Below are 41,460 nucleotides of genomic sequence, written 5' to 3' on the forward strand. Positions count from 1 at the left end.
GGCATGCGGACACACTTTTCTTTACTTAACCCGTAGTGTGCTCGCCGTTTACCTCAATGATTGGTAATCCGTATGGCTGTAGCAACTTTGTCTGAACGGTGGAATACTGGGGGTATGGCACACAACGACTCCGTTATTCAGAAACTGTCCACCGAAGAATCCCTTGAGCTGCTGGCTACGCAGACTTTTGGGCGGCTGGTTGTTCGTCGTAAAGACGATATGGATCTTTTCCCGCTGAACTACGTCGTTCATGAGGGAAGCATTTACTTCCGCACTGCCGAGGGGTCGAAGCTCTTTACTGTTTCTCTGAACCACGATGTTCTTTTTGAGGCCGACTTTGTTGACAAGGATGCTCAGAAGGCCTGGTCGGTCATCGTAAAGGGTGACGCAGAGGTTCTCACCTCCCGCGCGGATATTAACGCTGCAGATGAGCTGCCGCTGAAGCCCTGGCTGCCGACGTTAAAGTACAACTACGTGCGCATTACCCCGAACGATGTTTCGGGTCGCCATTTCCACCTCGGGGAGGAGCCGAATCGCTACGAAGTGTAGCGGTGGCATACGGCACTTTTGCTTTACGACGGTGGGGGCTCCGTCGTGAAGCAAAGCTTGTAGCGTGCAAAGGCAGCTTTTAGTGACTGAGCACCGCCGTTAGCTGTTTTTTAAAAATTGTTGGGTTAAATTACCCAAAAGCGCCCTAAGTGAGATTCAACCCGTTACAGTCGCAAATGTGACGTGCACCATAGAATCGACCGATGGGGTGCCAGCGCAGCCCGATGTGCGCAGGCAGTCTCCACGTATGCAGAAGATCGTAGATGAAGCGCGCGCGATGCTGCGCGAATCGGGCTGGAGTGCTATCAGCATGCGCCGCCTAGCGGCGCGGCTCGATGTGAAGGCGCCATCGCTGTACAAGCACATCAGCGGTAAAGAAGAGCTCCTTCAGCTGTTGCTGACCGAGAGCCTCGAGAATCTGGGCAAGCGTATTCATGCTGCCATTGATGAGGAATGCACTTCGGCGTCTCTGCTGCAGGCGTACCGCCAGGCAGTTCTCGACGATCCGCATGGTTACCGGCTGATGAGTCGCACTAATTTCGTGAATGTCGTCTCGCCTTCGTCGTTGGATGCCTGGATTCGCGATGCATTCATTAAGGTTGCCGGCGATGAGCCTAAGGGATTGGCCATGTGGGCGTTCGCCCACGGTTTGGTGACCGCCGAGCTCGTCCAGGATGGTTCACCTGCGCTGGAACCCAGCGCCGAAGCCGGTGCGGCAGACAGCTTGGCCGCAGTTGGGGCTATTTGGGACGCTGGCGCGGAGGCCTTCTCTTAAGGGGTTTGCTGCTCTGTCCGGGACGCTAGATCGGTGGCCCGGGGCAGTAGCCTAGCGCCACCAGGAATCGGCCGGTCCGGGCGGGACAGCTCGCTTGTGCCGGGAAATGGAGTAGAGGTGCTCGATTCGCGCGGCATCCTCATCTGAGACAGCCTTGCCTTCGAGGTAGTCGTCGATGGCGGTATAGGTCACCCCGAGCGCAACTTCGTCGGGAAGCGCAGGGCGGTCTTCTTCCAGGTCGGCCGTCGGCACCTTCTCCCACGTACTGGCTGGTGCGCCGAGGTGACGGAGTAAGGCCGCGCCCTGGCGCTTGCTCAGCCCCTGCAGCGGGACGAGGTCGCAGGCGCCGTCGCCGTGCTTGGTGTAGAAGCCGGTGACCGCCTCCGCGGCGTGATCTGTGCCGATGACCAAAGCGCCGTCAACACCCGCCACTGCGTACTGGGCAATCATTCGCATGCGGGCCTTAATATTTCCCTTGTTGAAATCGCTGATAGCGCTGCCGGCCAGGGCATCGGTGACCTGGGTGGTTATCGCGGCGGTGGCCGGTGCGATATCGATAGTTAGCCTTTGGTCAGGCTGAATGAATTGCAGTGCCACCTGTGCGTCGTCCTCATCGGACTGGACGCCGTGGGGGAGGCGAATGGCAATGAAAGTGGCATCCTCACCGCCGTCGCGAAGCTTTTCGACGGCCAACTGCGCTAGACGCCCGGCCAGCGTGGAGTCTTGGCCGCCAGAAATTCCGAGCACGAATCCCTTGGCGTGCGCGGTGCGGAAATAATCGCAGAGAAAATCGACTCGGCGGCTGATTTCCTCGGCGGCATTGATGGTGGGCTGGACGTGGAGGTCGTTAATAATCTCCGACTGGAGGGGATGCGGGAAATCCTGTGTGCCTACTGGGGTCATGAGCCTCACTCTACCGCTAGTTCCGGACGGGAAAAGGGATGATTTTCCTGCCAGAAGAGTGCCAAAACTCTCATCTTTATCGAGTAAGTGCTGTTCGGATAGGGGGTCTTTGCCTGGACGGTGGCAAGATTTCCAGCGTGAGTACAACCGAACAGAATAAGACTGGACCGAACCGGGAAACCACCACATCTCGGTCGATAGCCGTGGCTATCATCGCCGCTCTGGGCGGCCTCCTCTTTGGTTACGACACCGGTGTCATCTCGGGCGCGCTGCTGTATATCCAGCGCTCTTTTGAGCTGACTCCAGGACAGGAGTCCACTGTCACCGCCATGCTCTTGGTCGGTGCGGCTATCGGTGCGTTCCTGGGCGGTCGCGTAGCGGACTCCCTGGGGCGCCGTGGCACCATCCTGCTCGGAGCGGTCGGCTTCATCATCGGCAGTATCTGGTGCGCTTTCGCTGCTAGTGCGTTTTCGCTGGGTGCTGCGCGTACTTTGCTCGGCGTCTGTATCGGTGGTGTTTCCATCGTCGTACCGATGTACATCTCCGAAATGGCACCACCGCATGTGCGTGGACGCCTGGTCAGCCTGAACTCGCTGATGATCGTGATTGGTCAGCTGGTGGCGTTCCTCACCAACTCCGCCCTAGCCTCCTCCGGTAACTGGCGACTCATGCTTGGATTCGGCGCTGTCCCCGGCATCGTGCTGCTCATCGGCATGCTGGTTCTGCCGGACACACCGGCCTACCTCGTCCGTCGAGGACAGGAGGGCAAGGCGCTGGCCGTGCTGCGTCAGATGCAGGGAGATGAGGCGACCTTGGCTGAGGTTGCCGTTGGTGAGGCGTCGTCAAGCGCCGATCAGCGTGCAGCAGAGCGTCTGGCTGTGAAAACCCCGTGGGTGCGACGCACCGTCATCATTGCGATGCTGATTGGCGTGACGCAGCAGGTCACGGGTGCGAACGCGATTATGTATTTCGCGCCGACGATGATGAACAAGGTTGGCTTGTCGACGGAAAGCTCTGTCTACACCTCCATCATCATCGGTATCGCCTCGGTGATCTCGTGTGCAATCGGTATGAGCATTATTGACCGCGTTGGTCGCCGGCGAATGCTGATTATCGGTTTGGTGGGCTGTGCAAGCTCGCTGCTCGTGCTGGCGCCCGTCTATGGCCTGTCGAGTAACTCTTCGACGGGTGCCATGATGTCGCTTCTGCTGATGACTGTATTTATCGTATTTCAGCAGGCGGCTGTGTCGGTGGCGACCTGGCTCCTGATTTCCGAGATTGTCCCGACAGAAGCCCGTGGCCTGGGTATGGGGCTGGCAGGGCTCGCGCTCTGGGTTGCGAACTGGTTTGTGGCGCAGGCATTTCTCCCGATGGTGGATGCTGTCGGTGGTGCGTGGTCATTCTTCTTCTTTGCCATCACGGGTGCGATTGCGCTGGTATTCACCATCAAGGCGGTGCCGGAGACTTCTGGCAAGACACTTGCCGAGGTCCGCGAGTACATGATTGCCGCTGCCAAATAGAGAAGCGGAGGCAGTTGCAACGTGGGGAGTTGCAATCTTGGGGTTGACCGTCAAAGGACATGTTTCCCCCGGATTTTTGGAGTTATTCCGCTTATTAGGTAGTATGGCAACTCGTGTCGTAACGCATACTCTTTGATATTTCTTCGGATTATCAGGAAGGGTGCGTTGCCAGGCAGTCACTGGGGTGATTGTCCGGGGAGAGTGCAGTGTGCACATTCCCGTTTCGGAGCCGAGTAGAAAGGAGCGCCCGAATGAAGGTCCGCAAGTCCCTTCGGTCGCTGAAGAACAAGCCGGGCGCTCAGGTCGTGCGCCGTCGTGGCAAGGTCTACGTGATCAACAAGAAGGAGCCGCGCTTCAAGGCCCGCCAGGGCTAAGCCTTATTTAGGCTAGCGCGAAGCAAATAGCTTCCTCATTTATTGCCAAAACCGCAATCTGAAGTCGCAGTTTTACTGTGGCTAAAGGTTGCGGTTTTTGGTTTTTAGGGAGGGGAGGTTCAGGCGGTTACTGCGTTTATGGCTGGCGGCGGTGGGGCGATGGAAGTTACTGACTACGTTTATGACAGAAATGGCTCGAAAAATGGCTTGAAAGTGTCATAAACTTACACAGTTTCACATGTGCAGCCCGTGTTCACATGTGCAGCCCGTGATTTTTTGAGATCGCTGCTGAGTCCGAAGTTGGGCAGGGGAGGGACAGGGAAGGGGAGGGGCGGTGCGGCGCCTGGTATTGGTGTGATTGGCCTCGAGCCGTCTTGCAGTAATTGGTTTAACCAAAATGCGCCGATAGTTGTTTTTCTGCGATTTTCTAGAATTTTTAGCGTGAAATTACAAGGTTGTGGTGCGTCTGTGTACAACATCTTGTGCGCCAGAGATCTCCGAACAGGGAATACCATGGTTGTGAGTACTACATCTAGTATGACTAGAGTTTTCTAGGCACCAAGTGTAGTGTTTTCGATGTCGAGCCAAGGATAGCTAAAAGGATCTGTCGGCCACCCGTACTCGGTTTCTCATGGACCTCCGGGAGCTTTCAGTCATTCAATCAATCCGCTGATTCCTCGGCCGCTTCCGTTGTTTGTACGAAGTCGATCCGATTCATTGGTCTTACTCAAAGCCAGAAAGTTTGTGAGAGTCATGGTTACCGTTTACAGCAAGCCTGCATGTGTCCAGTGCCGCGCTACCACTCGCGCCCTCGATAAGGCTGGAATTGCCTACGATATCGTCGACATCACCATGGATGATGAGGCTCGGGATTACGTCATGGCTCTCGGTCATCTCCAGGCGCCGGTCGTTGACACTGGCACTGAGACCTGGTCGGGTTTCCGCCCGGACCGCATCAAGGCTCTCCAGGCAGCTTAAGAATCACACACCTCCCCGCAGATTTCGTTGACCACCCGGGAAACGAAGATTGCGGGGGTTTTGCGATGTAAAGGGTGAAGCTCTCATGCTGGTGGTGTATTTCTCCTCGGCGACGGGGAATACACACAAGTTTGTTGAAAAGCTAGATATCAAAAATGCCCGCATTCCCATCCGTCGTAATGAGCCGGAGCTTATCGTCGATGAGCCCTACGTCCTCATTTGCCCGACTTATGGTGGCGGCGCTTCCATCAGCGGCGGTAACTCAAGGCCAGTTCCTCCGCAGGTCATCAAATTTCTTAATAATGAGCACAACCGCTCTTTCATCCGAGGTGTGATTGCTGCCGGCAATCTCAACTTCGGTGAGGACTTCTGTAAAGCAGGGGATGTCATCTCCTACAAGTGCAAGGTTCCATATCTATATCGCTTCGAGCTGATGGGAACCGACCATGATGTGCAGCGAGTCCGAGAAGGGCTAGAGGAGTTCTTCCACGGTAAAGCCAGCGCTTAAGTTGGCTAGCCTCAGTGTCGAGGGAAGGGGCACTGAGACAACCGAATGGGTGCGCTCGCGGAAGCCGTCGTAAAGCGGTGCGCGAGGAAAATAGCTAGATTGGATTGCTCTGGGCAGTGATTGAACAGACCCTGCGCAGGCAAATGAATATTAAAGGAGTCAACGTGTCGGAAATGGGCAAGCAGGTCGCGGAGCCGGTGGGCGAGGACAAGCTGGATTACCACGCGCTCAATGCGCTGCTGAATCTGTACGGTGAAGACGGCAAGATTCAGTTCGATAAGGACCGCATGGCTGCGCGACAGTTCTTCTTGCAGCATGTCAATCAGAACACTGTGTTCTTCCATAACTTGCGGGAGAAGCTCGATTACCTGGTAGAGAACCATTACTACGAGGCTGAGGTTCTGGAGAAGTACGAATTTGAGGACGTCAAGGCGCTGTTCAAGCAGGCCTACGCCCACAAGTTCCGTTTTCAGACTTTCCTGGGTGCTTACAAGTACTACACCTCGTACACGCTGAAGACTTTCGACGGCAAGCGTTACTTGGAGCGCTACGAAGACCGTGTGTGCATGGTTGCTCTTACGCTTGCCGACGGCGACTTGGGGCTCGCGCAGCACCTGGTTGATGAGATCATCGCCGGACGCTTCCAGCCTGCTACTCCTACATTCCTCAACTCCGGTAAGGCCCAGCGCGGCGAGCCGGTGAGCTGCTTCCTGCTGCGTATCGAGGACAACATGGAGTCCATTGGCCGCGCCATCAACTCCTCGCTGCAGCTGTCCAAGCGCGGCGGTGGTGTGGCGCTGCTGCTGAGCAACCTGCGTGAACAGGGCGCTCCGATTAAGCACATCGAGAATCAGTCTTCCGGTGTCATCCCGGTTATGAAGCTGCTGGAGGACTCCTTCTCCTACGCTAACCAGCTGGGTGCTCGCCAGGGAGCAGGCGCTGTCTACCTGCACGCGCACCACCCGGACATCATGCGCTTCCTGGATACCAAGCGTGAGAACGCGGACGAGAAGATTCGCATCAAGTCGCTGTCGCTCGGCGTTGTCATTCCGGACATCACGTTCGAGCTGGCCAAGCGTAACGACGACATGTACCTCTTCAGCCCGTACGATGTCGAGCGTGTCTACGGTAAGCCGTTCGCGGACATTAGCATCACCGAGAATTACGCGGATATGGTCGAGGACCCGCGTATTCGTAAGCAGAAGATCAACGCGCGTCAGTTCTTCCAGACCATCGCTGAGATTCAGTTTGAGTCCGGCTACCCGTACATCATGTTCGAGGACACGGTTAACCGCGCGAACCCGATTGAGGGCCGCATTAACATGTCGAACCTCTGCTCGGAGATTCTGCAGGTCAACACCCCGTCGACCTACAATGCGGACCTGTCCTACGAGCACGTGGGTGAGGACATTTCCTGTAACCTCGGTTCGCTGAATATTGCGATGACCATGGACTCGCCGGACTTTGGTCGCACTGTCGAGACTGCCATCCGTGGCCTGACTGCGGTCAGTGAGCAGACTTCTATTGACTCGGTGCCATCGATTCGCAAGGGCAACGACGGATCTCACGCCATCGGCCTGGGGCAGATGAACCTGCACGGCTACCTTGGCCGCGAGAAGATTATGTACGGCTCGGAAGAGGGCCTGGACTTCACCAACGCCTACTTCGCAGCAGTGCTCTACGCAGTCCTGCGCGCATCCAACAAGATTGCTCGCGAGCGCGGTCAGAAGTTCGTCAACTTTGAGAACTCTGACTACGCCAGCGGCAAGTACTTCGATAACTTCGATCCGGCAGAGTTCCAGCCGAAGACTCAGCACGTCAAGGAGATCTTCGAGAACTCCACCGCGCACATTCCGGACGCTGAGGACTGGGCGCAACTGAAGGCCGACGTCATGGAGTACGGCCTGTTCAACCGTAACCTGCAGGCAGTGCCGCCGACCGGTTCGATTTCCTACATCAACAACTCGACCTCGTCGATTCACCCGATTGCATCTCAGATTGAGATTCGCAAGGAGGGCAAGATCGGTCGCGTATACTATCCGGCTCCGCACTTGGACAATGACAACCGTGAGTACTTCCAGGACGCCTACGAAATCGGCTACGAGAAGATCATTGACACTTACGCGGTCGCTACCAAGTATGTTGACCAGGGACTGTCGCTGACCTTGTTCTTCAAGGACACGGTGAGCACTCGTGACCTCAACCGTGCGCAGATTTACGCATGGCGCAAGGGTATTAAGACTCTGTACTACATCCGCCTGCGTCAGGTTGCGCTGGAGGGTACTGAGGTCGAGGGTTGCGTATCCTGCATGCTTTAAGCAAGCGTGCTTGAGGGCTAGGCATCTAGTGCTTCAGTTGTAGCGCATTGAAGGCGCGAGAATTTCCCCGAGTTTTGCCGGGAGATTCTCGCGCCTTTTTCGTCACTCCACCCAATTGGGAACAAATGTAAATATCACTATTGACGGTTGTAATCCAGGTAATTAACCTGGGCAGTGGTACACCAATGTTCGCATAATTTTCACCCACGGCTAGTGGGGGAAGGGGCTGGAAGCCATGTCCGATACCACTGGTAAGAGCACTCCACACATCAACCCAAAGGGTGCGCCGATTGCAGAGACCATTTTGTTGCCAGGTGACCCGCTGCGTGCCAAGTTCATTGCGGAGACCTATTTGGACGATGTCGTTCAGTTCAACAAAGTTCGCAACATGTTGGGCTTTACCGGCACCTACCAGGGGCAGGAAGTGTCCGTCATGGGATCCGGTATGGGCATTCCGTCTATCTCGCTGTACTCCTGGGAACTTATCCATGTTTTCGGCTGCAAGAAGCTGATTCGCGTCGGTTCCTGCGGCGCGTTGCAGCCGGAGCTGGACCTGTATGACGTGGTTATCGGCCAGACGGCATCGACGGACTCCAATTTTCTATCGCAGTACAACTTGCCGGGAACGTTCGCCCCGTCCGCATCTTTCCGTCTGATTGAAGATGTTCGCGATCGTGCCCGCGAGCAGGGCATCACTACACACGTCGGCAACATCTTGTCCAGCGATATTTTCTACAACTTCCAGGATGATGTGAACGACCGTTGGGCACGCATGGGTGTGCTGGCGGTGGAGATGGAATCTGCTGGCCTTTATGCCACCGCCGCCGAGGCCGGTGTGGAGGCCATGGGAATCTTCACTGTGTCGGACAACATCGTCACCGGTGGAAAGACCACTCCGGAAGAACGTGAGAAGGCCTTCACGACGATGATGGAGCTGGCATTGCCGCTGGCTCGACTCTAGTGTCCTGGTCCGCAATCAATTGGCTTGAAGTGTGAAATAGGTACAGTGCGATGAGCAATCCCGCCAGCAATACCAGCTTGAACGTGAATCCCCGTGAAAGCGCAGCGTCCAAGGCTGCCGCGCCAAACCCTAAGGCCGCAGTCCCGGTCTTGCTGTTTTCCTTTGTATTCTGTTTGGTCTTGGACAATGGCTTTAAGTTCATGACCAAGCCGATTGCGGAATCTCTGGACCTCAGTGTCTCCACGGCCAGTCTGCAGGCGACACTCGCCGGTATCTTGATTGGCATTGGAGCGGTGGTGTACGCCGCATTGGCGGACAGCATCAGTATCCGCAAATTGATGATTGTCGGTATCGGCTTCGTCGCCGTGGGCTCTCTACTGGGTTATTTCTTCCAGGGAGTATGGCCAATCGTGCTTACTGCCCGCATTATTCAAACTGCCGGCCTGGCGGCGGCTGAGACACTCTACGTCATCTATGTCACCAAGTACCTAAGCCCAGAAGATCAGAAAACCTACCTCGGCTTTTCCACCGCGGCCTTCCAAGCCGCGCTGCTGATTGGAACGTTGACCTCGGGAATCGTGGCTACCTACATTTCCTGGCCGGCTATGTTCCTGATTTCGCTCATTCTGATAGTTGCCATTCCGTTCCTGATCAAGACAGTTCCGGAGGAGCAGCAGCAGAAGAGTCACCTGGATATCTTTGGCCTGTTCCTCATCGCGGTCATCGCCACTGCGGTGATGCTGTTCATGCAGCAGTTCCAATGGTGGTGGCTGGTTGCCGCTGCGCTGGGCGTCGCGCTCTTTGTCTGGCACATCCGGACACATGACAACGCCGTGGTCAGCCCGTCGTTCTTTACCAATGCTCGCTACGTTTGCGCGCTGATTGTTGTGCTCGTGGTTTACATGGTCCAGTTGGGGTATTCGGCCATTCTGTTGCCGTATATGGTCGACGAGCTCTATGGCATCAACCTCGACGGTGCTGCCTATATCCTCGCGCCGGGCTACCTCTGCGCTGTCATCGTCGGTGTAATGTCTGGCAAGGTTGCCAAGTTCCTGCCCTCGAAGCAGGCCATTGTCGCGGCTATCAGCATCATCATCGTGGCGTTGCTCATCCCCGCAGTGCTGCCGGGGGCCGGTGTTGCCACGGTTATCGTCTCCATGATTCTGTTCCCATCAGGGTTCGCGCTCATGTATGCGCCGTTGGTCGCGACCGCACTGCAGAACATTCCTGCCGCCAAGTCCGGTGTTGCAATCGGTTTCTACAATCTGACGATCAACATTGCCGTACCGGTTGGCATCGCGTTAACGGCCATGCTTGTTGATTCTCGACCGGCCTTCTTCAGCACCCTCTCCATCGCGCAGTCTGAAGCAGAAGGGGTCTCCGCTACCATCGCTTGGTTGCTCGCGCTCATGGCTGTCGTAGGTTTGCTGGTGTACGTCATCTCCGACCGCATCATCAACGACACGGCGGAAAACCGAGAGAAGGTTCACGCCTAGGTTCGCGCAACATCTTGCGCTTGGTGCTTGACGACGGACATTGCGTCGTCAAGCACCTTGTTCTTTGTGTGACGTGGGGTTAGGGGAGGGGCACCGGGAACAAGACTCGGCAAGTGGGGCGATTTCTTCTAGGTCGCGTGCTTAATAATGCGGGTGTGGGTAAGCTGCTAAGGGTAGTGGCTCCTTTCATCGGGAGCCTGACGTTTTGTAGTGGGACAAGGCTGGAATAGCCACCGCTGCAGTCGCTGTTTGAACTCGTAAAGAGTGAAGGACGTTCCTTATATATAAGGTGTGTTCGAAAAACGGCAATATCAATGAAAAAGGGAGAGGTTTCCACGTGAGTTTCGATGATTGCCCACCCTCGACTCCGGCCCACCGTGAGAAGAATCCAGAGTCGCGTGCATGCCCAGTTGCGGCTATTGACTGGAACACGATTCCTGATGATAAGGATCTCGAGGTTTGGGATCGTCTGACCGGTAACTTCTGGTTGCCGGAAAAGGTGCCGCTGTCGAATGACATCAAGAGCTGGAATACGCTCAACGCACTGGAGCAGCGCACCACGATGCGCGTGTTCACTGGTCTGACCATGCTGGACACCATCCAGGGCACGGTAGGTGCAGTATCACTCATTCCAGATGCGCTGACTCCGCACGAGGAAGCTGTGTACACCAATATCGCCTTCATGGAATCGGTGCACGCAAAGAGCTACTCGTCGATTTTCCAGACGCTGGCGTCGACTCCTGAGATTCAGGATGCGTTCCGTTGGGGCGAGGAGAATGAGTACCTGCAGAAGAAGGCCAAGATTATCCTCGACTACTACGAGGGCGATAATCCGCAGAAGAAGAAGGTTGCTTCCACTTTGCTGGAGTCCTTCCTGTTCTACTCGGGCTTCTACCTGCCGATGTACTGGTCCAGCCACGCCAAGCTGACCAACACCGCGGACATTATTCGCCTAATCATTCGTGATGAGGCAGTTCACGGTTACTACATCGGTTACAAGTACCAGCGCAACCTGGAGCGTCTGACCCAGGCCGAACGTGACGAGCTGAAGGATTACACCTTCGACCTCATGTTTGATCTCTACGACAACGAGATTCAGTACACCGAAGAGATGTACGACGAACTCGGTTGGACCGAGGATGTCAAGCGTTTCTTGCGTTACAACGGCAACAAGGCTCTGAACAACTTGGGCTATGAGGGTATGTTCCCGGCCGACGAGACTCGCGTTTCGCCGTCGATCCTGTCGGCCCTGTCGCCGAATGCTGACGAAAACCACGACTTCTTCTCGGGTTCCGGCTCTTCCTACGTCATGGGTAAGGCTGAAGTAACCGAGGATGAGGACTGGGACTTCTAAAAGCACAGGTGTAGGGAACATTCCGCATCGAGCCTCACTCTGGTGACAGCACACACACGGGGGTAGTAGTCCTAGCCTCGACGGTTCCTGCTAAATAGGCGTTAGCCCAGGTTAAGACAATTCTCAGGAAACTAATAGTGTGCTTAGCTGAGTGGGGAAGTGAGCCGGAAAATCCCTTAGCCTTAACTTTTTCCAAGGTTCAGACTAGAATCTGGCACATAGCGGTAGGTGGGTTCGCCGTCGCGTACTCGCCTGCACTATTCTCACAAGGACAAAACTTAAAATCCCTGTAGTGAGTTACAGGAAATCTTCGCGTAGTAAGGAGGAAGAATGACTGCAGTAGCGCCTCGTCCAGATCATGGCGTTGTAGCGCCGGAACGGCCGCAGCCGTTCGGACATGAGCGTAAGGGCAGCTGGGCGTGGGAAATGCTGACCACGACCGACCACAAGAAGCTGGGCATCATGTACATCATTATGTCCTTCTCGTTCTTCTTTGTCGGCGGTCTGATGGCTCTGCTTATCCGTGCTGAGCTCTTCGCCCCAGGACTTCAGTTCCTTTCTAACGAGCAGTTCAACCAGATGTTCACCATGCACGGCACGGTGATGCTGCTTCTGTTCGGTACCCCGATTGTTTGGGGTTTTGCTAACTACATTCTGCCACTTCAGATTGGTGCTCCGGACGTGGCTTTCCCGCGTCTGAACGCTTTCGGCTTCTGGCTGACCACCATTGGTGGCATTCTGATGCTGTCGGGCTTCCTGACCCCGGGTGGTGCTGCTGACTTCGGTTGGACCATGTACTCCCCGCTGTCTGACCCGATTCACTCTCCGGGTGTCGGTTCTGACCTGTGGATTGTCGGTGTCGGTGTTGGTGGTGTCGGTACCATCGCTTCCGCCATTAACATGACCACCACTGTCCTGTGCCTCCGTGCACCAGGCATGACCATGTTCCGTATGCCAATCTTCACCTGGAACATCCTGGTTACCTCGATCCTGGCTCTGCTGATCTTCCCGATTCTGACTGCAGCTGCTCTTGGTGTTTTGTACGACCGTAAGCTGGGCGGTCACATTTACGACCCGGCAAACGGTGGCGCAATGCTGTGGCAGCACCTGTTCTGGTTCTTCGGTCACCCAGAGGTCTACGTCCTGCTGTTGCCGTTCGTGGGCATCATCACCGAGGTCGTTCCGGTCTTTTCCCGTAAGCCGCTGTTCGGCTACGCAGGTATGGTCTTCGCAACCCTGTCTATTGCAGGTCTGTCCATGGCTGTGTGGGCACACCACATGTTCGTGACCGGTGGCGTTCTGCTTCCGTTCTTCTCGTTCATGACCTTCCTGATTTCGGTCCCGACCGGTGTTAAGTTCATCAACTGGATGGGCACCATGTGGCGTGGCCACATGACCTTCGAGGCTCCGATGACTTTCGCTCTCGGCTTCATCGTGACCTTCCTGTTCGGTGGTTTGACCGGTATTATGCTGGCTTCCCCACCGCTGGACTTCCACGTCTCTGATACTTACTTCGTCGTGGCGCACTTCCACTACACCCTGTTCGGTACCCTGGTCTTCGCTTCCTACTCGGGCGTTTACTTCTGGTTCCCGAAGATGACTGGTCGTATGCTCGACGAGAAGCTGGCAAAGGTTCACTTCTGGCTGACCTTCATCGGCTTCAACCTGACCTTCCTGGTCCAGCACTGGCTGGGTAACGAGGGTATGCCGCGTCGTTACGCCGACTACCTCGAGACTGACGGTTTCACCACCCTGAACATGATCTCCACCGTTGGTGCGTTCATCCTGGGTCTGTCTGTTATCCCGTTTGTCTGGAACGTCTTCAAGTCCTGGCGCTACGGTGAGGTCGTCACTGTTGATGACCCGTGGGGTTACGGTAACTCCCTCGAGTGGGCTACTTCTTGCCCGCCGCCGCGCCACAACTTCACCTCGATGCCGCGCATCCGCTCGGAGCGCCCGGCGTTCGAGCTGCACTACCCGCACATGGTTGAGCGTCAGCGCGCAGAGGCCCACGTTGGTCGTCAGCTCTAAGAGCTAGTGGCTACATGGCTGATGCAACTCTGAGTTAATAACTACGCGAAGCTAAGGCCCCATCACGGTTCTCCGTGATGGGGCCTTAGTCTTGTCTTTGAGAGTCTTTCCTAGGGAAGAGGCAGTAAGAGAGCGCAGTAAGAGCAGGGGGGCGCAGGGAGCGCCAGAAGGGCAAGAGAGCAAGGCGATGGCTAGCGCCTGTCGCTGGCCACCCACTGAAGTGCGGAATCCCACTATGCGATGAGCGCTCTGCCGGGGCTTCATGCGATACTGGATTGGTGAATGAACAGGTAATTACCTCTCCCAGTCAGTCTGTAGATACCGATGCTCTATCGGTTTCGTTGGCACCGGGACTAGCTCCGGTGCTTATTACCGCTGTTGGCCGAGACCGCCCGGGTGTCTCCGCAGCTTTCTTCCGCGTGCTCGCGGCCCACGGAGTTCAAATTTTGGATGTGGAACAGTCGGTGTTCCGCTCTAATCTGAGCCTCGGTGCGCTTGTTGGTGTCACAGAAGAAAAGGTCGGTGTTCTCCGTGAGGGACTCATTGAAACACTGAAGCCTCACGGCATGACTGTCAGTTTCCAGCTGGATGCGCCGATTGAGCGCAGCGATGGCTCCACCCACGCACTTGTCGTGTTGGGCAATCCGGTCAACGCTGAGGATATTTCCCGTATCGGCCGCACTCTTGCTGATTACGGTGCAAACATCGATTCCATTCGCGGTATTGCTGACTACCCAGTCACTGGCCTGGAATTGCTGGTCTCTATTCCGGACCCGAAGCCGGGTGCGGGCATTCCGCTGCGTAAGGCACTGGCCGAGCTTGCACAGGACCAGGACATTGACATCGCAATTGAACGCGCTGGTTTGCAGCGCCGCTCCAAGCGCTTGATTTGTTTCGATGTGGACTCGACCTTGATTACCGGTGAGGTCATTGAGATGCTGGCCGCCCATGCTGGTCGCGAGGCGGAGGTTGCAGCGGTTACAGAGCGCGCTATGCGCGGTGAGCTGGACTTCGCCGAGTCACTGCATGAGCGAGTTAAGGCTCTGGCTGGCCTGCCGGTCAGCGTCCTAGAGGAAGTCACTAACTCCATCGAGCTGACTCCAGGCGCCCGCACCACGATCCGCACGCTGAAGCGCCTCGGTTACAAGTGTGGTGCTGTCTCCGGTGGCTTTATCCAGATCTTGGAGCCGCTGGCAAAGGATCTCGGTCTGGACTTTTACAAGGCGAATACCCTCGAGGTCGAGGACGGAAAGCTGACTGGACGCGTGGTCGGCGATGTCGTCGATAGGCAGGAGAAGGCCCGCAGCCTCAAGACGTTCGCCGCAGAGTCGGGATTTCAGATGCATCAGACCGTTGCGGTCGGCGATGGGGCCAATGACATCGATATGTTGTCGGTCGCAGGCCTTGGTATTGCTTTCAATGCCAAGCCGGCGCTGAAGGAAATCGCTGACACGTCCGTCAACGTTCCATTCATGGACTCGATTCTGTTCATGCTGGGCATTTCCCGCGATGAAATCGACGATGCCGACCGCGAAGATGGCACCTTCCGCCGCGTGCCGTTGGAGCAGTAGTGCAACGCGAGGATCACAAGAATCCAGCTGTCACGGACGCATCATCGGTACCGGAGTGGTTCCGTATCGCCCATAATCTCCTGCCGCAACCCGATAGGGAAGACCACGGCGAGGATGTGCCGTGGGCAATGGCTATTGTGCTTGAGGTTCCGAAGAAGGAATGCCCCTCGCGCACTGCGCTGCTCCGCGCTGCCGCGATGGCTGTTGTTGCTTGTTGTCTGGACGAACGCGCAGGCGATGACACTTCTGCCTATCAACAAGGTCTGGCGTCTTGGTACGGTGCGCGCATCCGCAAGCTCACACGTCGCGCTCGCAATATCGGCTGGCAACGCGCTCAGCTTGCACCGGGTGTCACCGTGGACGTCGACGGCGCGCAAGCTCGCGCACTAGTGCCAACTCCTGTCGACGAAACCTACCCGGAGATTGCCAAACTACAAATTTCCGGCACCGATTTGCCTTACGACGACCCGGAGAACACATCTCCCGGTGTCCCGGACGACCATGAGAGCGCTGACACCTTTGCTCCGCCAGTGATTTGGGTGGACAAAAACCTGAATATGTCCGTAGGAAAGGTGGCCGCGCAAGTTGGACACGGCTCAATGCTCTATGCGGCCAGCCTGTCGGTCGAGGACGCTTGGGCGTGGGCGCAAAGTGGCTACGCGCTGGATGTGAAAGAAGTACCGCGGGAGCAGTGGCCAGCGCCAGAGCTCCGCGCGGTTGAGGTTCAGGATGCCGGGTTTACCGAGATTGCACCCGGTTCAGTCACCGTGGCGGTGACCCCTGGGGCAGTAACTCACGACTGAGCGCGTGCTGCCTCCATGGCCTTGAGATCCTTGCGCAGAATCTTGCCCGTCGCCGACTTCGGGATTTCATCCATGAACTCGACTGCTCGCACCTTCTTGTACGGTGCGACGCGGTCGGCGACGTAGTCCATAATCTCGTCTTCAGTCACCTGCTTGCCCGCCTTGAGGACGACGTAAGCCTTAGGAATCTCCTCACCGTCAGAGCGAACGACACCACTGCAGGCGGCATCGGCAATATCCGGGTGGCTGAGCAGCACGGACTCGAGCTCGGCCGGTGGAACTTGGTAGCCCTTGTACTTAATCAGTTCCTTGAAGCGGTCGACGATGTACACATTCCCGTGTTCGTCGAGTTCCGCAACGTCGCCGGTACGCAGCCAACCGTCGACAAGCGTCTCTGCCGTCGCCTTCGGGTTGTTGAGGTAGCCCTTCATCACCTGTGGACCATGAATCCATAGCTCACCTGCCTCCGAGCGCCCCTCGGCGGGAACCGGGATTTCCTCAAAGCTGTCGGAGTCAAGGTTGACAATCTTGTACTGAGTGTTGGGGACTGCGCGACCGATCGAGTCCAGCGGACTATCGTGGCCGATGCGGATGTGGGCTGCTGGCGAGGACTCGGTCATGCCGAAGCCCTGTGCGACCACGCAGTCAAGGCGCTTTTCCACCTGTTCCGCGAGGTCAAGTTGGAGAGAAGCGGCACCCGAGAAGATTGTCTCCAGGCTGGACAGGTCAAAGGAATCGACAGCTGGGTGCTTGGCCAGGCCCACAGCTACAGGCGGTGCGATGAACGCGAACTTCACCTTGTGCTCGGCGATGATGGACAGGAAATCGACGAGGTCGAACTTGCCCATGGTGTACTGCGTCGTGCGGCGCCACAGGCACAGATTCAGCAGCGCAGTCAGGCCGTAGATGTGGAAAAACGGCAGGATAGTGACAGCCGGGGTGTCCTCGGTCAGCGCGTTGACTGTAGCTCCACCCGCCTGAGCGACGTTGGCCACCAAGTTGCGGTGAGTGAGCTGGACGCCCTTCGGTACACCGGTGGTTCCCGAGGAAAACGGAATCACGGCAACGTCATCGGGTGATACGTCGACGTCCGGGGCTGCGTGCCCCTCGGCAAGCAGCTCGCCCATGCCGTGGAGACCCGTCAGGCCGATAATCATCTCTTCCGGCAGACCAGCAGCCTCAGCGCCGTGGGCGCCAGCCCAACCGATTGAGGAGGTCGTCAGCATCATCTTCGCGTCAGACATCCGGAGTTGGTTTTCAATGTCCTCCGCAGTTGCCAGCGATGCGACCGTCGTGCAGACAGCCCCCGCGCGTAGGACACCGTGAAGAGCGACCGCGAAGGTTGTCGAGTTGGGGCAGTGGAGAGCCACAACGTCGCCCTTCTTAATCCCACGTGCTGCCAGCGCACCCGCAAACTTCTCAATGCTGGCCTTCAGATCACCGAAGGTGACCTCGGAGCCTGAGTCAACGATTGCAAGCTTGTCCTGGTGACGTGGCTCAATTTCTCCGAAGAGGAACTCAAAGAGTGAGGTCTCCGGGATGTCGATGTCGGGGAGGTTGCTGGAAAGGGGCATGCAGGAAATCGCCTTTCTAATCTCGTGCACGGCTGCCAAGTGTCCTGCTTCATTAGCTCGGGCACTGTAGCAGTGCTGTGTTTCACATCACAATAATGTATTGGATAGAAAAGCGTGGGATTTTTTCCAGAAACTATGCCTAATCCAGCGTCACCTCGTGAGCCCAGACAGCCCCCTCTGAATCAGCTTTGGGTCAGCCGCTGCAACGCTCCAGCCGCAATATCCAGGTTGGTCGTCCGCCAGAAGTCAGGCATCGACGCGGCGATCCAGGAACCATAGCGTGCAGTAGCCAACCGTGAATCCAGTACCGCAACAACCCCGCGGTCATCGACTTGGCGTAGCAGACGACCAGAACCCTGCGCCATCAGCAGCGCTGCATGTGTCGCTGAGACCTCCATAAAACCGTTTCGGCCAGCGGCATTAGCCGCATCGGAGCGCGCGGACAAAAGCGGGTCGTCGGGGCGGGGGAACGGGATGCGATCGATGATGACACACGATAGCGATGGGCCAGGAACATCGACGCCTTGCCACAGCGTCAGCGTGCCAAACAAGCATGTCTGCGGATTAGCTGCGAAGCGATCAACCAGAGCACCGATAGAGTCATCGCCTTGGCACAGCACGTCGTAAGGCAGGCGCTTGCGCATTTCCTCCGCCGCTGCCTCGGCGCCTCGGCGAGAAGAAAACAGCCCGAGCGTTCGCCCACCAGCGGCGCGGATGAGGCGCTCCATGATCGCGAACTGCTCTGGTGTGGCGCCGTCGCGTCCAGGTCGTGGCAGGTCGCGTGCGACGTAGAGGATGCCAGATTTCTGCGGGTCAAAGGGCGTGCCGACGTCCAAGCCATCCCACCCACCGGAGGGAAGCCCCCAAGCGGCGGCCATGGCATCGAACTTGCCGCCAAGAGCAAGTGTTGCTGAGGTCAAAACGACGGTGGATTCGCCGAAGAGGCGTTCGCGAAGCAGTGCTGCGATGGACAGGGGAGCGACATAAACTGTCTTGTTCTCGCCAAGCCATACGACATCGTCGCTACTGAACTCTAGAATTCGCACGACTGTGTCGTGCATATTCTCCACGGCAGCGCGGACGGTCTGGCGCTCAGTGTTGTCAGAGTCAGAACCCGAACCACCGGAGCCCGACCCGCCAGAGCTGCCTGAACTAGAGGTGCCTAGCGTGGTCTGTAGTTGCCACAGGCTATCGCGGAGCGAAGCTAGCGCCGCTCCAAGCTCACCGGGAATTTCTTCGAGTGCGCCGCTGTAGGCGTCGGCAAGCAATGCGACGGTCTCGCCGAGTAGATCCGTGGCATCGGTGACATCATCGACCTGCTCTGCGGCGCCGAATTTGCGGGCGCGCCGGGCCATCATGGTGATACCGGCAGGGGAGAGCTCGTCGGTGGCAACAGAGGTGATTCGGCCGTCGAGTTCGTGAGCCTCGTCAATGACAACGCAGTCGTGCTGCGGCAAAATCATGGCATCGGAGAGCGCATCGATGGCCAACAGTGCGTGATTGGTGACCACGATGTCGACATTGGAGGCCTCGCGGCGGGCTTGTTCGGCGAAACACTCCTCGCCGAAAGGGCAGGAAATGGCGCCGACGCATTCGCGGGCCGTGACGGAGACCTGCCGCCAGGCTTCGTTGGAAACGCCCTTGTCCAGGCTGTCGCGGTCGCCGGTGTCGGTGTCATTGGCCCACTCGCGTAGCCGCATGACCTCGGCAGCGGTTCGGCTGAGCTGCGCTTCGCTGAGGAGGGCAGTGGGGCCAACGGCGTCACCTGAGCTGGCCTGCTCGGATTCATCACCGTCCATGACGGGATCTTTGATGACATTTCCGACCTTGGACTTGCACAGGTAGTTCGAGCGGCCCTTGAGGATTGCGAAGGTTGGCGTGCGGGACAAGTGTGGCTCTAGCGAACTGACTAGCCGCGGCAAGTCGCGTTCGACCAGCTGGCGTTGCAGCGCAATGGTCGCCGTGGAAACGATTACAGACTCGTCGGACTCCATTGCTTGCACAATGGCAGGCACCAGGTAGGCCAGCGACTTACCCGTACCGGTGCCTGCCTGTACCGCTAGGTGCCGCTCGCGCGCAAAGGCGGAGGCCACCGACCGGGACATTTTGACCTGATTCGGTCGAGTCGTTCCGCCGAGTCCCTTCACTGCCGCATCGAGAAGAGCTTCGATGCTATCCGCGTTATGGACGCTGGCTCTCGGTGAAGCTAGCTCGTCAACATCGTCAAAGTCCTCAAAGTCGTCCGATAGCTCAGCAAAATCTGCGTGCTCGGTACTGTCCGACACAGTTCCCCCGCCGCCTAAACGCCGTGAAAACGGACGGACAGTACCGGCTCGTCACGGGAAAGTGCAAGTCCCTCCCACGGGAGGCTGACCAGCGCTTTAACCAAGTGATCGCGGGACTCCTCCAAGGTCGGTAGACCATCGACGACCTCGCCATCGCGCATCATCGGAATGGTCAGGTCACGGTAGTGCAGGTTGCCCACATCCGGGATTTCTGAGCCGAGCGGGAATGCGATTTCCTCCACGGCGGTACCGGAACGACGGCAGGTACGAATCGCCGCTTTCACGCCACCGTGGCTTCGCTTGTCCAACGAGCGCTTGGCGACGGGCACCCCATCAACTTCGACCATCTTGTAGACCAGGCCCGCAGTCGGCGCGCCGGAGCCAGTGACTACAGAGGTGCCCACGCCGTAGACATCGACCGGCTCTGCCCTCAGCGCCGCAATGGCGAACTCGTCGAGGTCAGAGGACACTACGATGTTGGTGTTGTGTGCACCCAGCGAGTCCAGCTGCTGACGCACCTGGCGAGCGAGAACTCCGAGGTCGCCGGAGTCAATACGTACACCGCCGAGTTCCGGACCCGCGACCTCAATAGCCGTATTGACGCCCTCGGTGATGTCGTAGGTATCCACCAACAAAGTGGTGTCGGTTCCCAGTGTGTCAATCTGAGCCTTGAAGGCCGCAGCCTCGTTCGTCGTGCCATCTGGGTTGGTGTGCAACAGAGTCCACGCGTGCGCAGCGGTACCGGAAGCTGGGATGTTGTACCGTGCCGCTGCCTCCAAGTTGGAGGTGGCGCTAAAACCTGCCAGGTAGGCGGCACGGGCAGCAGTCACAGCTGCTTCTTCATGAGTGCGACGCGAACCCATTTCAATAATCGGGCGCCCACCGGCAGCCGTGACCATTCGGGTTGCTGCCGAGGCGATGGCGGAGTCCGCATTGAGAATGGAGAGAATAACAGTCTCCAAAATGACGCACTCGGCGAAGGTGCCTCGCACCGTCAAAATGGGCGAGGCGGGGAAGTAGAGCTCTCCCTCGCGGTAGCCGTCGACTTGGCCACTGAAGGAATAGTTACGCAGGTAATCCAGCGTCCTGTCATCGAGGAAGTCCAGCGAAGCCAGCTGTTCCTCGGTGAAGCGGAAGTTGCGGATAGCATCCAACACACGCGCTGTACCAGCGACAACGCCATAGCGACGCTCATTCGGCAGGCGACGGCCAAACACCTCGAAGGCGACCTGGCGCTCGCCGGATCCGTCGGCAAGCGATGCCTGCAGCATCGTCAGCTCGTACTTATCGGTGAGAAGGGCGGTGGAGGAATGCTTATCAATCACGGTCAATAGTCTAGTCGGCTGAAGCGGGCCGGGGCAGTCGGTTCCGGCGAGCGCGCGCCACTCCGTACTATCCTGGTGCCTATGAGCATGCCAGCAGCAACACCGATGCCCACTATGGATGCCGATGTCGTGACGGAATCGAACCGACCCTGGCAGTGCATTGTGTGGGATGACCAGGTTAATTCGATGAGTTATGTCACCTACGTGTTTCAGATGCTCTTCGGCATGGACCGAAAGAAGGCGCACGCGCTAATGATGACGGTTCACACGGAGGGCAAGGCAATCGTGTCTTCCGGTGAGCGTGACAAGGTGGAGGCCGATGTGAAGAAGCTCCACAAGGCAGGCTTGTGGGCAACAATGGAGCAGGCTGACTAAGCCGATATTCGACAGCGGGAGAGAATTTACATGCGTCCTTGGAAGCGCAAGCGATCCCTTCTCGGCGGTGGCGTCAAGTACGTCACGGCTTTTGAAGGCACGGAGCGGGATTTGCTGCTGAATCTGGCTGCTACTGTGGCGGACTCGCTGATGGAGCGAGCCCGGTCGGCGCCGAAGGATGAGCTCGCGGAAATGACGGGAATGCCTGTCGGACACTCCGAAGCCCCATCCGATCCGAAGCTTGCGCGACTGTTGCCGGACTTCACCAAGCCGGGTGAGGAGAGCGTGGAGGGGGAAAACGCTTTCATGCGCCAGCTGCATGAATCGGAGATTGTAGAGAGCAAGCTCCATTCCCTGCGTGCGATTATCGATGCCCTGGAGCCCGCCGAGTCGGGGCAGGTATCCATTTCGGAAAGTGATGCCCATGCCTGGGTAGCGGGTATCAATGACTTACGTATTTACCTGCATGTTTCCATGGAGAACCTCAATGGCTCCATCGAACAGATTGAGCAGACCGACGCGATGTACCAGTGGCTGTCCTACAACCAAGAGTCACTGTTGGACCAGCTCATGGGTGAGTAGCGAATCCGAGCAAAACCCCGAAAAGATGCAGTAATCAACTGAGGTTAGCTGCCATGAACTGTGGTGAAAGGTGCCGTGGTCGACAATGAATTCTGAGATCTTCGCAATCAGCCCCACCGACATTCGACACCAAGCCAGCAGTGCTGCGCTGGGCACGAGTATCGACATCGGCGCAGGCTGTCTCGACTCCATCGACGGCATCTCCATCGGCCATGCTGCTGAGGGGGATACCGGAGTCACCGTCATCGCCGCTCCAGGCGGCGCTGTCGGCGCTGTCGATGTCCGCGGCGGCGGTCCGGGCACCCGCGAGACCGACCTGCTCGCACCGGAGAATACCGTCGAACGCGTCCACGCTGTCGTTTTGGCTGGCGGCTCCGCGTACGGCCTCGCAGCTGCCGACGGAGCTATGCGCGAACTGCGCGACCGCGGCATTGGCTTTGAGGTCACCCCAACTCGTCCGGATATCCTCGTGCCCATCGTTCCCGGTGCTGTCATCTTCGACTTGCTGTTGGGGGAGCCGACGCTGCCCACCGCTGCACTCGGGCGCGAGGCGTTGTCTCACGCGCTTGACGACGTCCCGGAGGACACTCCCTCCGGGACAGTAGGTGCCGGTGTCGGCGCTATGGCCGGGGCAATCAAGGGTGGTTTTGGACAAGCCCGTGTGACCTCCGCCGATGGTAAGTACTTTGTGGCTGCCGCAATGGTTGTCAACTCCTTTGGTGCGGTCATTGACCCGGAGGGACACCTTTACGGAATGCCCGCGGCTGCCGGTGCCAGCAAGGAGGCATTGGCGCAGCTGGACCAGGTTTTCGTCGGTAGGACCAAGATTCTCGCCGATGCGGCTGGACACGGGGAATCGTCGGCAAGCACGCGAAACACAACGATTGGCACGTTGATAACCAATGCGCCGGTGACAACTGCGCAGTTGAAGCGGTTGGCGATGTGCGGTCATGACGGGTTGGCGCGAGCGATTCGGCCGGCTCATGCGCCGATGGACGGTGACACGCTGTTTGCCCTCAGCTCGGCCGAGGCGGCGGATAGCGGAAACGCTGAACCCGTGGGCTCGGATGTGGTGGCCCTGTTGGCTGCGATGGCGGCCGATGCGGTGCAGATGGCTATTGTCGATGCCGTGATGAGTGCAACGGGACGCGCGGAAGTAGCCGCGCTGTCAGAGATGCTGGACAAGTAGTGAAGGAAGTTCGCCAATGAATCCGCAATGGAGCTCGGGACAACAGCAGAATTACCAGAACTATGCGCAGTACCCGATGGGCGGTCCCGTGCAGACGCGGCGGAATAATCAGATTGTTCCACAGGATCGCGACGGCGGGCTCGGGGCGGCCATCAGTACGGCTATTGGGTACCTGGCACTTATCTGGACGGTCTTTCTTGTCAACGAATTCATCTTTGGTGGGGCGCTGAACAACTTCGGTGTGCGCCCACGCGAAACCTCGACGCTGTGGGGAATTTTGACCGCACCGCTGCTGCACGCAGATTACGGGCACATTGTGGCGAACTCTCTGCCCGGGGCGTTGTTCGCCGGTTTGATTGCAATGTCGTCGAAGCGGCTATTTTGGCAGGTCACACTCTTGATTACGGTCGTTGGCGGCGGTCTGACCTGGCTGGTCGGCGGTGTAAATACCGTCCACATCGGTGCGTCCGGCCTGATTTACGGCTGGCTGGCGTTTTTGGTCGTACGCGGTTTCGTGAATCGTCGGGTGATGCAGATTATTTTGGGCGTGATTCTGGCATCGATGTATTCGGGTCTTATCTGGGGAGTGCTGCCAACACAGATGGCTGTTAGTTGGCAGATGCACCTCTTCGGTGGGCTTGCGGGCATCTGGGCTGCGGTGATGTTTAAGCGCGGTCGTGCACGTGGCTAAGAGTGCACGTCGCTAAGAGCCCGAGGTACGTGGCATCAGCTCCTGACGAAATCGGCCTAGAATAGGAGCTTCGGTGTTTGACCAACGATATGAGGAGTCCAGATAGCGGTGGGAGCAGGAGCAGAAACTCAGGCAGTCAATCAGCTGACAGCGCAGGATAGCGGCTTCCCCGACCGAACAGCGCCGATTGGCATCTTTGACTCCGGCGTCGGTGGGCTGACAGTGGCACGTGCCATCATGGATCAGCTGCCGCACGAGTCGATTATGTACATCGGCGATACTGCCAACGGCCCTTACGGGCCGCTGCGCATCGCCGAGGTTCGTCAGCACGCTGAAGCGATTGCCGATGAACTGGTTGCACGCGGCTGCAAGATGATTGTCATTGCCTGCAACACGGCTTCGGCCGCATTTTTGCGTGATGCCCGCGAGCGCTACCCAGTCCCAGTAGTCGAGGTCATTCTGCCCGCTGTGCGCCGTGCGGTCTCGACCACCAGGAACGGAAAAGTCGGCGTAATCGGTACCGCCGCCACAATTCGCTCTCGTGCCTACCAAGATCTCTTTGATGCAGTGCCCGGCGTGGATGTCTCCGCGGTCGACTGCCCGCGATTCGTGGACTTTGTCGAGCGAGGAATTACCTCCGGTCGCCAGATTCTGGGACTTGCAGAGGGCTACCTCGCGCCATTGCAGGCCGATGGTGTGGACACCCTCGTGCTGGGCTGCACCCACTATCCGCTGCTGTCTGGTGTGATTCAGCTGGCTATGGGGGAGGACGTCGCCCTAGTGTCGTCGGCGGAGGAGACGTCGAAGGATGTTCTGCGCATCCTCACAAAGACCGACATGCTCGCTGACCCGGAGAGTAATCCGAACCCTGTGCGCACATTCGAATCCACTGGAGATCCGCAAGTTTTTGCATCCCTGGCAAAGCGCTTCCTTGGGCCGGGTATTAGCCAGGTCACTATGCATTCCCAAATGTGACCTTTCTTATTAAATCCAGACACTCCATTGGTTTTTTGCTCGTTTTTGATCAATTACATGGCAAGCTTGAAGTATGCGATTGAAGGTTCTGGGATGTACAGGCAGCATGGGTGGCCCATCGGCGCCAGCATCTGGCTACCTCATTGAGCTGGATAACGGTCGAACCTTTGTCATTGATTTGGGTCCCGGTGTCCTCGCCGAATTGCAGAAGATCTCTGATCCTGCAGCTTGTGATTTGTTACTAACTCATGTGCACCCAGACCACACTGCAGACATTCCAGGGCTGCTCGTCTGGCGTCGCTTCCACCCGACAGCCCCGGCGAGTTCCCGGAATCTCCTGGTTGGCCCCGGAGACATTCACGACCGGATAGGCACCATGTGCAAAGCACTGGGAAGTGAAGAAGATGCCAACCTGGAAGACACTTTTGATCAGGTTGTGAGTAACCCCGGTGAGCCACTGTTAGTCGGTGGGGGCGAAGCGGACGGAGGCGCCGTCGTCACGCCGTATAACATGGTCCACCCGGTGCCAGCTGTTGGATATCGCATTGAAGCAGATGGTCTGACCATTGCGTACACCGGAGATACTGCGTGGACCGATGAATTGGTGGAGCTGGCGCGGGATGCGGATATCTTCATCTGCGAAGCCACATGGTGCAGCAACGAAGAGGGCACCCCACCGGACATGCACCTGACAGGCTTTGAGGCCGGAAAGGCAGCGACGCTGGCGGGGGTTAAGAAGCTGGTGCTGACTCACATTCCGCCATACGCCGACGGTGAAGAAGCACTACGTGCTGCGAAGAGCACCTTTGCCGGTGACGTTGAATTGGCCTACCTGGGCATGGAGCTAGGCGGCTAGTCACAGCGACTATCGGGTTTCCGTACAGCTGTCGCACCGCTTCCGCGCCGGGCGGTAGGGTAGTTGGCATGACTACAGCTAATTCCGATTTTCGCCGTGCCGATGGACGCGCGGTTGATGAAATGCGCAAGGTGACCATCACTCGCGGCTTCACCGACAATCCGGCCGGTTCTGTGCTGGTTACTTTCGGTAATACGCGTGTAATGTGCACCGCTTCCGTCGAACAGTCGGTGCCACGATTCAAGCGTGACTCCGGCGAGGGCTGGTTGACCGCTGAGTACTCCATGCTGCCGGCCTCTACCCACGAGCGCATGCCCCGCGAGTCAATGCGCGGCAAGGTCAAGGGTCGCACTCACGAGATTTCCCGTCTGATCGGTCGCTCCTTGCGAGCTGCTATCGACTTGAAGGAACTCGGTGAGAACACCATCAACATCGACTGTGATGTTCTGCAGGCGGATGGTGGTACCCGAACCGCTTCCATCACCGGTGCGTACGTCGCGCTGGCTGATGCCCTGACCTACCTGCATGCAGCGGGTGCAGTTCCGGGCACCCCGCTGAAGGCACCAGTCGCAGCTGTTTCGGTTGGCATTATTGATGGCCGTGTCTGCCTGGATCTGCCTTACGAGGAGGACTCTCGCGCTGAGGTCGACCTCAACGTGGTGATGACCGCAGAGGGTAAGTTCGTCGAAATCCAGGGCACTGGCGAGGAAGGCACCTTTGACCGAGGTCAGCTGAATGACATGCTCGACTCGGCGGAAAAGGGTCTGCGTGAGCTCGTTGCCCTGCAGCAGGAAGTTCTGCGTGCGCCGTACCCGGGTGAGCTGCCGTGAAGCTCCTCGTCGCTACCCGAAATTCTAAAAAACTAGTCGAGCTCGACCGCATCCTGCGTGCGGCGGGTATTGATTCGGTGGAACTTCTTTCGCTTAGCGACGTCCCGGAGTACCCAGAGCGTCCTGAAACCGGTCGCACTTTTGCGGACAATGCCTATATCAAGGCTTTCGATGGCGCGACGCATACCGGCTACGCGTGCTTGGCTGACGATTCGGGGCTCAGCGTCGATGAGCTAAACGGCATGCCGGGTGTGCTCTCGGCGCGCTGGTCCGGCACTCACGGCGACGATGTCGCTAACTACGAGCTGCTGCTCGCTCAAATGGGTGACTGCCCAGATGAGCGTCGTACGGCGTCCTTCCGTACCGCCTGCGCGTTGGTCGTCCCTGGTGTCAAGGAGGTGCCGTCCGCGCTTGCCGACGGCGGTTTCCCAGCCGTCCTCGATGAAGCCGGTAACCTGCTGCTGGTTGTGGAGGGCCGCTGGCCTGGCTCCATTCTGCGCGAGCCTGTTGGGGACAATGGGTTCGGCTACGATCCGGTGTTCGCGCCCGCAGTTGGTGAGGGCAATGAAGCTGAAGGGGCCTTGTCTGCGGCACAAATGAGCGCCGAAGACAAGGACGCTTTTAGCCACAGGGGGCGTGCACTGCGTGCCTTGACTCCGGCGCTGAAAATTCTGGCTGAGGTTGAGCCCTCGGGCGAACCCTCGGGCTGCCGAGAGCCCGCTACTTCAGCTGGAAAGCGGTCTCGACTTCCTCACGGCGCTTCTTCTCGACAAAGAAGGAGAGGAACGGGACCACGCCACCGAGCGCGGTGATAATCCACTTTGCCGGTTCCCAGCGGGCCTTGGTGCCCAGGTTTACGGTGGCAATGAGGAATGCCATGTAGCCGAAGCCGTGAATCTGGGCGGTGTAGAAGAACCACCGCGGCGCGTCGGCGGAGTTGTCGAGGATGAGGTACTTGTAAATCATCTCGGCACACAGCAAGAGCAGCATCACACCCGTGAAGTAGGCGGTGACGGAGAAGTACGTCAGTGCCTTCCTTACGCGCTCTTGACGATCTGGATTGATGTTGGTCACTAAAAGTCCTTTTCTCGAATAAGCAGTTATCGCCTAGGCGTTGGTGCCAGAGTCCGTCGATTGTGTCTCATCCACACGCTGCACCTTTCGCGAGCCATCTGGGTTGGTCGGCAGGAACTCGTCTGGAATTTCCGTCATGACATCGTCTTTAGTCTCAAAAGCGGCCTCGCTATTGCCGCTCAGGCGTTCGCGTTCGTACTCCATGTACTTGCGGTAGGCCCAAATAAAGAACAGGCCGAAAGCAGGCCACTGCAGTGCGTAGCCAAGGTTTTGGAATGAGCTGGTTGTGTTCCACCTGCTGAGCTGCCAGTAGGCGAGTGCAAGAGTGGCCCCGACTGCAAGAGCCAAGAAGATTAGTTGCACCACGCGGGTACGAGTGGGAATCTTCGCTGGCTTGTCAGTGGTATTGGAATGCTGTGAAGTGGACACATAACCACCATAGCTAGTCCGTGACCTGCCAAGCTAGCGCGCTCGCTGGTTAAGGCAGGGGATGGGGCATTAGGAAATCTGCGGCAAACCCGTTAAAGTGTGTACAGTCCAAATGAGCTGTGAAAGTTCGTTGCGCCTGTAGGTGGCTAATAAGTAGTCCATGCTTACGGGGATGTACGGAACTATTACGGATTCACGACGGGCGCCTGTGGCGGAATTGGCAGACGCGCTGGATTTAGGTTCCAGTGCCTTAGGGCGTGGGAGTTCAAGTCTCCCCAGGCGCACATATATATACCTCGTGACTATGCAGGTCACGGGGTATTTTCGTACTCCACCCCGCCAGATTTTCCGCCCTCATTACGCCGCGTGCTCAGAATCCGGCCCATTTCCCGCCCGAAGCTACTCCAAGGTCGCCAATCGCCCGTGCGGGGTGTAGAACCATGGCTATGAAAGTTGTTGTCTGCGTCGTTTATCCCCGCTACCCGGATAACACTGAACCTCTCGGCGGGTTCGTCGAGTCTGAAGAAACTGCCCTCGCGATTGACAACTGGTGGCGTGCGCAACCCGGCGACATGAGAGGTACATGGGAAGATTTCGAAGTCGAGGTCAATAGCCGTGACCAACTTCTCTACGGGGTGTTTAGCGGCACGCCTGCCCACAAGATTGACGAGCCAGGTTTCTGGGACCCTATCTGTCATGGGGTGTACACCGACCGTAAGGTGGCTGAACATGCGGCTAAACCGGAGACAATGTGGGAGGCCAACAACTGTCCTCCGAAGTTTGTGCTTCCGTTCCGCCTGGGGTGGAAGTTTGACCGGTATTTCCCCGATGGAAAGCCCTGGCCGCCAGACCAGTTGTAGACCTGCGACAGTCCCACCTCTCTTAGTGGGAGCGCAAGACGGGGCGGTCGCACAGCGCGTGTGAGTGCCATTCTGGGAAACCTCTGTCTGCTCATTCCACTGCGTAAGGCAATCGAACCTGTCGATACAATGACGCTGATCGCATCGTATCTTGAATCGTAAGGTGGAAGCAGGGAGGCAACATGAGCATCTCGATGCATCTGGATGAGTACATGGCGCGTCGTGGCATAGTTCCCGACGACACTGTGGTCAACGATGATCCCTGCGCAATCTTCGACGGCAAAGTCGAGCGCGACGGTAGGTCGCAGCAGGACCTTGAAGAGTCAGAGCGGCGCTTAGAAGAAGCGGAGTCCGCAATTTTGGATGCACTAGGCGATTAATCGAGGAAAGATTGAGCGTTCTCGGCGCCCATTGACACGCATTCCGGGTGTGATGTTCATCACCGATTAGACATAAATTGGCGCAGTCTTCCGGGTTTTATTTTCCACCGCCGGCGCTGTCAGGGTGGTGAAGCGCAAGCAACTTCTCGACAGGGGAACACTGTTTCCTACCTGCGAAGTTCTTGCGCTTTCGACGCGTTGTGCTCGCTGATTTCGCAGCCGTGTTCAGCCTCTCGTTTTGGGGCTGCAAATTATCTTCGCGTTGATGGCGCCGCGAAACTGCGCGAGAAAAACATGATGGATTCCTCATGATTTATGGCATAGTGTCCTGGCAAGGATTTGGAAACAAAAGATGTTTTCATTTCGTACTCCACAAGACAAGGACCTCAGCCACGTGAAATACGAAAAACTCGCCACTTTGCAGACCAACGTCGTAACTGCTCCAGACCTGGGCACTTTTGCAGTCACTTTCGCCGGTCAATCGCAACCATGGCTGGACACTCTCTCCAGCGTCATGGCCAGTGGCAACTCAAAGAAACTACGGGAAGTTTTCACTCGCGCTGAGGAACTGCTCGCACCGCTTGACGACGATCTCATCGGCCAGCTTCCCGCAGGTTTCGACCCCTTTGGCTGGGCAATCTCACTCGTTACAGACGAGCCATTTACCGGAGATACAACCAACCCTGCGGTCAGCGTCCCGGGCATCGTCTTGGCACAGTTGGGCATTGTCGAGTTGCTGGAAAAGCAGGGAATTAATATCACTGAAGCGGTAGCGGTAACCGGTCATTCGCAAGGTGTTCTTGCTGCTGAGATTGTCGCTCGGCCAGAGAAGGCAGCAGAGCTTCTGGCGCTAGCTCGCCTCATCGGTGTGGCGTGTGCGCGCGGAAGCCGAGTAGCCGGATTTGGGCGCGCGCCGATGATGAGCATCTCTGGCCTGACGGTCGAGGGGTTGGAACCTTTCCTTCCCCAGGGCTGTGTCATCGGTCTGAAGAATACGCAGACCACCAGCGTAGTTATCGGCAAGCAGGATGAACTAGACCAGCTGGCAGAGCAGCTCGTAGCGCAGCAGCCGAAGGGGCGGGAAGTCGAATGTACAGTTCTGCCAGTTAGTGGCGCATTCCATCACCCAGCGCTGGCACCTGCTGTGGCATGGGTAGTGGAGCGAGCTGAGCGCATTGGGCTAGATGCGGAAACGGCGGACCGGCTTTCGCGTGCAATCTTGGTTGACCCCAGTGACTGGAGCGCCGAGGTACGGGGGCTCATCGACCAAGGGGCAACCACCATTTTGGATCTGGGGCCCAACACAGGCGTCGTCAAGCTGACAGAACGCAACGCTGAAGGCTATGGCGTGGCGGTGATTGCTGCGGCAACGGCTGCGGGTAGGGGCGTCCTGTCTGAGAGCGACATTGAGCATCCGACATCGTGGCTGGAGTTTGCGCCGCGTCTGGTCACTGGAGACAAGCCCCGTGTCGAGACGAAGTTCACCAAGTTGACCGGGCGCTCGCCAATTCTGCTCGGCGGTATGACCCCGACAACCGTTGACCCTGAGATCGTGGCGGCTGCTGCGAATGCGGGGTTCTGGGCGGAGCTGGCCGGTGGCGGCCAAGTCACGCCGGAAATCTTCGAGGCTAATGTGGCGCGACTCTCCGATCTGCTCGAGGAGGGGCGCAGTGCACAGTTCAACACCATGTTTTTGGATCCGTACCTGTGGGGTTTGCACATCGGAAGCCGGCGTCTGCTCCCGCGCGCAGTGGCAGCGGGGCGACCGATTGATGGTGTCACCATCTCCGCGGGAATCCCCGAGGTGGACGAGGCAGTTGAACTGGTAAAGCAGCTGCGTGAGGGCGGGATTCCGCATATCTCCTTCAAACCGGGCACAATCGCACAAATCGAGTCGGTGCTCGAAATCGCAGACACCTTGGCGCAGCAGGGCACGCCGTATCCAATCATCATGCAGGTTGAAGGTGGGCGTGCGGGTGGCCACCACTCCTGGGAAGACCTCGATCACCTGCTAATTAACACCTACGCAAAGATCCGCAGGCGAGATGTGGTGCTTGCTGTTGGCGGCGGTATCGGCAAGCCAGAACAGGCCCGTGATTATCTGATGGGCACGTGGTCGACACGGTACGGATTGGCGCCGATGCCGGTCGATGCTGTCATCATCGGCACAGCTGCGATGGCAGCCAAGGAGTCGACCGCCTCTGAGTCCGTGAAACAGATGCTGGTCGACACCGTCGGCACTGACAACTGGATCCCCGCTGGTAGCGCCATGGATGGCATGGCGTCGGGACGCAGCCAGTTGGGCGCTGATATCCACGAAATTGATAACGCCGCAGCACGCGCAGGCAGATTGCTTGACGAAGTCGCAGGTGACCTCACTAAGGTCACCGAACGACGCGCAGAGATCATCGAGGCAATTAACGCCACCGCGAAGCCGTACTTCGGGGATGTCAGCACCATGACGTATGCCGAGGTGCTGAACCGCTATCTCGAACTGTGTGCGCCCGAAGGGACGTTCCTCGATCCAACGTGGTCGACGCGCTTCGTCGCACTCGTCGACCGCGTAGAGGCACGACTGAATGCAGTCGACGCGGGCACGTTTGACGCGCTTGCCGACGGCGACAGCTTGCGCACCCAGCCGCAGAACGAAATCTCGCGACTATCCGGCCTGCTGGACCTGGATACCCCGCTCCACCCAGCAGATGTCACCTTCTTTATCTCTGAGCTCTGCCGCACACCTGGCAAACCTGTGCCATTCGTTCCGGTTATCGATGATGAGGTTCGTCGCTGGTGGCGATCGGACTCCCTATGGCAGGCGCATGACTCTCGCTACGATGCGGATCAAGTCTGCATCATCCCAGGGCCGCAGGCTGTTTCGGGCATTACCCGCGCGAATGAGCCAGTAGCGGAAATTCTGGGTCGGTTTGAAAAAGCTACCGCACAGGCATTGATGGATACCGGCTACCTGCCGGAGGCACCTGTTGACGCCCTCAGCCGGATGCTCGCAGCACCTGTGATTTGGTGGGCTGGCCGACAGCAGCCGAATCCGGCGCTGGCACTTGGCGCGGAACATGAGTGGGTATGTGTATCTGACGCAAGTGATGTCTCACGTTCGCAACGCCTGGAACACCCAGGAACCGGTGCCATTTTGGAGACCATTGGAGCTGATGGCAGCAATGATGAGGGCGGGGAGGAGCTCGTCTGGGCACAGCTGACCGTTCGGCTGCCCGATGCTGCGGGGGAGAATACGCAACTGCGAATTCGCCTGTGCCAGAGTGCAGCGGTGGGCGCAGTGCCCGTCGTCAAGCATGAGGATGCGGCAGCCGCGATGCGGGAGCTGACGCGAATCGCGGCTGGCGGTGAGCTTGCAAACATCGTCGATGGGGTCGCGGAGTGGGAATCCGTGTGGGATCCGATGGCGATGGCTGACTACGATGCGGTCACTATTGCAGCTGCCGGCGATGAGTCACAGGCGACGGTGCCGGACGCGTTGGTTGGGCATGCTTGGCCAGCGATTTTTGCGGCAGTCGCGCAGGCGCGTACTGAGACCGGCATTGATGTTGTTGAGGGCATGCTCGCGCTTGTTCATCTTGAGCATCACATTCGTATGATTGGAGCTCTGCCGCAGGAAACCACAACGTTGCGGATTAGTGCGCGTGTCGACGAGGTCGTTGATACGGACTTAGGGCGACTAGTTGTGGTGCGCGCGGAGGTTCGTGATGGCGATACGCTGCTCGCCACCTTGAGTGAACGCTTTGCCATTCGTGGCCGAAACGGCGGCGAGACAGCGCGGACCAATACTGTGCCATTTCCAACGGTCACGGATACGCCACGGAGTTTTCGCGGTGCCTTGACCGTGGAAGCGCCTGAGGCGATGGAGCCATTTAGCTGTGTCACGGGCGATCGCAATCCTATCCACGTCGATTCCCGGGCAGCAGCGCTAGCTGGTCTACCAGGGGTTATTGTCCATGGAATGTGGCTGTCGGCGATGGCCGAGCATGCGGCTGTTGCCACGTCGGATGCCGGCATTGGCAATCGGGTGATTGAGTTCACTGCGACTATGCTGAGTCCGGTTCTACCTGGTCAGGAAGTGAAGTTCTCTGTCGAACGCCGTGGTTTTGATGACCGTCCAGGCGCCGGTGAAGTCCGTGAAGTCACGGCCACAGTAGAGGGCGAGCTGGTACTGACTGCCACTGCTGTAATTGCCGCACCGACGACTGCATATGTCTTCCCTGGCCAGGGGATTCAATCACAGGGGATGGGGCTGTCTGCTCGGACTCGCAGCGTAGCGGCCCGCCGCGTGTGGGACCAGGCTGATGCGATGACCCGAGAGAAGCTTGGCTTTTCCGTACTGGCTATTGTCCGGGACAACCCGGTAGAGGTGGTCGTGGATGGTGTGCGCTATTTCCACCCAGAAGGTGTCCTGAATCTGACTCAGTTCACCCAGGTTGCGATGGCGACGTTGGGGCTGGCGCAGGTTGCGGAGCTCCGTGAAGCAGGGCTGCTGGATGAAACAGCTCACTTTGCGGGACACTCTGTCGGTGAGTACAACGCGCTGGCGGCTTTCGCTGGTGCGCTTGACGCAGATGCCGTGTTGGAGGTTGTCTACCGCCGCGGTTTGACCATGCATGAACTGGTCGAACGTGATGAGCAGGGGAGGTCCAACTATGGTTTGTGCGCCCTGCGTCCGGACAAGATTGGCGTAGGCGAGGACGAGGTCACCGAGTTTGTTAATCGGTTGTCGCAGGAAACCGGTGAGTTCCTCGAAGTCGTAAATCTCAACCTGGCAGGCAAGCAGTACGCCGTCGCCGGCACCGTCGCGGGCCTTGCGGCACTGGCTGATCAGTGCGAGCGACGCGGCTCGGACGGCAAGGGATACGTGCGTATCCCAGGTATTGATGTGCCATTCCACTCCAGTGTCCTACGCGACGGTGTGGATTCCTTCCGTAAACACCTGGAGCGGCTGCTGCCAGCGGAAATCACTCCAGAGCGCCTGGTGGGGCGCTATATCCCGAATCTCACCGCGACCTCTTTTGAGCTGACCGAGAAGTTCGTCCGACAGATGGCTGCAGTCGTCGACTCAGACATTCTGGAACACATCCTTGCCGACTTTGATACTGCCGCTGAAAACCCGGCGCGCCTGGCCCGCATGTTGCTGGTCGAGTTACTGGCCTGGCAATTCTGCTCACCGGTGAGGTGGATTGAAACGCAGGATCTGCTGCTTGAGGATCTCGGTGTCAGCCGCATTATTGAAGTTGGTGTAGGTACAGCGCCCACACTGGCAAACCTGGCTGCCCGCACCTGCCAGTTGCCCCGTCACCGAAGCCGTGACATTCGAGTGCTCAATCTCGAACGTGATGCTGATGCAGTGTTTATGCGCGACCAAATTCAGCCGAAAAAGACTGAGCCCGAGTCAGAGATGACACCGGAGCAAGACACGGCGCAGGCTCTATCTGGAGCAGCGGGAGAAACAGGAGAAGCGGGAGCAGCGGCGCCGGCGGTATCCGCCGACCAATCCGCGGCGACCGAACATGCAACCACGATCACGAGTGCGGCCACTCCGGCTGCCGAAGTAGCTGATATTGCCGTCACCCCGGCAGAAGCGCTGGAAGTTCTTATTTGCCAATGGACGAAGGTGCGCCCCGACCAGCTCGGCGCCGCCGACTCCATTGAGACTCTGGTCGATGGAGTCTCATCTCGACGCAATCAACTGCTGCTCGATCTCGGAGTCGAATTCGACCTCGGTTCAATCGAAGGGGCCGCAGATGCGGAACTGGCTGATCTAAAGGACAAGATTGATAGCTTGGCCAGTGGATATTCCGCATTCGGCCCGATTCTCTCCGAAGCCATTGCCGACGGTATTCGCCGGATTACCGGTCCTGCCGGTGCAGGCGCGAATTATATCGATGACTATGTGCTGGGTGAATGGCAGCTTGGCAAGGGGTGGGCAACCGCAGTCAGTGCTGAGATGATGCTCGGTACTCGTGAGGGCGCATCCCTGCGCGGCGGCGATCTTGCGCATCTGGCGCCGGCCGCCCCAACCAGTACTACCGAGCTCAACCAGCTGATCGATGAAGCTATTCTCGCGGTCAGCGCGCAGCGAGGTATAGCTGTCGCTAAGCCGTCGGCAAGCGACAGTAGCGCTGGAATGGTCGACTCGGCTGCACTCACTGAGTTTGCCGATAAACTGACAGGTCAACAAGGCATTCTTGCCACCGCTGCGCGCACGATTCTGGAGCAACTCGGCCACGAGATTACCGGTGCCATTGACTTCGATGCCGAAGACGCCGACAACAACCTGGTAAATCTCGTCACCGCTGAACTCGGCGCGGACTGGCCGAAGCTGGTCACCCCGACGTTTACGCCCACCAAGGCAGTGCTTTTCGACGACCGCTGGGCCACCTCCCGCGATGACCTAGCGCGCCTCTGGGCAGCCGCTGATGAGGACGTGGCTGAAACCGCGCCGGGCAGTATCCATGAAACCGCAGTCGAGCAGGCACAGTGGTGGGCTGCCAAGGCAGACGAGGCAGAGCGAACACAGTTGGCGAGTATCTACCGCCAGCTGGCGGATGAGGCCATCACGAATGTGGACGAACTATCGATGAATGCCGACATCGCAGTTGTTACCGGCGCATCGCCAAATTCGATTGGCTCCGCTGTGACTGCACAGCTTTTGTCTCAGGGAGCAACCGTTGTTGTCACGACCTCACGCCTGGGACACGAACGCCTGAGCTTCTACAAGCAGCTCTACCGTATGCATGCGCAGGGCGAAGCGAAGCTGTGGGTGGTACCGGCGAACCTGTCCAGCTTCCAGGACTTAGATTCCCTTATCGACTGGATCGGAACCGAGCAGACTACGACGATTGGTGCGGAAGTGGTTGTGACCAAGCCCGCGCTGTCACCGACGCTGCTATTCCCGTTCGCGGCGCCTACGGTTTCGGGTTCGCTTGCCGACGCCGGTCCTGCGTCCGAGACCCAAATGCGTCTGCTTCTGTGGTCGGTGGAACGACTCATCGCAGGGATGTCAGCACTTGGCGGGGACAATAATCTGGACCATCGTTTGCATGTGGTGCTGCCGGGTTCACCGAACCGTGGTCGCTTCGGCGGTGATGGTGCCTATGGTGAAGCCAAGGCCGCACTCGATGCAGTGGTGGCGCGCTGGAATGTGGAGGACGCTTGGCGCACCCGCACCACTCTGGCTCATGCACAGATTGGTTGGGTTCGAGGCACCAACCTGATGGGTGGAAACGATCCGCTGGTTGCTGCAGTGGAAGCAAAGGGAGTTCGCACCTTCTCCACCGAAGAGATGGCAGCTGAACTCATTGAGTTGGCGAGCTCGGAGGCTCGGAAGAAGGCACAAACCCGCCCGATTCAGGCCGATCTCACCGGCGGATTGGGTGACGTCGACCTCAACATTGCGCAATTGGCGCAGGAGGCTGCGCAGGCGGCTGGCCCAACAGCTCAAAGCTCCGAGGTCGCTAGCGGGGCGCGTTCGCAGGAGCCGTCGTCAAGCCGTGTTCTGAGCGGTCTGCCAAGCCCACGCCGACCAATTGCGCAGACAACACCGACCTTTGGTGACATCGCAGCGGCTCTGGAGGACATGGTGGTCATTGTGGGCGCCGGTGAGCTTGGGCCGTACGGTTCTTCCCGGACGCGCTTTGAGGCTGAAGTTGATGATATCTCTGCAGCAGGAATTGTGGAATTAGCCTGGTCAATGGGGTTGATTTCGTATGAGGGTGGCTGGCGTGACGCCGATGGGCAACCGTTGGCAGAAAGCGATATTGCTACGCGCTACCGCGATGAAGTGCTGGCGCGAGTTGGTGTGCGTCGTTACGCCGATGATGGCGATTTGGTTGACAATACGATGACTGAGCTGACCACGGTCTACCTGGATCGTGCGTTGAGCTTTGCTGTGCGTGACCGCGCGGCAGCGGAGACTTTTGTCAGTTCCAACCCGGACAACACCACTGCGAGCTTCGATGCCGAGACAGGGCAGTGGCTTGTGACACGGGCCGCTGGCATGCCAGTTCAGGTTCCACGCCGAATGGCGATGAGCCGCTATGTTGGCGGTCAAATTCCGCAGGGCTTTGACCCGGCACGCTACGGTATTCCGGCAGACATGATGGACAATCTGGACCGCGTGAGCTTGTGGAACATTGTCTGTACTGTCGATGCCTTCTTGTCATCGGGCTTCAGCCCAGCGCAGCTGCTGGAAGCGGTCAACCCGGCGCGAGTGTCGTCGACACAGGGCACAGGTATTGGTGCGATGGAGTCGCTGCGCAGTCTTTACATCGACGGTCTGCTGGGGCAACCGCGAGCCAATGACGTCCTGCAAGAGGCATTGCCAAATGTTATTGCCGCCCACGTTATGCAGTCGTATGTCGGTGGCTACGGGCAGATGATTCACCCTGTGGCAGCCTGTGCGACGGCAGCGGTGTCGGTGGAGGAGGGCGTCGACAAGATTGCCCTGGGTAAGGCAGATTTTGTTGTCGCGGGTGGCTTTGATGACCTATCCACAGAGGGAATCACAGGTTTCGGCGACATGGCCGCCACAGCTGACTCCGCCACCATGGAAAACAAAGGCATCGAGCATGAGTACTTCTCCAGGCCGAACGATCGTCGACGCGGAGGTTTTGTGGAATCGCAAGGCGGTGGCACGGTGCTGTTGGCTCGCGGAGACATCGCCCGTGACATGGGGCTCCCCGTGCTCGGTGTCGTCGCATACGCCCAGTCCTTCGCCGACGGCGCGCACACATCCATTCCGGCGCCGGGTTTGGGCGCGCTAGCGGCCGCTCAGGGCGGCGAGAAGTCTCGGTTGGCTCGCGCCCTTGCAGCACTCGATGTCACTGCGGATCAGGTCGCGGTGTTGTCCAAGCACGACACCTCGACCAATGCCAACGACCCAAATGAGTCCGAACTGCATGAACGCATTGCAGATGAACTCGGTCGCGAGCGCTCTAACCCGCTGTTGGTGGTCTCTCAGAAATCGCTGACGGGACACGCTAAGGGTGGTGCTGCAGCGTTCCAGATCATTGGTCTGACCCAGGTATTGCGCAGCGGCATTGTGCCAGGTAATCGATCGCTGGACTGCGTCGATCCCGCATTGGCTGCGCATTCGCGTCTGGTATGGCCAACGAAGGCAGTCAATTTCGGCAATACGTTGCCGCTGAAGGCTGGCTTTGTTACCTCGCTCGGGTTCGGACATGTCTCGGCACTGGTGGCAGTCGTCCATCCGGAAGCTTTCTACCAAGCGATAGTGCAGCACGATGGCGCTGAGGCTGCGGAGCGTTGGCGGTCCGCGGCGCACAACCGCGAAGCGGCTGGTCTGCGTCGCATTGATGAGGCTATTTACGGTGGGGAAGCTCTCTACGAGCGTCCACGCGAGCGAAACCTGGCGGACGGTGGTCGGTTCGGTTCACCCGCTGCATTGGAAAAGGCAGTTCTGCTTTCCGACGGCGCCCGTCTGATCGATGGTGTCCTCCAGCCATGATTGGCGTAGACCTCGTCTATATTCCGGGCTTCGAAGAGCAGCTGAATATGCCAGGAAGTCAGTTCGCGCAGGCTGTTTTCACACCTGCGGAGCTACTGGTAGCTAGGCGCCGCGGAGCAGTCGGCGGCGCTCTGGCGCGTCACTTAGCGGGCCGCTGGGCTGCGAAGGAAGCCTTCATCAAGGCCTGGTCGCAGACTCTCTTCGGCAGCCAACCGCCGATTGCGCGCGATCAGCTGGACTGGCGGGAAATAGAGGTGCAGCCGGATGCCTACGGTCGCGTGAGCATCAGTCTCCACGGGGCTGTGAGCCGCCATTTCCACGATCAGGAGTGGCAGCTGGGGCCGTCGTTAAGCATCTCGCACGACGGCGACTACGCAATCGCCGTCGTACGCTTGGACTAGCCCGGCGCCGTGCTAATCGACGGACTTCTGACGGCGACCGACCAAGATGCCGGCACCGAAGATTAGCGCGCCCAGGATTGCGCCGGTTCCGGCGACTGCGGCGGTTTGGAGCGGAGAGTTGGTCGCGGCCTGCTGAGTCTGCACATCAACTTCGTCGAGGCCATTGCCGGAAGCGTTGGACTTTGCGGAAGCCTTGCCAGATGCCTTGGATGAGCCGCTGGCCTTGGACTCTCCGGTCTTGGAGGCACCGGCCTTCACAGCTTCTTCGCGTTCCTTGGCGGAGCCGCCGACGCTGAGGTTCGTGGCCGTGTCCTGGCTGCGGTCGGAGGAACCGTGAGCAGCAAAGGTGTAGAGCGCGCAGTCATTTTCGACGCAGTTGGCGGCCGAGGTGACGGCCTCGACATTGAGCGTTGTGGAGAAGCTGCCGTCGGAGGACATCTGGGAGGTGCGGACAAACTCAGCGGCGGAGAAAGCATCAGCGTTGGTGGTGGAGAACTTGTTCTTCTCAGCCACTGCGACGTAGATGCCGTTGCCGCTGGTCTTGAATCCGCTGCCGGAGACGGTAATTGCGGTGCTGCCCGACGGGTTCAGTTCCGTGGTGGACAGGCTTACCGACGGGGTGCCGGTCGAGGAGCTGCTGCCGTTGGAGCTGCTGGAGCCGCTGGAAGCGCTGGTGCTACTCGTTCCACTAGACCCTGTGCTGCCACTGGTGCCGGAGCTTGCGCTGCCTGCGGACTGTGAGGAGCCACCGCCGGAGGGCAGGGTAGCGTCCTGCTTGGCAGCTCCGCCGGCAAACGATACCGAGGTCGCCGTGTCCTGGCTGCGGTCGGAAGAACCGTGAGCAGCAATGGTGTAGACCGAGCAAGCGTTCTGCATGCAGTCTGCCGTGCCGAACTTCGCGCTGACCGGAAGATCCACGCTGAAGCTGCCGTCGGACTTCAGGTTGCCGCGAGAAGTAGACACAAACTGGGTATCCGGGCCGAAGGAATCGGCGTTGGTCACATCCATCTGGTCATTTTGCGCGATACCGACGTAGATGCCCGGTCCAGAGGTCTTGAATCCCTTGCCTTCGACTCGAATGGTGTCGCCGCTCGGGTTCAAGTCTGAGGTCTTGGACAGGCTCACCGATGCGTTACCCCGTGACTGCGACGGTGACTGCGAGCCCGACTGTGACTGGGAGCCCGAACCAGCGCTCTGGCCACCGCTCGGCGCCGCGCCGGTGGAACCCTGCGATTGAGCAGCCTGGGAAGTAGCACCCGCCTTGAAGGTGATGGGGACCCACTGGTCATTGCTGCGGTCAGAAAGATTAGGGAACGCAGTAAAGGAGGCTACGTAGCACTGGGTAGAGGTGCAGTCGACATCGCCAAAGCTGGTCGCGACCTTCATCTCCTGCGTAAAACTTCCGTCCGCGCCAACCGTGACCTTGGCCGCTTCGCCGTAGGTCGAAGGGTAGCCCGACTTTGGCTTCTCGATTGTCTGGGCCAGGTAAATATTTGCGTTAGCGGGGTAGCCGACTCCCTTGATGGTCACGGTGGCGCCGTCGGACAGATCGGTGGCAGGGGTCACGGAGAGCTGGCGCTCAGACTGATCGGTGCTGCCGCCGAGAAGGTCGCCGATGCCGGGGAGCGAACCGCCGAGCTGTCCAATCGATGGCAGTGACTGTGCCGATGCGGGGACTGCGGGTAAAAATCCCGTACTCACTACGATTGCCGAAGCTAAAACAATAGAGCGGGGAAGCAGGCTCCGTCGGAAAGCGCCCTGCGTCGTGGACATGTGAACCTCTGATTCTGTTTGGGAGTTCCGGCGCAGGCGCGGCGAAAAACAGGGAACCCCACCGCGCTGACCAGAGTAAAGCGTAAACTAAGGCAAGCCTACCCTCCGCGTATTGATAAGGGCAATAAATGCCCCTGCCGAGGTGGGCGAGGGGTGCTCTCTAGTTGTGATGTCCAGGGACGTTGTTGAGTCGGTCGAAGGGTACGCCGCCAATCGCAGAGTGGTGTCGG

General features: G+C 58.3%; 31 protein-coding genes, 1 tRNA gene and 1 pseudogene. 26 read left to right on the top strand and 7 right to left on the bottom strand.

Going from position 1 to position 41,460, the window contains the following annotated elements; translation table 11 throughout:
• The first annotated feature begins 114 nt into the window (after positions 1-114).
• Positions 115-549: a pyridoxamine 5'-phosphate oxidase family protein gene (locus HMPREF2857_RS06905; RefSeq protein ID WP_016422245.1), complete on the top strand. Its 435-nt coding sequence runs from the start codon at positions 115-117 to the stop codon at positions 547-549.
• 247 nt (positions 550-796) lie between these two features.
• Complete coding sequence (locus HMPREF2857_RS06910) at positions 797-1,324, top strand: TetR/AcrR family transcriptional regulator (protein WP_049172854.1); 528 nt, start codon at positions 797-799, stop codon at positions 1,322-1,324.
• Between the two features lie 51 nt (positions 1,325-1,375).
• Here HMPREF2857_RS06910 and nadE read toward each other — a convergent pair whose 3' ends face one another.
• Positions 1,376-2,227 (bottom strand): ammonia-dependent NAD(+) synthetase, encoded by an 852-nt coding sequence (nadE, locus tag HMPREF2857_RS06915; protein ID WP_070643294.1) that lies wholly within the window; start codon positions 2,225-2,227, stop codon positions 1,376-1,378.
• A gap of 38 nt (positions 2,228-2,265) precedes the next feature.
• On the opposite strand from nadE, the gene HMPREF2857_RS06920 reads away from it, so the two are divergent.
• The 11 genes from HMPREF2857_RS06920 to HMPREF2857_RS06970 all read left to right on the top strand — a co-directional run bounded on the left by HMPREF2857_RS06920 (position 2,266) and on the right by HMPREF2857_RS06970 (position 16,141).
• Positions 2,266-3,747 (top strand): sugar porter family MFS transporter, encoded by a 1,482-nt coding sequence (locus tag HMPREF2857_RS06920; protein ID WP_016422248.1) that lies wholly within the window; start codon positions 2,266-2,268, stop codon positions 3,745-3,747.
• A gap of 251 nt (positions 3,748-3,998) precedes the next feature.
• The gene (ykgO, locus tag HMPREF2857_RS06925) at positions 3,999-4,121 is read left to right on the top strand and encodes a type B 50S ribosomal protein L36 (RefSeq protein WP_005511141.1); all 123 of its coding nucleotides are present in this window, start codon (positions 3,999-4,001) and stop codon (positions 4,119-4,121) included.
• A 753-nt stretch (positions 4,122-4,874) separates the two neighbouring features.
• On the top strand, positions 4,875-5,099 hold the full coding sequence (gene nrdH / locus HMPREF2857_RS06930; RefSeq protein ID WP_005511161.1) for a glutaredoxin-like protein NrdH: 225 nt from the start codon (positions 4,875-4,877) through the stop codon (positions 5,097-5,099).
• An 85-nt stretch (positions 5,100-5,184) separates the two neighbouring features.
• Entirely contained in the window at positions 5,185-5,607 is a 423-nt protein-coding gene (gene nrdI / locus HMPREF2857_RS06935) for a class Ib ribonucleoside-diphosphate reductase assembly flavoprotein NrdI (protein WP_070643297.1), read from the top strand.
• Between the two features lie 173 nt (positions 5,608-5,780).
• Positions 5,781-7,925, top strand: a complete 2,145-nt coding sequence (gene nrdE / locus HMPREF2857_RS06940; protein ID WP_172620253.1) for a class 1b ribonucleoside-diphosphate reductase subunit alpha — start codon at positions 5,781-5,783, stop codon at positions 7,923-7,925.
• 235 nt (positions 7,926-8,160) lie between these two features.
• Positions 8,161-8,886 carry a purine-nucleoside phosphorylase gene (gene deoD, locus HMPREF2857_RS06945; RefSeq protein WP_016422251.1) on the top strand — a complete coding sequence of 242 codons (726 nt, stop codon included), beginning with the start codon at positions 8,161-8,163 and terminating at the stop codon, positions 8,884-8,886.
• Between the two features lie 50 nt (positions 8,887-8,936).
• Positions 8,937-10,382 (top strand): MFS transporter, encoded by a 1,446-nt coding sequence (locus tag HMPREF2857_RS06950; protein ID WP_016422252.1) that lies wholly within the window; start codon positions 8,937-8,939, stop codon positions 10,380-10,382.
• A 337-nt stretch (positions 10,383-10,719) separates the two neighbouring features.
• Positions 10,720-11,736, top strand: a complete 1,017-nt coding sequence (nrdF, locus tag HMPREF2857_RS06955) for a class 1b ribonucleoside-diphosphate reductase subunit beta (protein ID WP_016422253.1) — start codon at positions 10,720-10,722, stop codon at positions 11,734-11,736.
• A 330-nt stretch (positions 11,737-12,066) separates the two neighbouring features.
• Entirely contained in the window at positions 12,067-13,767 is a 1,701-nt protein-coding gene (gene ctaD / locus HMPREF2857_RS06960; RefSeq protein ID WP_005511131.1) for an aa3-type cytochrome oxidase subunit I, read from the top strand.
• 278 nt (positions 13,768-14,045) lie between these two features.
• On the top strand, positions 14,046-15,338 hold the full coding sequence (gene serB, locus HMPREF2857_RS06965) for a phosphoserine phosphatase SerB (RefSeq protein ID WP_048732992.1): 1,293 nt from the start codon (positions 14,046-14,048) through the stop codon (positions 15,336-15,338).
• Positions 15,338-16,141 (top strand): aminoacyl-tRNA hydrolase, encoded by an 804-nt coding sequence (locus HMPREF2857_RS06970; protein WP_070643299.1) that lies wholly within the window; start codon positions 15,338-15,340, stop codon positions 16,139-16,141. Before serB ends, HMPREF2857_RS06970 begins: the two co-directional genes overlap by 1 nt.
• Here the strand turns inward: HMPREF2857_RS06970 and HMPREF2857_RS06975 are convergent.
• From HMPREF2857_RS06975 to HMPREF2857_RS06985, 3 genes are all read right to left on the bottom strand, one after another.
• Positions 16,132-17,715, bottom strand: a complete 1,584-nt coding sequence (locus tag HMPREF2857_RS06975; RefSeq protein ID WP_042388489.1) for an AMP-binding protein — start codon at positions 17,713-17,715, stop codon at positions 16,132-16,134. The genes HMPREF2857_RS06970 and HMPREF2857_RS06975 overlap by 10 nt on opposite strands.
• A gap of 182 nt (positions 17,716-17,897) precedes the next feature.
• The gene (locus HMPREF2857_RS06980; RefSeq protein ID WP_187271238.1) at positions 17,898-19,886 is read right to left on the bottom strand and encodes an ATP-dependent DNA helicase; all 1,989 of its coding nucleotides are present in this window, start codon (positions 19,884-19,886) and stop codon (positions 17,898-17,900) included.
• A 128-nt stretch (positions 19,887-20,014) separates the two neighbouring features.
• Positions 20,015-21,325 (bottom strand): nicotinate phosphoribosyltransferase, encoded by a 1,311-nt coding sequence (locus HMPREF2857_RS06985; protein WP_016422259.1) that lies wholly within the window; start codon positions 21,323-21,325, stop codon positions 20,015-20,017.
• Positions 21,326-21,406: 81 nt separating this feature from the next.
• On the opposite strand from HMPREF2857_RS06985, the gene clpS reads away from it, so the two are divergent.
• The 8 genes and pseudogenes from clpS to HMPREF2857_RS07025 all read left to right on the top strand — a co-directional run.
• A complete protein-coding gene (clpS, locus tag HMPREF2857_RS06990) occupies positions 21,407-21,700 on the top strand; it encodes an ATP-dependent Clp protease adapter ClpS (RefSeq protein ID WP_005511165.1) in 294 nt (97 codons plus the stop codon).
• Positions 21,701-21,730: 30 nt separating this feature from the next.
• A complete protein-coding gene (locus HMPREF2857_RS06995) occupies positions 21,731-22,282 on the top strand; it encodes a DUF2017 domain-containing protein (RefSeq protein WP_070546264.1) in 552 nt (183 codons plus the stop codon).
• 85 nt (positions 22,283-22,367) lie between these two features.
• Positions 22,368-23,471, top strand: a complete 1,104-nt coding sequence (locus HMPREF2857_RS07000) for a P1 family peptidase (RefSeq protein ID WP_069359085.1) — start codon at positions 22,368-22,370, stop codon at positions 23,469-23,471.
• Positions 23,472-23,487: 16 nt separating this feature from the next.
• Positions 23,488-24,162, top strand: a complete 675-nt coding sequence (locus tag HMPREF2857_RS07005) for a rhomboid family intramembrane serine protease (RefSeq protein ID WP_016422263.1) — start codon at positions 23,488-23,490, stop codon at positions 24,160-24,162.
• Between the two features lie 108 nt (positions 24,163-24,270).
• Complete coding sequence (gene murI, locus HMPREF2857_RS07010) at positions 24,271-25,137, top strand: glutamate racemase (protein WP_016422264.1); 867 nt, start codon at positions 24,271-24,273, stop codon at positions 25,135-25,137.
• A gap of 73 nt (positions 25,138-25,210) precedes the next feature.
• Positions 25,211-25,993, top strand: coding sequence for an MBL fold metallo-hydrolase (locus HMPREF2857_RS07015; RefSeq protein WP_042388494.1), 783 nt, complete (start codon positions 25,211-25,213; stop codon positions 25,991-25,993).
• A 68-nt stretch (positions 25,994-26,061) separates the two neighbouring features.
• Positions 26,062-26,823 carry a ribonuclease PH gene (gene rph / locus HMPREF2857_RS07020; protein WP_049193334.1) on the top strand — a complete coding sequence of 254 codons (762 nt, stop codon included), beginning with the start codon at positions 26,062-26,064 and terminating at the stop codon, positions 26,821-26,823.
• A pseudogene (locus tag HMPREF2857_RS07025) lies at positions 26,820-27,506 on the top strand (non-canonical purine NTP pyrophosphatase); the annotation flags it as partial. The gene rph and the pseudogene HMPREF2857_RS07025, both read left to right, overlap by 4 nt.
• A 37-nt stretch (positions 27,507-27,543) precedes the next feature.
• On the opposite strand, the gene HMPREF2857_RS07030 reads toward HMPREF2857_RS07025, so the two are convergent.
• Both HMPREF2857_RS07030 and HMPREF2857_RS07035 read right to left on the bottom strand, forming a co-directional pair.
• Entirely contained in the window at positions 27,544-27,897 is a 354-nt protein-coding gene (locus HMPREF2857_RS07030) for a DUF3817 domain-containing protein (protein ID WP_005511118.1), read from the bottom strand.
• Between the two features lie 33 nt (positions 27,898-27,930).
• Entirely contained in the window at positions 27,931-28,326 is a 396-nt protein-coding gene (locus tag HMPREF2857_RS07035; RefSeq protein WP_005511173.1) for a hypothetical protein, read from the bottom strand.
• A 202-nt stretch (positions 28,327-28,528) separates the two neighbouring features.
• Here HMPREF2857_RS07035 and HMPREF2857_RS07040 point away from each other — a divergent pair.
• From HMPREF2857_RS07040 to HMPREF2857_RS07060, 5 genes are all read left to right on the top strand, one after another.
• Positions 28,529-28,610: transfer RNA gene (locus HMPREF2857_RS07040), tRNA-Leu, on the top strand.
• Positions 28,611-28,766: 156 nt separating this feature from the next.
• Entirely contained in the window at positions 28,767-29,186 is a 420-nt protein-coding gene (locus HMPREF2857_RS07045) for a hypothetical protein (RefSeq protein ID WP_070643306.1), read from the top strand.
• Between the two features lie 182 nt (positions 29,187-29,368).
• On the top strand, positions 29,369-29,566 hold the full coding sequence (locus tag HMPREF2857_RS07050) for a hypothetical protein (RefSeq protein WP_038628037.1): 198 nt from the start codon (positions 29,369-29,371) through the stop codon (positions 29,564-29,566).
• Positions 29,567-29,918: 352 nt separating this feature from the next.
• Positions 29,919-39,056: a type I polyketide synthase gene (locus HMPREF2857_RS07055; protein WP_246819650.1), complete on the top strand. Its 9,138-nt coding sequence runs from the start codon at positions 29,919-29,921 to the stop codon at positions 39,054-39,056.
• The gene (locus HMPREF2857_RS07060) at positions 39,053-39,457 is read left to right on the top strand and encodes a holo-ACP synthase AcpS (RefSeq protein ID WP_016422272.1); all 405 of its coding nucleotides are present in this window, start codon (positions 39,053-39,055) and stop codon (positions 39,455-39,457) included. Before HMPREF2857_RS07055 ends, HMPREF2857_RS07060 begins: the two co-directional genes overlap by 4 nt.
• A gap of 12 nt (positions 39,458-39,469) precedes the next feature.
• Here HMPREF2857_RS07060 and HMPREF2857_RS07065 read toward each other — a convergent pair whose 3' ends face one another.
• A complete protein-coding gene (locus HMPREF2857_RS07065; protein ID WP_083310529.1) occupies positions 39,470-41,230 on the bottom strand; it encodes a neocarzinostatin apoprotein domain-containing protein in 1,761 nt (586 codons plus the stop codon).
• Positions 41,231-41,460: the final 230 nt, after the last annotated feature.

Source organism: Corynebacterium sp. HMSC076C10 (assembly GCF_001812455.1).
GTDB lineage: Bacteria > Actinomycetota > Actinomycetes > Mycobacteriales > Mycobacteriaceae > Corynebacterium > Corynebacterium jeikeium_D.

What these genes read in the sequence shown, in the direction of transcription:
- nrdH (WP_005511161.1), top strand. Translation starts at nt 4,875, where the DNA reads ATGGTTACCGTTTACAGCAAGCCTGCATGTGTCCAGTGCCGCGCTACC.
- nrdE (WP_172620253.1), top strand. Translation starts at nt 5,781, where the DNA reads ATGGGCAAGCAGGTCGCGGAGCCGGTGGGCGAGGACAAGCTGGATTAC.
- deoD (WP_016422251.1), top strand. Translation starts at nt 8,161, where the DNA reads ATGTCCGATACCACTGGTAAGAGCACTCCACACATCAACCCAAAGGGT.
- HMPREF2857_RS07015 (WP_042388494.1), top strand. Translation starts at nt 25,211, where the DNA reads ATGCGATTGAAGGTTCTGGGATGTACAGGCAGCATGGGTGGCCCATCG.
- HMPREF2857_RS07055 (WP_246819650.1), top strand. Translation starts at nt 29,919, where the DNA reads ATGTTTTCATTTCGTACTCCACAAGACAAGGACCTCAGCCACGTGAAA.
- clpS (WP_005511165.1), top strand. Translation starts at nt 21,407, where the DNA reads ATGAGCATGCCAGCAGCAACACCGATGCCCACTATGGATGCCGATGTC.
- HMPREF2857_RS06950 (WP_016422252.1), top strand. Translation starts at nt 8,937, where the DNA reads ATGAGCAATCCCGCCAGCAATACCAGCTTGAACGTGAATCCCCGTGAA.
- HMPREF2857_RS07005 (WP_016422263.1), top strand. Translation starts at nt 23,488, where the DNA reads ATGAATCCGCAATGGAGCTCGGGACAACAGCAGAATTACCAGAACTAT.
- HMPREF2857_RS07050 (WP_038628037.1), top strand. Translation starts at nt 29,369, where the DNA reads ATGAGCATCTCGATGCATCTGGATGAGTACATGGCGCGTCGTGGCATA.
- rph (WP_049193334.1), top strand. Translation starts at nt 26,062, where the DNA reads ATGACTACAGCTAATTCCGATTTTCGCCGTGCCGATGGACGCGCGGTT.
- HMPREF2857_RS06975 (WP_042388489.1), bottom strand. Translation starts at nt 17,715, where the DNA reads ATGCCCCTTTCCAGCAACCTCCCCGACATCGACATCCCGGAGACCTCA.
- HMPREF2857_RS06995 (WP_070546264.1), top strand. Translation starts at nt 21,731, where the DNA reads ATGCGTCCTTGGAAGCGCAAGCGATCCCTTCTCGGCGGTGGCGTCAAG.
- HMPREF2857_RS07045 (WP_070643306.1), top strand. Translation starts at nt 28,767, where the DNA reads ATGGCTATGAAAGTTGTTGTCTGCGTCGTTTATCCCCGCTACCCGGAT.
- HMPREF2857_RS07065 (WP_083310529.1), bottom strand. Translation starts at nt 41,230, where the DNA reads ATGTCCACGACGCAGGGCGCTTTCCGACGGAGCCTGCTTCCCCGCTCT.
- HMPREF2857_RS06905 (WP_016422245.1), top strand. Translation starts at nt 115, where the DNA reads ATGGCACACAACGACTCCGTTATTCAGAAACTGTCCACCGAAGAATCC.
- HMPREF2857_RS06910 (WP_049172854.1), top strand. Translation starts at nt 797, where the DNA reads ATGCAGAAGATCGTAGATGAAGCGCGCGCGATGCTGCGCGAATCGGGC.
- nadE (WP_070643294.1), bottom strand. Translation starts at nt 2,227, where the DNA reads ATGACCCCAGTAGGCACACAGGATTTCCCGCATCCCCTCCAGTCGGAG.
- nrdI (WP_070643297.1), top strand. Translation starts at nt 5,185, where the DNA reads ATGCTGGTGGTGTATTTCTCCTCGGCGACGGGGAATACACACAAGTTT.
- HMPREF2857_RS07060 (WP_016422272.1), top strand. Translation starts at nt 39,053, where the DNA reads ATGATTGGCGTAGACCTCGTCTATATTCCGGGCTTCGAAGAGCAGCTG.
- ykgO (WP_005511141.1), top strand. Translation starts at nt 3,999, where the DNA reads ATGAAGGTCCGCAAGTCCCTTCGGTCGCTGAAGAACAAGCCGGGCGCT.
- ctaD (WP_005511131.1), top strand. Translation starts at nt 12,067, where the DNA reads ATGACTGCAGTAGCGCCTCGTCCAGATCATGGCGTTGTAGCGCCGGAA.
- HMPREF2857_RS07000 (WP_069359085.1), top strand. Translation starts at nt 22,368, where the DNA reads ATGAATTCTGAGATCTTCGCAATCAGCCCCACCGACATTCGACACCAA.
- HMPREF2857_RS06920 (WP_016422248.1), top strand. Translation starts at nt 2,266, where the DNA reads ATGATTTTCCTGCCAGAAGAGTGCCAAAACTCTCATCTTTATCGAGTA.